The sequence below is a fragment of the Streptosporangium jomthongense genome, from assembly GCF_042650425.1.
In the GTDB taxonomy this organism is placed as follows: Bacteria; Actinomycetota; Actinomycetes; order Streptosporangiales; family Streptosporangiaceae; genus Streptosporangium.
In genome coordinates, this window is sequence record NZ_JBHSBC010000032.1 from 149719 (window position 1) to 206118 (window position 56400).

At 69.6% G+C, this 56400-nt stretch carries 53 protein-coding genes (1 of these 53 only partly in view); 16 read left to right on the plus strand and 37 right to left on the minus strand.

What is annotated here, in order from left to right; all coding sequences use genetic code 11:
• The 4 genes from ACFOYY_RS26285 to ACFOYY_RS26300 form a co-directional block, all read right to left on the minus strand.
• Positions 1-688: MFS transporter (locus ACFOYY_RS26285; protein ID WP_386194061.1), on the minus strand; the 688-nt coding region annotated here is incomplete at its 3' end.
• Entirely contained in the window at positions 685-1599 is a 915-nt protein-coding gene (locus ACFOYY_RS26290; RefSeq protein WP_386194064.1) for a zinc metalloprotease, read from the minus strand. The genes ACFOYY_RS26290 and ACFOYY_RS26285, both read right to left, overlap by 4 nt.
• A 96-nt stretch (positions 1600-1695) precedes the next feature.
• Complete coding sequence (locus tag ACFOYY_RS26295) at positions 1696-1950, minus strand: DUF3039 domain-containing protein (RefSeq protein WP_352009615.1); 255 nt, start codon at positions 1948-1950, stop codon at positions 1696-1698.
• Between the two features lie 118 nt (positions 1951-2068).
• Positions 2069-3661, minus strand: a complete 1593-nt coding sequence (locus tag ACFOYY_RS26300) for an MFS transporter (RefSeq protein ID WP_386192981.1) — start codon at positions 3659-3661, stop codon at positions 2069-2071.
• A 162-nt stretch (positions 3662-3823) separates the two neighbouring features.
• Here ACFOYY_RS26300 and ACFOYY_RS26305 point away from each other — a divergent pair, with 162 nt between their 5' ends.
• Complete coding sequence (locus ACFOYY_RS26305) at positions 3824-4507, plus strand: TetR family transcriptional regulator (RefSeq protein WP_352009617.1); 684 nt, start codon at positions 3824-3826, stop codon at positions 4505-4507.
• On the opposite strand, the gene ACFOYY_RS26310 is transcribed toward ACFOYY_RS26305, so the two are convergent.
• Positions 4468-5046, minus strand: coding sequence for a YqgE/AlgH family protein (locus ACFOYY_RS26310; protein WP_352009618.1), 579 nt, complete (start codon positions 5044-5046; stop codon positions 4468-4470). The genes ACFOYY_RS26305 and ACFOYY_RS26310 overlap by 40 nt on opposite strands.
• Positions 5047-5178: 132 nt before the next feature.
• Here ACFOYY_RS26310 and ACFOYY_RS26315 point away from each other — a divergent pair, with 132 nt between their 5' ends.
• Positions 5179-5595 carry a hypothetical protein gene (locus ACFOYY_RS26315; RefSeq protein ID WP_386192984.1) on the plus strand — a complete coding sequence of 139 codons (417 nt, stop codon included), beginning with the start codon at positions 5179-5181 and terminating at the stop codon, positions 5593-5595.
• Positions 5596-5598: 3 nt separating this feature from the next.
• On the opposite strand, the gene ACFOYY_RS26320 is transcribed toward ACFOYY_RS26315, so the two are convergent.
• The 5 genes from ACFOYY_RS26320 to ACFOYY_RS26340 form a co-directional block, all read right to left on the minus strand.
• A complete protein-coding gene (locus tag ACFOYY_RS26320) occupies positions 5599-7011 on the minus strand; it encodes an NAD-dependent malic enzyme (protein ID WP_352010159.1) in 1413 nt (470 codons plus the stop codon).
• A gap of 80 nt (positions 7012-7091) precedes the next feature.
• Positions 7092-7721 carry a cytidylate kinase-like family protein gene (locus tag ACFOYY_RS26325; RefSeq protein ID WP_352009620.1) on the minus strand — a complete coding sequence of 210 codons (630 nt, stop codon included), beginning with the start codon at positions 7719-7721 and terminating at the stop codon, positions 7092-7094.
• 138 nt (positions 7722-7859) lie between these two features.
• Positions 7860-8792 (minus strand): tetratricopeptide repeat protein, encoded by a 933-nt coding sequence (locus tag ACFOYY_RS26330; protein ID WP_352009621.1) that lies wholly within the window; start codon positions 8790-8792, stop codon positions 7860-7862.
• A gap of 162 nt (positions 8793-8954) precedes the next feature.
• A complete protein-coding gene (locus tag ACFOYY_RS26335) occupies positions 8955-10622 on the minus strand; it encodes an acyl-CoA mutase large subunit family protein (RefSeq protein WP_352009622.1) in 1668 nt (555 codons plus the stop codon).
• A 122-nt stretch (positions 10623-10744) separates the two neighbouring features.
• A complete protein-coding gene (locus ACFOYY_RS26340; RefSeq protein WP_352009623.1) occupies positions 10745-11254 on the minus strand; it encodes a MarR family winged helix-turn-helix transcriptional regulator in 510 nt (169 codons plus the stop codon).
• A gap of 379 nt (positions 11255-11633) precedes the next feature.
• Here ACFOYY_RS26340 and ACFOYY_RS26345 point away from each other — a divergent pair, with 379 nt between their 5' ends.
• Entirely contained in the window at positions 11634-13097 is a 1464-nt protein-coding gene (locus tag ACFOYY_RS26345) for a hypothetical protein (protein ID WP_386192989.1), read from the plus strand.
• 152 nt (positions 13098-13249) lie between these two features.
• Complete coding sequence (locus ACFOYY_RS26350) at positions 13250-13927, plus strand: DUF4230 domain-containing protein (protein ID WP_352009625.1); 678 nt, start codon at positions 13250-13252, stop codon at positions 13925-13927.
• A 125-nt stretch (positions 13928-14052) separates the two neighbouring features.
• Here the strand turns inward: ACFOYY_RS26350 and meaB are convergent, their stop codons facing one another.
• Both meaB and ACFOYY_RS26360 read right to left on the minus strand, forming a co-directional pair.
• Positions 14053-14976, minus strand: a complete 924-nt coding sequence (gene meaB / locus ACFOYY_RS26355) for a methylmalonyl Co-A mutase-associated GTPase MeaB (protein WP_352010160.1) — start codon at positions 14974-14976, stop codon at positions 14053-14055.
• Positions 14977-15059: 83 nt separating this feature from the next.
• Complete coding sequence (locus ACFOYY_RS26360; protein WP_352009626.1) at positions 15060-16247, minus strand: acetyl-CoA C-acetyltransferase; 1188 nt, start codon at positions 16245-16247, stop codon at positions 15060-15062.
• Positions 16248-16330: 83 nt separating this feature from the next.
• On the opposite strand from ACFOYY_RS26360, the gene mce reads away from it, so the two are divergent.
• The 3 genes from mce (at position 16331) to ACFOYY_RS26375 (ending at position 19513) form a co-directional block, all read left to right on the plus strand.
• Positions 16331-16753: a methylmalonyl-CoA epimerase gene (mce, locus tag ACFOYY_RS26365; RefSeq protein WP_352010161.1), complete on the plus strand. Its 423-nt coding sequence runs from the start codon at positions 16331-16333 to the stop codon at positions 16751-16753.
• Positions 16754-16954: 201 nt separating this feature from the next.
• The gene (locus ACFOYY_RS26370) at positions 16955-18235 is read left to right on the plus strand and encodes a DivIVA domain-containing protein (protein ID WP_352009627.1); all 1281 of its coding nucleotides are present in this window, start codon (positions 16955-16957) and stop codon (positions 18233-18235) included.
• Positions 18236-18358: 123 nt separating this feature from the next.
• Positions 18359-19513, plus strand: a complete 1155-nt coding sequence (locus tag ACFOYY_RS26375) for an AI-2E family transporter (protein WP_352009628.1) — start codon at positions 18359-18361, stop codon at positions 19511-19513.
• Here ACFOYY_RS26375 and ACFOYY_RS26380 read toward each other — a convergent pair.
• The 5 genes from ACFOYY_RS26380 to ACFOYY_RS26400 all read right to left on the minus strand — a co-directional run bounded on the left by ACFOYY_RS26380 (position 19473) and on the right by ACFOYY_RS26400 (position 24340).
• Positions 19473-20258: an alpha/beta fold hydrolase gene (locus ACFOYY_RS26380; RefSeq protein WP_386194069.1), complete on the minus strand. Its 786-nt coding sequence runs from the start codon at positions 20256-20258 to the stop codon at positions 19473-19475. The genes ACFOYY_RS26375 and ACFOYY_RS26380 overlap by 41 nt on opposite strands.
• Before the next feature lie 45 nt (positions 20259-20303).
• Positions 20304-21044, minus strand: coding sequence for an alpha/beta hydrolase (locus tag ACFOYY_RS26385; protein ID WP_386192993.1), 741 nt, complete (start codon positions 21042-21044; stop codon positions 20304-20306).
• 77 nt (positions 21045-21121) lie between these two features.
• Positions 21122-21445 (minus strand): ATP/GTP-binding protein, encoded by a 324-nt coding sequence (locus ACFOYY_RS26390; RefSeq protein ID WP_352009630.1) that lies wholly within the window; start codon positions 21443-21445, stop codon positions 21122-21124.
• Positions 21442-22959, minus strand: coding sequence for a 3-hydroxyacyl-CoA dehydrogenase (locus ACFOYY_RS26395; RefSeq protein WP_386192996.1), 1518 nt, complete (start codon positions 22957-22959; stop codon positions 21442-21444). Before ACFOYY_RS26395 ends, ACFOYY_RS26390 begins: the two co-directional genes overlap by 4 nt.
• Before the next feature lie 175 nt (positions 22960-23134).
• A complete protein-coding gene (locus ACFOYY_RS26400) occupies positions 23135-24340 on the minus strand; it encodes an amidohydrolase family protein (protein WP_362777067.1) in 1206 nt (401 codons plus the stop codon).
• Positions 24341-25067: 727 nt separating this feature from the next.
• Between ACFOYY_RS26400 and nucS the strand changes: the two genes are divergently transcribed.
• From nucS to ACFOYY_RS26435, 7 genes are all read left to right on the plus strand, one after another.
• Positions 25068-25727 (plus strand): endonuclease NucS, encoded by a 660-nt coding sequence (gene nucS / locus ACFOYY_RS26405; protein WP_352009633.1) that lies wholly within the window; start codon positions 25068-25070, stop codon positions 25725-25727.
• Positions 25728-25824: 97 nt separating this feature from the next.
• A complete protein-coding gene (locus tag ACFOYY_RS26410; RefSeq protein WP_352009634.1) occupies positions 25825-26676 on the plus strand; it encodes an ABC transporter ATP-binding protein in 852 nt (283 codons plus the stop codon).
• Positions 26673-27500, plus strand: a complete 828-nt coding sequence (locus ACFOYY_RS26415) for an ABC transporter permease (protein ID WP_352009635.1) — start codon at positions 26673-26675, stop codon at positions 27498-27500. Before ACFOYY_RS26410 ends, ACFOYY_RS26415 begins: the two co-directional genes overlap by 4 nt.
• Positions 27497-28672, plus strand: coding sequence for a sensor histidine kinase (locus tag ACFOYY_RS26420; RefSeq protein WP_386193001.1), 1176 nt, complete (start codon positions 27497-27499; stop codon positions 28670-28672). Before ACFOYY_RS26415 ends, ACFOYY_RS26420 begins: the two co-directional genes overlap by 4 nt.
• Positions 28669-29838 (plus strand): sensor histidine kinase, encoded by a 1170-nt coding sequence (locus tag ACFOYY_RS26425; RefSeq protein ID WP_352009637.1) that lies wholly within the window; start codon positions 28669-28671, stop codon positions 29836-29838. The genes ACFOYY_RS26420 and ACFOYY_RS26425 overlap by 4 nt, the downstream gene beginning before the upstream one ends.
• Positions 29839-29841: 3 nt before the next feature.
• Positions 29842-30465: a response regulator transcription factor gene (locus tag ACFOYY_RS26430; protein WP_352009638.1), complete on the plus strand. Its 624-nt coding sequence runs from the start codon at positions 29842-29844 to the stop codon at positions 30463-30465.
• A gap of 199 nt (positions 30466-30664) precedes the next feature.
• Positions 30665-31270: a TetR/AcrR family transcriptional regulator gene (locus tag ACFOYY_RS26435; protein ID WP_352009639.1), complete on the plus strand. Its 606-nt coding sequence runs from the start codon at positions 30665-30667 to the stop codon at positions 31268-31270.
• Between the two features lie 56 nt (positions 31271-31326).
• Here the strand turns inward: ACFOYY_RS26435 and ACFOYY_RS26440 are convergent, their stop codons facing one another.
• The 6 genes from ACFOYY_RS26440 to ACFOYY_RS26465 all read right to left on the minus strand — a co-directional run bounded on the left by ACFOYY_RS26440 (position 31327) and on the right by ACFOYY_RS26465 (position 38860).
• Positions 31327-31644 carry an STAS domain-containing protein gene (locus ACFOYY_RS26440; protein WP_352009640.1) on the minus strand — a complete coding sequence of 106 codons (318 nt, stop codon included), beginning with the start codon at positions 31642-31644 and terminating at the stop codon, positions 31327-31329.
• 139 nt (positions 31645-31783) lie between these two features.
• A complete protein-coding gene (locus ACFOYY_RS26445; protein WP_352009641.1) occupies positions 31784-32377 on the minus strand; it encodes a response regulator transcription factor in 594 nt (197 codons plus the stop codon).
• Positions 32374-33603 carry a sensor histidine kinase gene (locus ACFOYY_RS26450; protein ID WP_352009642.1) on the minus strand — a complete coding sequence of 410 codons (1230 nt, stop codon included), beginning with the start codon at positions 33601-33603 and terminating at the stop codon, positions 32374-32376. The genes ACFOYY_RS26445 and ACFOYY_RS26450 overlap by 4 nt, the downstream gene beginning before the upstream one ends.
• Before the next feature lie 52 nt (positions 33604-33655).
• Positions 33656-34453: an ABC transporter permease gene (locus ACFOYY_RS26455; RefSeq protein WP_352009643.1), complete on the minus strand. Its 798-nt coding sequence runs from the start codon at positions 34451-34453 to the stop codon at positions 33656-33658.
• A gap of 83 nt (positions 34454-34536) precedes the next feature.
• Entirely contained in the window at positions 34537-35595 is a 1059-nt protein-coding gene (locus ACFOYY_RS26460) for an ABC transporter ATP-binding protein (RefSeq protein WP_352009644.1), read from the minus strand.
• 91 nt (positions 35596-35686) lie between these two features.
• Positions 35687-38860 (minus strand): S41 family peptidase, encoded by a 3174-nt coding sequence (locus ACFOYY_RS26465; RefSeq protein ID WP_386193008.1) that lies wholly within the window; start codon positions 38858-38860, stop codon positions 35687-35689.
• A gap of 66 nt (positions 38861-38926) precedes the next feature.
• Here ACFOYY_RS26465 and ACFOYY_RS26470 point away from each other — a divergent pair, with 66 nt between their 5' ends.
• Positions 38927-39517 carry a cob(I)yrinic acid a,c-diamide adenosyltransferase gene (locus tag ACFOYY_RS26470; RefSeq protein WP_362777085.1) on the plus strand — a complete coding sequence of 197 codons (591 nt, stop codon included), beginning with the start codon at positions 38927-38929 and terminating at the stop codon, positions 39515-39517.
• A gap of 1483 nt (positions 39518-41000) precedes the next feature.
• Positions 41001-42608 carry a M4 family metallopeptidase gene (locus tag ACFOYY_RS26475; RefSeq protein WP_352009647.1) on the plus strand — a complete coding sequence of 536 codons (1608 nt, stop codon included), beginning with the start codon at positions 41001-41003 and terminating at the stop codon, positions 42606-42608.
• A gap of 295 nt (positions 42609-42903) precedes the next feature.
• Here the strand turns inward: ACFOYY_RS26475 and ACFOYY_RS26480 are convergent, their stop codons facing one another.
• From ACFOYY_RS26480 to ACFOYY_RS26545, 14 genes are all read right to left on the minus strand, one after another.
• Positions 42904-43317, minus strand: coding sequence for a DUF2550 domain-containing protein (locus ACFOYY_RS26480; RefSeq protein ID WP_352009648.1), 414 nt, complete (start codon positions 43315-43317; stop codon positions 42904-42906).
• Between the two features lie 42 nt (positions 43318-43359).
• The gene (locus ACFOYY_RS26485) at positions 43360-43767 is read right to left on the minus strand and encodes a F0F1 ATP synthase subunit epsilon (protein WP_352009649.1); all 408 of its coding nucleotides are present in this window, start codon (positions 43765-43767) and stop codon (positions 43360-43362) included.
• Between the two features lie 62 nt (positions 43768-43829).
• Positions 43830-45257 carry a F0F1 ATP synthase subunit beta gene (atpD, locus tag ACFOYY_RS26490; RefSeq protein ID WP_352009650.1) on the minus strand — a complete coding sequence of 476 codons (1428 nt, stop codon included), beginning with the start codon at positions 45255-45257 and terminating at the stop codon, positions 43830-43832.
• 1 nt (position 45258) lies between these two features.
• Complete coding sequence (locus ACFOYY_RS26495; protein ID WP_352009651.1) at positions 45259-46158, minus strand: F0F1 ATP synthase subunit gamma; 900 nt, start codon at positions 46156-46158, stop codon at positions 45259-45261.
• A 3-nt stretch (positions 46159-46161) separates the two neighbouring features.
• Positions 46162-47811, minus strand: a complete 1650-nt coding sequence (gene atpA / locus ACFOYY_RS26500) for a F0F1 ATP synthase subunit alpha (RefSeq protein WP_352009652.1) — start codon at positions 47809-47811, stop codon at positions 46162-46164.
• Positions 47812-47834: 23 nt separating this feature from the next.
• A complete protein-coding gene (locus ACFOYY_RS26505) occupies positions 47835-48644 on the minus strand; it encodes a F0F1 ATP synthase subunit delta (protein ID WP_352009653.1) in 810 nt (269 codons plus the stop codon).
• Positions 48644-49183: a F0F1 ATP synthase subunit B gene (locus ACFOYY_RS26510; protein ID WP_352009654.1), complete on the minus strand. Its 540-nt coding sequence runs from the start codon at positions 49181-49183 to the stop codon at positions 48644-48646. Before ACFOYY_RS26510 ends, ACFOYY_RS26505 begins: the two co-directional genes overlap by 1 nt.
• Before the next feature lie 35 nt (positions 49184-49218).
• Complete coding sequence (gene atpE / locus ACFOYY_RS26515) at positions 49219-49449, minus strand: ATP synthase F0 subunit C (RefSeq protein ID WP_352009655.1); 231 nt, start codon at positions 49447-49449, stop codon at positions 49219-49221.
• Between the two features lie 70 nt (positions 49450-49519).
• Positions 49520-50311, minus strand: coding sequence for a F0F1 ATP synthase subunit A (gene atpB, locus ACFOYY_RS26520; protein WP_386193016.1), 792 nt, complete (start codon positions 50309-50311; stop codon positions 49520-49522).
• Between the two features lie 305 nt (positions 50312-50616).
• The gene (locus ACFOYY_RS26525; RefSeq protein WP_352009657.1) at positions 50617-51045 is read right to left on the minus strand and encodes a hypothetical protein; all 429 of its coding nucleotides are present in this window, start codon (positions 51043-51045) and stop codon (positions 50617-50619) included.
• A gap of 1051 nt (positions 51046-52096) precedes the next feature.
• On the minus strand, positions 52097-53437 hold the full coding sequence (locus ACFOYY_RS26530) for an MraY family glycosyltransferase (RefSeq protein ID WP_362909853.1): 1341 nt from the start codon (positions 53435-53437) through the stop codon (positions 52097-52099).
• Between the two features lie 57 nt (positions 53438-53494).
• Positions 53495-54760 carry a serine hydroxymethyltransferase gene (locus ACFOYY_RS26535; RefSeq protein ID WP_352009659.1) on the minus strand — a complete coding sequence of 422 codons (1266 nt, stop codon included), beginning with the start codon at positions 54758-54760 and terminating at the stop codon, positions 53495-53497.
• Between the two features lie 104 nt (positions 54761-54864).
• Complete coding sequence (locus tag ACFOYY_RS26540) at positions 54865-55245, minus strand: hypothetical protein (RefSeq protein WP_352009660.1); 381 nt, start codon at positions 55243-55245, stop codon at positions 54865-54867.
• 16 nt (positions 55246-55261) lie between these two features.
• A protein-coding gene (locus ACFOYY_RS26545) for a hypothetical protein (RefSeq protein WP_386193021.1) crosses the window boundary here: on the minus strand, positions 55262-56400 show its 3' portion. Its footprint extends 1039 nt past the window's final position; the window shows 1139 of its 2178 coding nt (coding positions 1040-2178); its start codon lies beyond the right edge, outside the window — the gene reads right to left on this strand; its stop codon occupies positions 55262-55264.

Consider the following 56400-nt stretch of genomic DNA (forward strand, 5'->3'; position numbering starts at 1 on the left):
TCGCCAGCGGCCTCGACCGCTCCCCGGAGGGCGCCGGAGCGACCCCCGCTTCCGTGTCCGGCCCGGCACCTGGTTCGGTTTCGGCCCCACGCGGGCGCAGCGCGGGCAGGAGCATCAGCAGGGCGGGGATCACCAGCGGCACGATGCCGTAGAAGACCCAGCGCCAGCCGAGCGTCGCGGCGACGAGCCCGCCGAGGCCGGGGCCGACCAGCGCGGGCAGCACCCAGGCGGCCGACAGGGCGGCGAAGACCTTGGGTCTGGCCTCGGGCACGTACACCCGCGCGATCATCACGTAGACCGCCACGATGACCGCCCCGCCGCCGAGGCCCTGCACGGCCCGTGCCGCGATGAACAACTCCTTCGACCCGGCGGCGCCCGCCATCGCCATGCCGGTCACGAACAGGCCGACCCCGAGCAGGAAGGGCCAGGCGTGCCCTCTGCGGTCGGACCAGAGCCCGGCGACGACGTTGGCGAAAAGGCCCGCGATGAGGAAGGCCGAGAAGCTCATGCCGTACAGGTCGAGCGCGTCGAGGTCCTTGGACACCGCGGGCATCACGGCACCGACGGACATGCCTTCGAAGGCGATCAGGGTGACGACGAGCAGGATCCCGAGGGAGGCCGTGCGGTATTCCGGACCGAAGATCCGGGGGGACTGGTATGGAGCGTCGAGGGTCTTCGGTACTGTCACCCGTTAAGGGTAGTGGCCGCCTCCCGACTGCGGTAAAGGGCCCATATTTCATGCATTCTGCCCGCTTGTCCGGTGGTGAACTCGGACATACAGCGATCCTGGGCGTAGTCCATGAAGTTGTGGATCGGGTCGGAACCGCCACCCTTGCAGGTGTCCTTGGCCGCCGGGCAGCCCTCGGTCGGCTGAGCCTCCGGCGGGGTGTCGTCGACCGCGTCTCCGGGCGACTCGCAGCCGTTCTCGAAGGTGTGCAGCAGGCCCAGCCAGTGGCCGATCTCGTGGACGGCGGTGAACCCCCGGTCGAAGTTCCGCAGCGACCCGCCGGGCAGCGTCCGCCAGTCGACGACCACGCCGTCGAGCTGGGGCTCGTTGCGGTACCAGTGGGGGTAGGTCGAGTAGCCGAGCACGAGCTGGCCGAGCTGGGCGATGTAGAGGTTGAGGGTCTCCGGGCCACCCCGGCGCATCTGCTTGAGCGGCCGTTCGTAGGTGAGCGGACCGCGGAACCAGGCCGTGTTCTCGGTCCTGGTGATCCCGTCGAGCCGGAAGCGGACCCCGGTGTCCACGCCGCCGTAGCGGCCTCCGTAGGCGGAGTTGAGGGCGGCGATCTGCGCGCGCACCGCGTCGTCCTGCGCCCCGAGGACACCCTCGGTGACGACGTGCGCCCAGGTGGGGACGGTGATGGTGGCCGTCGGGACGCGTCGCGCCCGCGACCGGCGCAGCGCGAGGTCGGCGAGCATCTCGGCGACCTGCGCGGGCCGCGGGGCGTACGGTTCTGAGCCCCTGCCGGGGAGCGCTCCCCGCGCGCCCGCCGTACAGCCTCGTCCGCTCACGGCGACCGCCGTGGCGGGGAGTCCGGGCAGGGCGCCCACGGTGAACAGGCACGCCGAGACGACGGCGATCGCACGCCGAGCCATGCACTCCCCCGAGATGTCACGTTCGCTGGCCGTCAACCGCCAGGCGGTGACATCCCGACCGTAGCCTCATCGGCGGCGATCACCCGTCAGCAACACTCATTCCTTGCCGCTGTCGTCCTCGCCCTTCGGGAGTCCTTCGTAGATCTCCTTGCACTCGGGGCAGACCGGGAACTTCTGCGGGTCCCGGTTCGGCACCCAGACCTTGCCACAGATCGCGCGCACCGGGGTGCCGGTGAACGCGCTCTCCATGATCTTGTCTTTCTCGACGTAGTGGGCGAACCGCTCGTGGTCGCCGTCACCGAACGAGAGGTCGGGACGGATGTCGCTCTCAGGGAGAATTTTCGTGCTCACCCTGACGATTTTATGCCCGCGGGGCCGCGATCCCGGATCCGGCGCACGCCGTTTCTCCACCGACCCCGCCAGGGACGGGCACGGCTCCCGCCGGCAGGGGCGGGAGCCGTCGCAGGGATCACCCCATGTGGATGGGGGCGTCCTCGCTCTTGCGGCCCGCCTTGACGAACAGCGCGAGCACGGCGGCCAGCACCGCGACGCCCGTGCTGACGGTGAAACCCAGGTGCATGCCGTCCAGGAAGGACAGGTGGGAGACCTTGCCGATGGCCTGCACGAGCGGCTCGGGCACGCCCGGCATCATCTGGGCGGTCGGCGCCCCGCCGAAGGTGGCGAGTTCCTGCAGCCCGTCCACCTGCTGCGGAGGCAGTGCGGGGAGCTTGGCCTGCGACCAGTGGTCCTGGTAGACGTCGGCGACCCTGGCCGAGACGATCGCACCGAGGATGGCGGTGCCGAGCGCTCCGCCCACCTGCATGGCCGACTGCTGGACTCCGCCCGCGACGCCGCTGAGGTCCTCCGGGGCGTTGCCGACGATGATCTCGGTCGCGCCGACGAAGACCGGCGAGAGGCCGAAGGCGAGCAGGGCGAACGGGATGCCGCTGTCGATGAACGCCGCGTCGAGGCTGAGCCGGGACAGCAGGAACATCGCCAGCCCGGTGATCAGCATGCCGCCCGTGATCGTGATCTTGGTGCCGAACCTGCCGATGAGCACGGCGGCCAGCGGTGAGGCGACGATCATGCCCGCGCTCATCGGCAGCATCCGCAGACCCGACTCCAGGGGCGAGAGGCCGTGCACGCCCTGGAAGAAGAACGTGAGGAAGAACATCGCGCCGAACATGGAGAACGCGACCAGCATCATCAGGCCGGTGCCGATGGAGACCGAGGCGTTGGCGAAGAGGCTGAGCGGCAGGAGCGGCTCCGACGAGCGGGTCTGCCACCGCAGGAACACCCCGCCGACCACCACGGCCGCGGCCAGGAAGCCGATCGTGCGCGCGTCGCCCCAGCCCCAGGTGGGAGCCTGGATGATCGCCCAGACCAGGGAGAACATCGCGACCGACAACAGCAGGACGCCCAGCCAGTCGACCCTGGACAGGGTCCGCGCCCGGCTCTCGGTCAGCACCCACAGGCCCATGGCCAGGGCGGCGATGCCCACGGGGACGTTGATGAAGAAGACCGACTGCCAGCTGACGTTCTCGACCAGCAGGCCGCCGACGATCGGGCCCGCGGCGCTGGACAGGCCGATGATGCCGCCCCAGGCACCCATCGCCGTCTTCAGCCGCTCGCCGGGGAAGGCGACCCGCAGCAGCGCGAGGGCGGCGGGCTGCAGCAGCGCGCCGAACAGGCCCTGGAGCACGCGCAGCCCGATCAGCATGCCGACCGAGGAGCTGAGGCCGATCGCGAGCGAGCTGAGCGCGAAGCCCGCGACGCCGATCAGGAAGATTCGCTTGTGTCCGAACAGGTCACCGAGTTTCCCCGCGGTGATCAGGAACACGGCGAGCGCGAGCAGGTAACCGCTGGTCACCCACTGCAGGTCGGACAGAGATGCCTTGAGGTCCTGGGCGATCACCGGGTTGGCGATGGAGACGACGGTGCCGTCCAGCATCACCATGATCACGCCGAGCGACACGGACAGAAGTGTGAGCCATGGGTGGCCCTGTCGCGTCGTGCCCAGGTCCGACGGTGGTGGTGCGGCCACCGTCTTGGCTTGTGCCATGGGAAGGGGTCCCCTCGTGAGTTCGCTTCGCCCCGCTTATGTCGATTGAGGCGTCAACACCCGGTAATTTATGACAGTCGCTGACAAGTGACAAATCCTTTGAAGAGGCAGCCCATGACTTATGGCAGACTGTGAACGATACGTTTCGGAGAGGTGACACGCATGGGTCAGCACGGCCTGCGCGAGCGCAAGAAGCACAGGACCAGGCTCGCGTTGATCGACGCCGCCCTTGACCTGTTCGCCGAGCAGGGCTACGAGGCGACGACCGTCGACCAGATCGCGGCCGCGGCGGACGTCTCGCCTCGCACGTTCTTCCGCTACTTCGCGACCAAGGAGGACGTCGCCCTCTCGCTGCCTCTCGACGGCCAGGAGGTCATGCTCGCCGAACTGGCCGCCCGCCCGTCCGAGGAGCCGCCGTTCACCGCCCTCGGTCACGCCATGCGCGCGGTCGTCGCCATGCTAGAGGAGTCCGATCCGACCGAGACGGCCAGGTTCCTCAAGGCGCGTGAGCTGATCGAGAGCACCCCCGCCCTCCTCGCCGGGAGCATGCACCGCCTGATGGGCAACGAGCGGCGGCTGATCGAGGAGGTCGCCAGGCGCGAGGGCGTCGGCGACGACGACCTGCTGACGCACTTCGCCGTCGCGCTGTTCGTCTCGGTGGCCAGGACGGGCTTCGAGCACTGCCGGGTGAACGACGTCTCCATCACCGGCTCCATCAGCGCGCGCCTCGACGCGGTGCTCGCGATGGCCGAGGAATCACTGCGTCCCGGCTGGGACCGACCGCCGACCCGCCCCGTTCTGCCCGGTCAGTTCATCGAGGGGTCGTCGGGGCAGGTCGCCACGTAGGCCAGTTCGTCGCGCTGACGACGGAGCACCGCCCGCCACAGTGATCCGGGGTCGTGGTGGAAGGTGTCGCCGGGTTCGGAGTCCACGACGTACCACGCCCCCTGGCCGATCTCGGCTTCGAGCTGCCCGGCCGACCACCCCGCGTAACCCGCGAAGATCCGCATCTGTGCGATCTCCCCGGCGAGGATCTCCGGAGGGGCGTCCAGGTCGACGGTCCCGATCCTGGAGACCGCGTCGGTTCCCGAGTGCAACCGCCGCCACCCCAGGGGCTCCTGCCCGCTCGGGACCGCGGCCAGGGCCAGGGCACTGTCGGTCTGCACCGGCCCTCCCTGGAAGAGCACCGACGGGCCGGTCACCATGGGGTCCCAGGTGGGCAGCACCTGTGTCACCGAGATGTCACTCGGCCGGTTGAGCACCACGCCGAGCGTGCCGCCGTCGAGGTCGTGCTCCAGGACGAGGACCACGCTCCGCCGGAAGTTGGGGTCGTCGAGCCGCGGCGTCGCCACCAGCAGGCCACCGACGTAGATCGCCTCCGCCATGTCTCCATCATGAAGGGTCAAAGGCGGATCTCGCTGCGCTACCCCCACTCCAGATCTTCCAGATATCACCCTGCGTTACGCAAAGCAGCCAAACGGGAACCCTCAGTACATACACCAATAAATGGGGGAGAAATGCGACAGGATGGCGAGGCGACGATCACCCCCGTGGCGTTCTTCGCGCTGGTCTTCCTCTTCGTCGCGGGCACCCTCCCCACACAAGGCACCGGCGAGCCGCACCGGACGGGCGCACCCCTCACGGGACACGGCGTCAGGGCGCCGAGCGCCGGACACCAGAGGGCACGACCGGGGCGCAGGACCCCGCGGTCCCTGTCCGTTCTCGGTGCGCCGCGTCCCTGGGAGACGGGCCCGCTCGCCGGAGTCGAACCCGCCGTCGGCCTGCCCGCCTGGGCCGCGACCGCCGCAGGCGTGACGCTCACCGGCGGTGCGCTGTGGTGGTACGGCGTGCTGTGGCCACGCCGTACCCCGTCACAGCCGATCGGCCCCGGACACCCGCCGGACGGCCGCCGCCGTCCCGGGCGGAGGCTCTGAGTGCTACGCCTCGGTCATGCCGGTGCGCGCCCTGCCACCCGCCGACTCGCGCACGGCGGCGGCGACGGCGCCCGCGACGTCGGCGTGGAACACGCTGGGAATGATGTAGTTGGGGCCGAGTTCCTCGGCGGTGACCACGGCCGCCAGCGCCCGAGCCGCCGCCAGCAGCATCTCCTGGCTCACCACGCTGGCCTGCGCGTCGAGCAGACCGCGGAAGACACCGGGGAAGGCCAGCACGTTGTTGATCTGGTTCGGGTAGTCCGAACGACCGGTGGCGACCACGGCCGCGTGCTCGCGGGCGTCGTCGGGCGAGACCTCGGGCTCGGGGTTGGCCAGCGCGAAGACCACCGCTCCGTCGGCCATCGTCGCGATGTCGTCGCCGGTGAGGATGCCGGGGGCGGAGACGCCGACGAACACGTCGGCCCCCTTGATCGCGCCCCGCAGGTCACCGGCGTAGCCCTCGGCGTTGGTGTGCTCGGCGATCCAGCGCAGCGAGTCGTCGAGGTCCTCCCTGCCGCTGTGCACCGCGCCCAGGTAGTCGCAGACGACCACGTTGCGGGCACCGGCCGCCAGCAGCAGGCGCAGCACCGCCGTACCGGCCGCCCCGGCGCCGGCCAGCGTGATGCGGACCTCGCCGAGCTCCTTGCCGACCACGCGCAGCGCGTTGGTGAGCGCGGCCAGCACGCAGATCGCGGTGCCGTGCTGGTCGTCGTGGAAGACCGGGATGTCCAGCAGCTCCCGCAGCCGCCGCTCGACCTCGAAGCAGCGCGGCGCGGAGATGTCCTCCAGGTTGATGCCGCCGAAGCCGGGGGCGATGACCTGGACGGTGCGGACGATCTCGTCGACGTCCTGGGTGTCGAGACAGATCGGCCAGGCGTCGATGTCGGCGAAGCGCTTGAAGAGAGCGGCCTTGCCCTCCATGACGGGCAGCGCGGCGGCGGGGCCGATGTTGCCCAGACCGAGCACCGCGGAGCCGTCGGTGACCACGGCGACGGTGTTCCGCTTGATGGTCAGCCGCCTGGCGTCCTCCGGGTTGCGCGCGATGGCCATGGAGACCCGGGCGACGCCGGGCGTGTAGGCCATGGACAGCTCGTCACGGTTACGCAGCGGCACCTTGGAGCGCATCTCGATCTTGCCGCCGAGGTGCATGAGGAAGGTCCGGTCGGAGACCTTGTGGAGGACGACTCCCTCCACGGCGTCCAGCTTGTCGACGATGGCCTGGGCGTGGTCGGTGTCACGTGCGGCGCAGGTGACGTCGATGCGCAGGGTCTCGTGCCCGGCGGTGGTGACGTCGAGTGCGGTGACCACCCCTCCGGCTGACTCTACGGCGTGGGTGAGCTGGCTGACGGCCTTGCCCCCTGCGGGCACCTCAAGGCGCACGGTGATGGAGTAGGACACGCTCGGCACGGTCGCCACAGTCATTCGCTCCTTCGCGACAGGACTGGTTGGAGTCCCTCCATCGTGCCACCAACGGACCGGTGTCCGTACCGGGTCGCTCAGCTCAGAGCTGTCGATGCGGTCACAATCAGCTCCACGCACGTGTCGACCGGGATGCTCGTGCTGTCCAGCACGAGGTGGTAGAGGGTCGGGCAGGCCGCGTCCGCGCGGTAGAAGTGGCGGACGTAGGCGGCCCGCGCCCGGTCGTTGTCCTCGATGATCCGGCGCGCCTGACGCTCGGTCACCCCGCTCAGGGTCGCCGTCTGGACGACCCTGCGGGTCAGCGGCGCGTCCAGCCGTACGTGCAGGGCGCCGGGGTGGTCGGCCAGCACGAGCGCGCCCGCCCTGCCGAGGAACACCCCGCCCTGCTCCCCGGCGATCTGTCTGATCACCCGTTCGGTGTGGGCGACGAAGTCCTCGGCGGGCAGCGGCATGACGCCGGGGATGTACATGTCGATGCCGCCGAAGCTCGCCGCGGGCAGCCGCATCGCCCCGGCCAGCAGCCGGGCCAGCCCGTGCTCGGCCCGGTCGTCGTGCGCCAGGACGTCCTCCAGGCTGCAGCCGAGCTCGACGGCGACCGTGCCGGGGATCGCCCGGTCGAGGAAGGGGACTCCGAGACGCCCGGCGACCGCCGGTCCGATAACGCTTCCGGCGGTGCCGTACGTCGCGGAGATGGTGACGACCCGCATGACCTGTTCATGCCCGGAAACCGGGGGCGTCCATACCCGTGGGCCGGCGCTTTTACGGCGGACCCTTATCCGGGGCGTCCCGGCCCTCCCGGCGCGGGTGGCGGACACACACGCGGCGCCCGGGAGGCCTCGGACGGGTCAGAACAGGGCGCTGGCCAGGTTCCTGCGGGCCTTGCCCACGGAGGGGTCGTCCGCGGGAAGGGTCTCGAACAGGCTGAGCAGGCGGGTCCTGACCCGGTCTCGGTCGTCGCCCGAGGTGCGCCGCACGACCGCGACGAGCCGTTCGAAGGCCTGGTCCACGTCGCCGGAGAGCATCTCGAAGTCGGCGGCCAGGAGCTGGGCGTCGAGGTCGGCGGGGTCGGACAGGCGGCCCTGCACCTCGGCGGGGTCGACGTCCTGGGTACGCCGGATCAGGCCGAGACCCGCCAGGCCGATCTTGGCGTCCTCGTTGTTCGGGGAGCGCGCCAGCAGCCGCTCGTAGGCGGCGACCGCGGCGTCGAGGTCACCGGCGTCGATGGCCTGCTCGGCGGCGAGAACGTCCGGGTCGGTGGGAGGCTCGGCGGGCTGCTCCTGCGCCTGCCCGCCCTCGGGGACCGGAGGGAGATACTGCGCGAGGGCCTCAAGGAGCTGCGAGAGCCAGTCGCGCAGCTGCGCCTCCGTCGCGATGCCCGGGACGACGGCGACCGGCTGGCCCTGGAAGAGGGCGTAGAGCGCCGGCACGTTCTGCACCCGCAGTGCCTGGGCGATCTGCGGGCTGACCTCGACGTCCACTCTGGCCAGGGTCCACCGGCCCGCGTTCTCCGCGGCCAGTTTCTCCAGCAGCAGGCTGTACTCCCTGGCCTGTTCCGCCCTGGTCACCGTGAGCTCCAGCAGCACGAGGCTGTTCATGGAGCGTTCGACGACCTCCTGCGTGAAGTTGGTGTCGTCCACGTCGACGACCGGAGCCGGTACTCCGCCGGTCTCCTGGGCGGTGGCCTCCCGGCGCGCCTGCGCGTCGAGCGCCTGCTTGCGCGCGCCGAGATCGACGGCACCGTAGAGCGATCCTGCTCGTTTGAAGTCCGCTGGGCTCATACTCCAATCCTGCCGCATCCGGGCGGCTGCGCCGACTCGGCACCACGCCGGGACGCCTTCCGGAGGACAGGCCGGGGCCGGGCGGACGCGCCCACCGGACCCCCCGCGCCGTAGGGAGGCAGGTGGGCCGTCTCGCCCGGCCCTCGGGTCTTCGGGATCCTGCTAGAAGCGCGCGGGCTCGGTGTAGACGCCCCACACCTCGCGCAGCGCGTCGCAGATCTCGCCGAGGGTGGCCTCGGCGCGGACCGCGTCGAGCATGGACGGGATCAGGTTGCCCTCTCCCCTTGCCACCTCGACCATCGTGGCGAGCGCCCGCTCGACGGCCTGCCCGTCGCGGGCCGTCCTGCGCTCGGCGAGGACGCGGTTCTGCTCGCGCTCGACCTCGTGGCTGATCCTGAGGATCTCCAGCGGCTCGTCGATGGAGGCGGTGTGGCAGTTGACGCCGACGATCCGCTTCTCGCCCTTCTCCAGCTTGCGCTGGTAGTCGAAGGCCGCCTCGGCGATCTCGGACATGAACCAGCCGTCCTCGATGCCGCGCAGGATGCCGGACGTCATCGACCCGTCGGAGCCCATGTCCCGGACCTTGGCGAAGATCGCCTCCGCCTCGGCCTCGATCCTGTCGGTCAGCGCCTCCACGTACCAGGAGCCGCCGAGCGGGTCGGCCACGTTGACGACCTCGGTCTCCTCCATGATCACCTGCTGGGTGCGCAGCGCGATCTCGGCGGCCTTCTGCGAGGGCAGCGCCAGGACCTCGTCGAGGGCGTTGGTGTGCAGCGAGTTGGTGCCGCCGAGCACCGCGGCGAGCGCCTCGATCGCGGTGCGCACCACGTTGTTGTACGGCTGCTGCGCCGTCAGGGAGACACCGGCCGTCTGGGTGTGGAAGCGCAGCCACTGGGCCTTGTCGGTCTTGGCCCCGTAGACGTCGCGCAGCCACCGCGCCCAGATCCGCCTGGCGGCCCTGAACTTGGCGATCTCCTCGAAGAAGTCGATGTGCGCGTCGAAGAAGAACGACAGGCCCGGCGCGAAGACGTCCACGTCCAGCCCCCTGGACAGGCCGAGTTCGACGTAGCCGAACCCGTCGGCCAGGGTGAAGGCCAGCTCCTGCGCCGCCGTCGCCCCGGCCTCGCGGATGTGGTAGCCGGACACGCTGAGCGGCTTGTAGGCCGGGATGTTCGTGGCGCAGAACTCCATCAGGTCGCCGATCAGCCGCAGGTGCGGCTCGGGGGCGAACAGCCACTCCTTCTGGGCGATGTACTCCTTGAAGATGTCGGTCTGCAGCGTCCCGTTGAGCCTGCCGACCGGCACCCCCTGGCGTTCCGCCGCGACGACGTACATGCAGAAGATCGGCACGGCGGGACCGCTGATCGTCATCGAGGTGGTGATGTCGCCGAGCGGGATGCCGTCGAAGAGCAGGTCCATGTCCAGCGCGGAGTCGATGGCGACGCCGCAGTGGCCGACCTCCCCGAGCGAGCGGGGGTCGTCGGAGTCGCGGCCCATCAGCGTCGGCATGTCGAAGGCGACGCTCAGCCCGCCGCCGCCCGCGCCGAGGATCATCTTGTAGCGCTCGTTGGTCTGCTTGGCGTTGCCGAACCCGGCGAACTGCCGGATGGTCCACGCCTTGCCCCGGTAGCCGGTGGGGTGCAGGCCTCGGGTGAAGGGGTACTCCCCCGGCCATCCGATCCGTTCGAAGCGCGGATCGTCCTCCTTGGGCCCGTATACGGGCGCGACGTCGAGGCCGGAGAGCGTCCGGAACTCGGAATCACGCTTGGCTGCCTTGTCGAAACGCGCCTGCCAGCGCGCCCTGCCAGCCTCGATCTCCTCGGCGTCCATGGCCAACTCCCTCTAACGCCCTTGTACGGCTCGGCTTCTCGTGACGGCTTGTGGCCTCGAAAAGATACTAGGACGTCCTACTAATTTTTGGCCAGCATACGAGAAAGCGACCGGCCCCGCGATCAGCCCTCGAAGTCCCCCGCGGCCACCCTGATGGTCCTGAGCAGGCCGAACATCTGGCCGAGCTCCGCCTCGCCGTACATGGTCATGCCGAAACCGGCCGCCATCAGGTCGTCCGTCGCCTCGCTCACGACCTCCCGGCCCCGGGTGGTGATCTCGGCCAGCACCCCGCGGCCGTCGCGGGGGTTGCGCATGCGGCGGACCAGCCCGGCGCGTTCGAGGCGGTCGACGGTGTTCGTGACACTCGTCGGGTGGACCATCAGCCGCTCGCCGATGCGCGACAGCGGCAGCGCGCCGGACTTGCTGAAGGTCAGCAGCACCAACGCCTCGTATCGAGCGAAGGTCAAGTCATACGGTTTGAGCAGCGTGTCCAGTTGCGCCAGCAGGATCTGGTGCGCTCTCATGATCGACGTGACGGCGGCCATGGCCGAGGACTGTCCGAAATGAACGCGCCACGTCTCCGCGGCACGCTCGATGGGGTCGAACGGCAGATTCAGCTGACCTGTAGCCACAGGGTTACGTTAGCGCGGCCTCGTCCCCGTCCGCCCGTGCCCACAGGGCGCTGAACCGATGGCTTCGCCAAGAACCCGGACGTCAAACGTCACGCTCGGTTATGGTTCCCACATCGAATGGTGAGGGCGCGGCCAAATGGTCGCGCACGCTCAGTCCGGATCTGCGGGGGACGCCGACCGGACCGGTGGCCGAGGGGAACGGTCATCGAACATTCACAGCACGGGGGGTGCTTGATGAACGACGACTCGACGGCGCTTGTACGCCGTATGACCTATGGCACGTGTCCGAGCACGGACGGCACGGCGTGGACCGCTTCCACGCACGGCGGTGCGTGAGCACAGGGGCGTTTCACGCGAGGAACTCCAGCAGAGCGCGTTGGTGGCTGTCGCCGTCCTGCTCGTGCTCGGCGTGGTCGCGGCGTGGAGCGTCCTCATACCCGGCGTCAGCGCGTGGGAGAACGTCATCGCCGCGGTGATCGGCTCGCTGCGGCTCACCGGGCCCGTGGCCGCCGCCTTCGCCGCCTGGGTCGCGGTGCGCAGGCGGCGCGGGGCCAGGCGGCGCCCGCAGAGCGCGTGGCAGGCCGTGCGCGCGCCACTGGCCATCGCGGTGGTCGTGGCCGCGCCCTTCACCGCGACCGCGTTGATCATGGCGGTCAGGACCGTGCTCACCGAGCAGGCGGGGCTGCTGCTGCCCAGCGGGCTGGTGATGGGGGTCGCGGGCCTGACGCTGTACGTCGCGCTCGGATGGGTGACCGGGTGGCTGCTGCCCTGGACGATCACCCCGGTGTTCGCCGGGCTCGGCTGCTACGGCCTGTTCACCTGGCTGGCCAGGGGGCAGACCTGGACCGACCGCCTCACCCCCGCCACGCGGGAGCCGTACGACGTGTTCCGCGGGCTGAGCTCGACGGCCTTCACCGACCAGTCGCTGTGGCTGCTCGGCGTCAGTACGGCGTTGCTGCTCGGCTGGGCGGCACTGGTGACACGTCAGGCGCTGGCGCTGGCCGGGGCGCTGCTCGCGGTGCTCGCCGCGGGCACGGGGATGGCCAGGCTGCTCAGCCAGCCCGCGACCGTCTCGGCCCAGCGGGTGGTCTACAGCTGCCAGGAGTGGCCGATCACGGTCTGCGTGCACCCGGGGATGCGCACGGGGCTGCCCGAACTCGGCTCCGCGTTCGTCAAGATCGCCTCCCGTCTCGCGGGAACGCCCGGGGAGTTCTCCCGGCTTGAGCAGCGGCCCCGCAGCGACGCCGCGGCCCCCGCCTCCGGCGCCATCCCGATCCACGTGGACGACCTGTCGACCGGGTTCGCCGACGCGGCGGCCGACGAGTTCGTCGAGGGCCTGGCCCGGCAGTGCGACGGCAGCCCGGCGGCCGGATACCGCGACATCGTGATCGCCTGGCTGCGCGGAAAGCCGCTGCCCGGCGGGCCGCTGCCCGAGCACCAGTACGCCGCCGCCTGGTTCTCCGGGCTCACCGAGGCCCAGCGGCGCGAGTGGCTGCGGCTGAACTACGCCGACTTCGCGGCCTGCAGGCTGCGCGGCGACCTCTTCGGCGGGCAGGCCGTACAGGCGGCGCAGCCGTTCCAGACCGCCCGGCCCGCCCAGCCGTTCCGCCCCTTCCAGCCGGCCCAGCCGGTCCAGGACGGCGAGGCCTCGCCGCTCGTCCCACGGGAGCAGCTCGCCGCCCCGGAGCAGCCGGGCCGGGTACGGCGCGCCGGGCACTCGGGACGGATGACGGCTCCCCGGCGGCAGGTCGGGCAGGAGAACGGCATGAGCCGTCACGAGGAGTGTGCCGCCCGGGGCGCGGACGGGGGAACGAGACAGGCGCGTCCGGCCCACCACGAATGACATGATCGGCATAGGCTTCGGCACGGGAGCGTGGTCCGTCCGGGACCGCCCGATATGAGAGCGCCGATCCGGATGAGTCGTTCCACGCGGGAAGGCGGCCCCTCCTCCGGCCGCCCGCGTGAGAACGCGGCCACCGAGGGAAGGAGACCGCCGTGAACGCCCCCTTGGAAGCGCCGCCGCAACCGGCGTCCGCGCCGCCCCCGCGCAGGGGCGCGCGCCTGCTCGCCGGGCTGCTCGTCACCGTCGTCCTGCTCGTCGTGGGCGCCCGTCTGGCCTGGTCGTGGCTGAACCCGTTCGGCGAGAACACCGTCGACCGCAGTCAGCCCGCGCTGCTCGAATCCATCCACAACCTCAGCCGTTTCGAGGCGGCCACCGGCAACTTCCAGGTCGTCGTGGACCTGGAGAAGGACGCCCCCTTCCTGCCCGACGCCATCAAGGGCAGCCGTACCCTCTTCGTCGGCGCGGGCGGGGTGGACGCCTACGTCGACTTCGGCGGCCTGGCCTCGGGCGCGCTGACCGTCTCCCCCGACCGCAGGCAGGTCACGGTACGGCTGCCGCACGCCCAGCTGGAGAAGCCCAACCTCGACAACAGGCGCTCCTACGTCTACGCCCAGGAGCGCGGTCTCTTCGACCGGGTCGAGGACTTCCTGTCCTCCTCCCCCGGCGACCAGCAGGAGCTCTACGTGCTGGCCGAGAAGAAGATCGCGGATGCGGCGCAGGCCAGTGACCTGCGCACCCGCGCCGACCAGAACACCAAGATCATGCTTCAGGGCATGCTCGGCGGGCTCGGCTTCGAGAAGGTCACCGTCGACTTCGCCGCCCAGCCCTGACACCCGGCTCTGAGCCTCCCAGCCCTGAGCCGCCCGGCTCCGAACGGCCCGGCCCTGATCGGTGTTCCGGTCAGGGCCTTCGACCGGCCGGTGCCGGTCGGTCGATACCGCTCAGTCGATGGCGCTCAGTCGATGGCGGCCAGCAGTTCGTCGGCCGCGCGGTAGGGGTCGAGTCCCTCGTCGAGCACCCGGCGGGCCAGCGCGTCCAGACGCCGGTCGCCGTGCAGGTGCGCGAAGCGTGAGCGGAGGGTGGCCAGCGCGATCGCCTCGATCTCGTCCCTGGCCCTGGCCTGACGTCTGCGCCCGAGCTCGCCCGACTCCTCAAGGTGGGCCCAGTGCGCGTCAAGGGCGTCGACCACGTCCTGCGCCCCTTCGCCCCGGTAGGCGACGGTCGGCACGATCGGCGGCTTCCAGTCCCGTGCGACCAGGGCGATCATGTTGCGCAGTTCCCTGATGGCCGCCTGAGCGCCGTCACGGTCGGCCTTGTTGACCACGAACACGTCGGCGATCTCCAGGATGCCCGCCTTGGCCGCCTGCACGCCGTCCCCCATGCCCGGGGCGAGCAGCACGATGGTGGTGTCGGCCAGCGAGGCGATGTCCACCTCCGCCTGGCCGACCCCGACGGTCTCGACCAGGATGACCTCGCACCCGGCGGCCTCCAGGACGCGCAGCGCCTGGGGGGTCGCCCATGACAGACCGCCCAGATGCCCCCGGCTCGCCATCGAGCGGATGAACACCTCGGGGTCGGTCGCGTGGTCCTGCATCCGCACCCGGTCGCCGAGCAGGGCGCCGCCGGTGAACGGCGAGGACGGGTCGACGGCGAGCACGCCGACCCTTCTGCCCTGCTCGCGGAAGGCCCGCACCAGCATCCCGGTCGAGGTCGACTTGCCCACGCCGGGAGAACCGGTCAGCCCGATGATCCTGGCCCTGACCGGACGCTCCGCGCAGAGCCTGGCCATGATCTCTCTGAGCAGGGGCGAGCCGTTCTCCACCAGGGAGATCAACCTGGCGACCGCGCGAGGCTGCCCGGCCCGTGCCCGCGCGACCAGATCGGAGACGTCGGCCTGCGGGAGGTGCCCGTTCCCCGTGGCCGCGGGCCGCTCGCGGGTCACCGGTCCCGGGTCTCGCACCGTCACGCCGAGGGGACCCGGATGATCAGGGCGTCACCCTGGCCACCGCCGCCGCACAGTCCCGCCGCGCCGAGGCCACCGCCACGGCGCCTGAGCTCGTGGGCGAGGGCCAGCACGATGCGGGCTCCCGAGGCCCCGATCGGGTGACCGACGGCGATGCCGCCGCCGTTGACGTTGATCTTGTCGAGCGGGACGCCGAGCTCCTTGGCCGACTGCAGGACGACCTGGGCGAAGGCCTCGTTGATCTCCAGCAGGTCGAGGTCGTCGACGGAGAGCCCCTGCTTGTCCAGGGCGTGCCTGATGGCGTTGGCCGGCTGGGACTGCAGGGAGTTGTCCGGACCGGCGACGTTGCCGTGCGCGCCGATCTCGGCCAGCCATTCGAGCCCGAGTTCCTCGGCCTTGGCCTTGGACATCACGACGACCGCGCAGGCGCCGTCGGAGATCTGCGAGGCGGAGCCCGCGGTGATCGTGCCGTTCCTGCCGAAGGCGGGGCGCAACCGGGCCAGGGCCTCGACGGTGGTGTCGGCGCGCACGCCCTCGTCTGCGGCGAAGACCACCGGCTCGCCCTTGCGCTGCGGGATCGTCACCGGGACGATCTCGTCGTCGAGCACACCGTTCTTGATCGCCGCGGCGGCCAGCTCGTGCGAACGGGCGGAGAAGGCGTCCTGCTCCTCACGGGTCAGGCCGAGGCGCTCGTTGTGCCGCTCGGTCGACTCGCCCATGGACACCTGGTCGTAGGCGTCGGTGAGGCCGTCGTGCGCCATCGAGTCCACGATGCCCGCCTCGCCGTACTTCACCCCTCTGCGCAGGCCGGGCAGCAGGTGGGGGGCGTTCGACATGGACTCCATGCCGCCTGCGACCACGACGTCGAACTCGCCCGCCCTGATGAGCTGGTCGGCGAGGGCGATGGCGTCGAGGCCGGACAGGCAGACCTTGTTGATCGTCAGCGACGGCACGGTCATCGGGATTCCGGCCTTGACGGCGGCCTGACGGGCGGGGATCTGCCCCGCTCCGGCCTGCAGGACCTGACCCATGATCACGTACTGCACGGCCTCGGGAGCGACGCCTGAACGCTCCAGCGCGGCCTTGATGGCGATGCCGCCGAGCTCGACGGCCGAAAGACCGGACAGCGAGCCGAGCAGCCGCCCGATGGGGGTACGAGCTCCGGCGACGATGACGGAACCAGACATAGCAGGGCCTCCCTGGCGGGGCTTGGGACGACTTTGCCACCATACCCATGGGTACCCGAGTAGCCGCCATGGAGGTTGGACATATGTTCATGCGGATCGATCATGTGGGAATCGCCTGCCACGACCTTGAGGAGAAGATCGCATTCTTCGAGCGGACCTTCGAGCTGACCGTGGTCGCCCGCGAGGTCAACGAGGAGCAGGGCGTCAAGGAGGCGATGCTGCACATCGCCGACGGCAACGGGGGCGGGTCGTACATCCAGCTCCTCGAACCGCTCGGCCCCGACACACCCGTCGGGAAGTTCCTCGCCAAGCGGGGTGAGGGGGTCCATCACGTGGCCTTCGGGGTCCCGGACGTCGCCGAGGCGATGCGGGAGATCGGCGACCGGGGCGTCAGGCTTCTCGACGAGGCTCCCCGGCACGGCACGATGGGTTCCTCCATCGCTTTCCTGCATCCCAAGGATGTCGGCGGAATGCTCACCGAACTCGTTCAGGCGCCAAAGCACTAAAGGCGCACCATGTCAAATGTAAGAAACGTTCGTACGTAACAAGTCGCGCAGAAAGCCAGAGGAGACCGACAACTCGGCGACTCCAGAGTACGCTGGCCTACCACCGGACGTGTGGATCCCCGCCACGGCTCCGCCTCGGATGTCCGACCAATCCCCCGTCCGGCCCGTGTAGCCGCCTCGACAACCCAGGATCGAGCCTCCATGCAGTCCGACATCGACGCCCAGCTCAACAATTTCTTCGAAGACGCCCCCGCTCGGGAATTCGACGTGGTGCTCCGAGGCTATGACCGGCACCAGGTCCACGACCATCTGAAGCAAGTCGACAACGAACTGCGCCAGACCAGGGAACAGCTCCAGGGCCTGCAACGAGAACTCGCCGACTCCCAGCGTCAGCTTCAGGAGCAGGAGCGTCCGACCTACTCGGGACTGGGCGCCCGTATCGAACAGCTGCTGCGTCTGGCCGAGGAGCAGGCCACCGAGCTGGTCCAGGCCGCTCGTTCAGAGGCGAACGAGATCAAGGCCGCGTCCAAGGTCGAGGCCGCGGACCTGCGTGCCGCCGCGGAGAACGAGGCGGCGGAGAAGCGCGCCCTCGCCACCCGCGAGGCCGACGACATGCGCACCACCGCCGAGCGGGACGCCGACGAGATCCGTTCGACCGCTCGCCGTGAGGCCGACGAGCTGACCGCCACCACCGAGCGCGAGGTCGCCAAGCTCAGGGCGACCGCCGACCACGAGGTCGCGGAGAAGCGCGCGGACGCCGAGCGTGAGATCGCCAAGCTGCGCACCACCACCGAGCGCGAGGTCGCCCAGCTGCGCGCCTCGACCAAGCGCGAGCGCGACGAGATCCTGACCACCGCCAAGCGCCAGGCCGACGAGATGCGCGCCCAGGCCCAGCGGGTCCTTGAGGAGTCCGAGGCCAAGCGCGCCCAGGACGAGGCCGAGTTCGAGATCCAGCTCGCCTCCCGCCGCGAGGAGGCCGAGCGCCAGGAGGCCGAGCGCCACGCCACCGCGCAGGCCAACACCCAGAAGCTGGTCTCCGAGGCCGAGCAGCGCGCGGCGACCGCCGAGCAGCGCGCGACCAAGGCGACCCAGCAGGCCGAGCAGACCCGCCGCGAGGCCGACACCCACGCCAAGCAGCTGCTCGCCAACGCCCGCAAGAACGCCGACCAGCTCGTGGCGGACGCCAAGTCCAGCGCCGAGTCGATCGTCTCCGAGGCCAAGTCCGAGGCCGAGCGCAGCCGTACGGTCGCCCAGCGCCAGGTCGACGAGCTGACCCGCCAGCGCGACAGCATCACCAGCCACCTCGCGCAGCTGCGCCAGCTGCTCGGCGGCGCGCCGCTGCCCGCGGCCGACCCCGAGCCCGCGATCGCCGCGGCGCCGCCCAAGCCGGCCATCCCGGCCTCCAACGGCAGCGAGAAGCCGCTCGCGCCCGCCGCGAAGTCGCCCGCCAAGGACGACGACGCGGAGTGGTGGCAGGAGTAGCCCCCCGCCTGGCGAGGCGTCACGACGGCTACACATGACGGCTACGAGAGAGCCTGGCGACCCTGAGGGTCGCTAGGCTCTCTTGTCACGTTCCCCGCCGTTCCCCCACCGCCAGGAGCACCAGTGTCCGAAGCGTCCCAGCCGCCCCAGGCGTCTCCGGCGCCTCAACCGCCCCAGGCGGCCGACGCCGCCCGGCCCGCCGTGCCGAAGGCCAGGCCCGAGTTCGCCGAGCCGTACGGCAAGCCGGGCAAACCGCTGACGAGGAACCCGTTCCTGATCGGGCTGACCGGGGGCCTGGGGATACTGACGGCCTGGGCGCTGGCCCAGGCGCTGATCACGGCGCGCAGCGTGATCGTACTGGTCGTCGTGGCGATGTTCCTCGCCGTCGGGCTCAACCCGGCGGTCGAGGCGTTGCAGCGGCGCAGAATGCCCCGCCGGGGGGCGATCTCGATCGTCTTCGGCGGGGTGATCCTGTTCTTCGTGCTGTTCGGTCTGGCGATCGTCCCGCCGGTGAGCCGGGAGGCGGCCTCCTTCGTCAGCGCGGTGCCCGGCTACGTCAGGGAGCTGCTGGCCAACCCCACGCTGAGGGCACTGGACAGCGACTACCAGATCCTCACCAGGATCGGCGACTACGTCACCAACGGCGGCCTGGCCCAGGCCGTGGCCGGCGGCCTGGTCGGTGCCGGCGCCGTGGTGTTCGACACGTTCTTCTCCGGCTTCACGCTGCTGGTGCTGACGCTGTACTTCCTCGGCTCGCTGCCCTCGATCAAGGACTACCTCTTCCGGCTCGTGCCGAGCAGCCGCAGGGAGCGGACCAGGGCGCTGGGCGACGAGATCCTCGACGGCATCGGCGGTTACGTGGCCGGGAACCTGCTGATCTCGGTGATCGCCGGGGTGACCACCTGGGTGTTCCTCGCGGTGCTGAACATGCCCTACGCGCTGGCCCTCGCCCTGGTCGTGGCGGTCGCGGACCTGATCCCGCTGGTCGGGGCGACGATCGGCGCCGTGCTGGTGACGCTGGTCGCGCTGCTGCAGTCCTGGACGCTCGGCGTGGCCTGCGGGGTCTTCTTCCTGATCTACCAGCAGATCGAGAACTATCTGATCTATCCGCGCGTCATGAAGCGCTCGGTCGACGTGGCCCCCGCGGTCACCGTGATCGCCGCGTTGTTCGGCGGCGCGCTGATGGGCATCGTCGGGGCGCTGCTGGCCATCCCGGTGGCCGCGGCGATCGCGTTGATCATTCGTGAGGTCGTGCTTCCCCGGCAAGCCCGGCTGTGAAGGCGGCCACGGCGCCGTTGAACGCCTCTGGCTGTTCGAGCGCGCTCAGGTGCCCGGCCCGCTCGATCACGGCCAGCCGCCCGTCGGGTACGGCCTCGACCATCGCCCGCGCTTCGGCGACCGGGGTGGTCTCGTCCTCCTCCCCCACGATCACCAGGGCGGGGACCGTGAGCCCGCGCAGGGTGTCGAAGGAGTCGGGACGGCCCGCCATGGCCCGTTGCGCCCAGGCGACCGCCCCCGGCGGGGCCGACTCGATCAGGGCGCGCACCCGGCCGAAGACCATCGCCCTGCTGCGCGCGGTCGTCCTGCCGACCATCGCGGGCATGATCTCCCCGGCCAGGAAGGAGGAGCCCTCCGCGAGCACGGTCGTGGCGACGCGTTCGCGGTACGCCCTGGCCTCCTCGGTGTCGGCGCTCGCCTTGGTGTCGGCGAGCACCACTCCGAGCAGCCGGTCGGGGTGGCGCCTGCACATGGCCATCGTCACGTAGCCGCCCATGGACTGGCCGACGACGACGGCCCTGTCGATCTTCCGGTGGTCGAGCAGGCGCGCCACGTCGTCGGCCATCACGTCGACGGAGGGCTCCTGGTCACCGAGTGGGGAGCCGCCGAAGCCACGCAGGTCGGGGGTGATGACCTCGCAGGAGGAGGACAGTCCCTCCCGCTGGGTCAGCCACATGGCCGAGGAGAGCGGGAAGGCGTGCAGCAGGATGACCGGGAGTCCCTGCCCGGCTGATCGCGTGTACATGAGCACGCTGTCCACCGTAGCCCCGCCGTCCGTGATTCGCGGACCCTATCCCTCGCCGGGCACCTCGCCGAGCATCTCGTGGGGTACCTCGTGGGGCAGCGGATGGGCCGCCGGGTTGACGCGCCGTACGATCTCGTTCAGGACGATCCGCACGTACGGCTCGCCGACCCACAGGTGTTTCGCGCCCTCGACCCCGACGACCTCGGCCTGCGGCACCCGCGCGAAGCGGGCCTTGGCCTCCTGCGGCCTCAGGTAGTCGTCGAACTCGGGGACCAGCGCCGTCAGCGGACGGCCGAAGGCCGCCCAGGCGTCGAGGTCCGCGTCGGTCGCCCGGCGCAGCGGCGGAGAGAGCAGGACGGCCCCCGTCACCAGCGGGTCGCGGCCCCATTTGAGCGTCAGCTCGGTGCCGAAGGACCAGCCGACCAGCCAGACGTTCGGCAGGTCGTGGAACTCGGCGTACTCCAGCGCCGCGGCGACGTCGAAGCGCTCCTCCTCGCCGTCGCCGAAGACCCCCTCCGAGGCGCCGCGCTCGGAGGAGGTGCCGCGCGTGTTGAACCGCAGCACCGCCAGGTCCGCCAGCGCGGGCAGCCGGTTGGCGGCCTTGCGGTACAGGTGGCTGTCCATCATGCCGCCGTGCGTGGGCAGCGGGTGCAGGCAGACCAGCGTCGCGACCGGCGGCCTTCCCGGGGGAAGGGCCAGCTCTCCGACGAGCCTCAGCCCGTCGCCGGTGTGCAGCTCGATCGGCTCCCTGCGCGCGGGCAGCACCGTCGAGGACCTGATCTCCATGTCTGTTCCGTGTCTCCTCACCGGCGGCCGGAGTGCCGCCGTTTTTCCGTACCCGGCCCGGTGTTCGGCGCCGGGTCTCAGTATCGGCTCCGGCCTGGACCGCGCCGTATCCGGTTGCGCCAGCACGCGGTGTGCCAGTGCCTGCGTTCCTGCTCTCCGCCCCGCCAGGCGGGCCAGCTCACCAGGTGCGGAACGCCCGGCCTGAGTTCCTGATCACAGCCGGGGCACCGGTAGACCTTGTCCGCGCCCGCGCCGGTGACCCGGCGCACGAACCAGTCGCCGTCCGGCCACTCCTCGACCTGGTCGACGCCGGGCACCGAGGAGCCGACGGGGCGTGCGGGGCTTCCCCGTCCGTCGCCCCGGTCGAAGGGGTCGATCCGGCGGGCTCTGCGGGGGCTCATGACAGGCCGCGAATGCTTCGCACGCCGGCCGTGACGAGCTGGTCGAGCAGCGGCGCGGGGGCGAAGGCCGGGTCGCGGTACTCGGTGTAGAGGGCGCGCAGTCCGTCGCGGACGGTTTCCAGGCCCAGCGCGTCGATCATCTCGAACGGCCCCGCCGGGTATCCGCAGCCGAGCCGCATGGCCGCGTCGATGTCCTCGATCCCTGCGTAGCCCGAGTCGTACATCCGCACGGCGTCGTTGAGGTACGGGTACAGCAGGGCGTCCACGACGAACTCGGCCCGGTCCTTGCAGTGCACCGGCACCCGGCCGACGATCTTGGTCAGGCCCTCGACGGCGCATGTCGCCTCCGGCGAGGTGAGCACGGTCGAGGCGACCTCGGCCAGCCTGTCCCCGACCAGGTGCAGGCCGACCAGGCGCCTGGGGTGCGGCAGCCGCGCGGCCAGTTCGATCACGGGGGTGTGCGACAGCGCGATGACCACGTCGGCGGTTTCCACCGCGCGCTCAAGCGTGTCCTCCGCCTCGCCCGCCGTGACCGTCTCCAGGGCGGTCGTCCTGAACCCGGCGTCGCCGAGCCTGGCCGCGAACTCGCGAGCGCCCTCACCGAGCACCGCGACGGAGCTGACCGTGGGCTTGCCCGACGCCGGAGGGGTGGCAACGGCCTGCCCGTCGTAGAAGCCCGCTCCCGTCTTACGGCCGAGCAGGCCCGCGGTGACCAGCTCCCGCAGGATCGGCGCGGGGGCGTGGCGGCGGTCGCGTGTCTCCTGGAACAGCACGCACATCACCTCGTAGGAGGTGTCCAGGCCGATCAGGTCGAGCAGCGCGAAGGGGCCCATCGGCACGCCGACGCCGAGTTTCATCGCGGCGTCGATGCCGTCGCGGGTGGCCAGGCCGTTCTCCAGCAGGACGGCGGCGTGGTTGAGGTAGGTCAGCAGCAGTCGGTTGACCACGAATCCGGCGCGGTCGCCGACGCTCACCGGCGTCTTGCCGAGCCGCCGCGCCAGGGCGGCGATCTCCTCGGCCAGGCCGTCCTCGGTGACCACCGTGTGGACCACCTCGACCAGCCTCATGACCGGCGCGGGGTTGAAGAAGTGCATGCCGACGACGCGCCCCGGCCTGCCGGTCGTGGCCGCGATCTCGGTGACGGAGAGGGAGGAGGTGTTGGTCGCGAGCACCGCGGACGGCTTGCAGATCCGGTCCAGGTCGGTGAACAGGGCCCGCTTGAAGTCCATGACCTCGGGGATGGCCTCGATGACGAGGTCGGCGTCCGCGAGGTCCTCCCGCGAGGTCGTCAGGGTGATCCGGCCGAGGATCTCGGCCCGCTCCGCCTCGCTCAGCCTGCCCTTGGCCAGGGCCCGTCCGGTCGAGTTCTCCAGGTTGTCCCGGCCTCGCCCGAGCGCGTCGGGATCGGCCTCGACACCGATCACCCTGAGCCCCGCGCGGGCGAAGACCTCCGCGATCCCCGCCCCCATCGTGCCGAGCCCGACGACTCCGACCTTCTCAAAGCTCCGCGTCATGCCGCCAGTCTCCCAGAGCCCATCACCTCCCCCCAAAACCAACCCAGGTAATCAACCGGTATCAACCCCGACGCCTCTTCCCGGTACCGTCCGGCGAAATCAAAGCAGTCGGTGAACGGATGAAGCCCTGTCGTCCTCGACGACGGACCACGCTCTCGCCGGACGGCGAGGGCGGTTACCCACGGCCGCGGCTTGACGCCTCGGAATCCCGCGCCACCGGCCTCCCCGCCCGATAGACCGCGCGGACCCGCCGTACGTCGTCGATGTGGTGGACGGGATCGCCGTCGACGACGAGAAGGTCGGCGTCATAACCGGGAGCGACACGGCCTTTGCGGTGCCCGAGGCCGCAGGACTCGGCGGCGAGGGAGGTGACGGAGGCGAGCGCTTCGACATTGGTGGCGACCTGTGCGGCGAAGTAAACGAGATCGCCGGGAAGTACGTCATGAGGTTTGTGAGGGTTGATGCCCGCGTCGGTGCAGCAGACGACGCGCACACCATGGCGTTGCATGTAGGCCTGGTTCTCCCAGTAGGGCTCGATGGTCTCCAGGACCTCGGGAGGCATCCCCTCACGGGGTTTGACGACCGTACAGCCGACGAAGGTGCCAGCCGCGGCCATGGCGTCAACGGTCCGAGGGTCGAGCCGCACCCCTGACCGCGTCATGAACGTGCAGTGTTCGATGCCGTCGACTCCGGCTGCCACGGCGTCGGTGATTCCCGCCGCAGCGTGCGCGTGCGCGGTGACAGGCAGTCCCAGCCCGTGAGCGGTCCGGGTGACCGCCCGCAGATCCGCCAGACCGTACTGCGATCCCCCGGGGTTGGTCCCCTTGGTGGACATGCCCCCTGTTGCCATGATCTTGACCAGGTCGGTCCCGTGTTCGGCGCGGGAGGTGACGGCGGCGACCAGTTCCTCCGCCCCTTCGGCCTCTCCGCCGAGGTACCAGCAGTGTCCACGGTTACCGGTGATGGGAGGGCCGGCCGCGAGGATCTGAGGGCCCGGTTCCCCCGTGGCGTACTCCTCGCGCAACCGTAGCGAGAGATATCCACGGTCGCCGAGGTCGCGAAGGGTGGTGATGCCGGCGTGCAACGCCTGGGCGGCGTGTTCCCGCATTCGCGTCATGACGGTGGCGTCATCGTCGTGAAGCATCTGATGTTCGGTGTTGCCGTTCGGGTCGAACGCCAGGTGGGTGTGCGCGTCCACCAGCCCCGGCATGAGGGTCACGGCCCCCAGGTCCGCCAGCGCCACCCCTTCCGGCGGGGGAGCGCCGGTGAGGTCGACGTCAACGATCCGGCCGTCTTCGATCAGGACCATGACCGGACGCGGATGCGCGGTCTCTCCGTCGAACAGGCGCGCACCGCGGACAGCCAGTCGAGAATCTCTCACGAACGCACTCCCATTATGGTCATGAATAATTCTCCGTTTCGGAACTCCTTACCACCGGTGAAAAGACTGCGTTCGGTGGCGCAAGCACCGGTGGCACGATCCGTCCCAGGTGAATTCATCTCCCGGGGGCATCGGAAATCGTAGGTCACCGTGGCCCGAAGTCGATAACGACCGATCAGCCCGGCGGGTGAGAAACGGCGGCGAAAAGACCGTCGGCGCAGGTGAGGCATATGATTCCGTCGCCTGAACGGCGTGGCGGGCAGGGGTTGTTCCGGGTCACCGAAACAATCAGCCTCGGGCCTTTCTCGTTTCTCCTCCTCGCGGGCACCGCCCGACCGATGCGAATGCGGCGTCGACCGTGTCCGCACCGGAAGCCCGGTCCCGACACGGCTTGGCGAAAGACGGCGGCAGCGGGCACAACGCAACCTGATCGATTCCGATCACCGCCAAAACGACGGGGACAGGCGCCAAAGCCCTTCGGCCAGGAAGGGATACACCGCCGATCACCTCACCTGCTCCGAGCCGCCCGCCGTTCCTCGGTCGCGGGCGGAACGGCAGGATCGGAAACGGGTCACGGAGCGAACCGGGCGAAGAACCTCCTCGTCCTGTCGTGGAACCGGCCTTCGTCGGCGGTGAAGCCCCTATGGACCGCCTCATATCCGCGACGACGCGGGATATGAGGCGATCCGGAACCGGCGACGAGCGGCTGGGTCTAGGCTTGGGTGCCATGCGTCTGGTCATCGCGCGGTGCAGCGTGGATTACGTGGGAAAGCTCACCGCTCATCTTCCGATGGCGCCCAGGCTCATCCTGATCAAAGCCGACAGTTCGGTCTCCATCCATGCGGACGACCGGGCGTTCAAGCCTCTGAACTGGATGAACCCGCCCTGCAAGCTCCGTGAAGAGGAGGGCACCTGGACGGTCACGCACGGCAAGACCGGGGAGAAGCTCGTCCTGACGATGGAGGAGATCCTGCACGACTCCAGCCATGAGCTGGGGGTCGACCCCGGCCTGGTCAAGGACGGGGTCGAGGCCCACCTGCAGGAGCTGCTGGCCGAGCACATCACCACGCTGGGCGCGGGCTGGACACTGGTCCGCCGCGAGTACATGACGGCGATCGGCCCGGTGGACATCCTCTGCCGTGACCACACCGGCGCCTCGGTCGCCGTCGAGCTCAAGCGCCGGGCGAACATCGACGCCGTGGAACAGCTGACCCGCTATCTGGAGCTGATGAACCGCGACCCGCTGCTCGCGCCCGTCAGCGGGATTCTGGCCGCCCAGGCCATCGTGCCGCAGGCCAGGACCCTGGCCGAGGACCGCGGCATCCGCTGCGTGACCCTCGACTACGACGAGCTGCGCGGCATCGAGCGCACCGACACCCTGTTCTGAGGCCACTGTCACGACGCCGCTGTCCTCCGTTCGGAGGACAGCGGCGTTCCACCGGTCGTGGGTGCCGCCGAAGCCGTACGAGGCGGACGCTTGAGGCATGGATACGGCGGTGAAGGTACGTGGCCTGACCAAACGGTACGGCGACGTGCAGGCGGTCGGGGGCATAGACCTCGACATCCACGCGGGCGAGGTGTTCGCGATCCTCGGCCCGAACGGCGCGGGCAAGTCGACCACGGTTGAGATCCTCGAAGGGCACCGGACCAGGGACGCGGGCGAGGTCAGCGTCCTGGGTGCCGACCCCGGCAGGCCGACCCGGGACTGGCGTTCCCGGATCGGGATCGTGTTGCAGACGGCCAACGACATGACAGAGGCGACGGTCGGGGAGACCGTACGGCACTTCGCCGGGTACTACCCGGCTCCGCGCGACCCGGACCAGGTCATCGAGCGGGTGGGCCTGACGGACAGCGCGGGCAAGCGCGTCCGGCAGCTCTCCGGAGGGCAGCGGCGACGGCTGGACGTGGCGCTCGGGGTGATCGGCGATCCTGAGCTGCTCTTCCTCGACGAGCCGACCACCGGGTTCGACCCGGAGGCCAGGCGGCGGTTCTGGGAGCTGATCCGGGACCTGGCGGGCCAGGGGACCACGATCGTGCTGACCACCCACTACCTGGACGAGGCCGAGGCGCTGGCCGGCCGGGTCGCCGTGGTCTCCGGCGGCCGGGTCGTCGCCGAGGGCGAGCCCGCGACGCTGGGCGGGCGGGCCAACGCCAAGGCCAGGGTGAGCTGGTCGGACGGGGGCGAGCGGCGCACGCTGGAGACGGACACCCCGACCGGGACCGTGCTCGAACTGACCCGGCGCTTCGACGGGGAGGTTCCCGAGCTCACCGTGACCAGGCCGACCCTGGAGGAGATCTACCTCGGGCTCGTCACCCCCTCCGAGGTGACCTCATGAGCCGGACGACCACCCATGTCCCCCTTTGGAGACCGTCCGCGGCACGACTGGGGCTGTCGCGGGCGGCCATCGAGACCCGGATGTTCCTCCGCGAACGGGACGCGGTCATCTTCGTCTTCTCCCTCCCGATCATCCTGCTGGCGATCTTCGGGGCGATCTTCAGCGGCACCCTTGAGGGAAGCGGCGTCAGCGTCGCCCAGCTGTACGTGTCGGGGCTGATCGGCTCGGCGGCGATGACGGGCTTCCAGAACCTCGGTATCGGCATCGCGATCGACCGTGACGACGGCACGCTCAAGCGGCTCGCGGGCACACCGCTGCCGCGTTCCTCCTACTTCGTCGGCAGGGCGTTGCAGACGCTGTTCCTGTCGCTGTGCCAGGTGGTGCTGCTGCTGGCCGTCGGGGTGCTGGCCTTCGGACTCGACCTGCCCATCCGGGTCTCGGCCTGGGTGACCTTCTCCTGGGTCTTCGTGCTCGGCGTGCTGTCCTCGGCGCTGCTGGGCGTGGCGGCCAGCAGCCTGCCCCGCTCGGGCCGGAGCGCGAGCGCGGTGATCTCCATGCCGTTCGTGGTGCTGCAGTTCGTCTCCGGGGTGTTCATCCCGGTCAGCCAGCTGCCCTCATGGCTGGTGAACATCGCCTCGGTGTTCCCGCTGAAGTGGATGTGCCAGGGCTTCCGCTCGGTCTTCATCGGTGACGCCGGGGCCACACTTGAGGTCGCCGGGTCCTACGAACTGGACCGGGTCGCCATGGTCCTGGGAGCCTGGGTCGTCGGAGGACTGGTGCTGTGCCTGCTGACGTTCCGGTGGAAGAGCCGCCGCGACGGATGACCCCTGAGGAACGGCCCCGTCCGGGCGGTGACCCGGCGGGGCCGAACACGTGGGAGTCGTCACCGGCCGTCTGGGAGATCCTGCTGGTCCCGGCGATTCTGCTGCCGGTCGTGCTCGTCGTCACCGGCGGCATGACCGTGCCGGGGAAGGCGGTCGCGGCGGGCTGCCTGCTCGCCGTACTGCCGCTCTATCTCCTGCTCGGCCGTCCGGCGATGACGGCCGACGATCTGCGGCGCGGGACGGTCTACATCGCGGTGCTGGTCGTCCTGTACTGCGTCGCCGTCTCCGTGGCCCCGATCTCGACGCTCGCCCTGTTCGGGCTGTGCCCGCAGTGCTTCGTCATCCATCCGGCCAGGACTGCCATGATCCCGGTGGCCGTGCTGAGCGTGGCCCACATCCCGCGTCACCTGTTCCTCGACGGCCCCGTGGGATATGAGCTTCTGACGGTCACCGTCGTCGTGATCCTGTTCTCCGCGGTCTTCGGCGTGTGGTCGGAGCGGGTGACCGAGCGCAGCGCGGAGCGGGCCGCCCTCATCAGGGAGCTGGTCGACAGCCGCACGGAGGTGGCCAGACTGTCCGCGGAACGGGGGGCGATGGCCGAGCGGGAACGGCTGGCCGGGGAGATCCACGACACCCTGGCCCAGGGCTTCACCAGCATCATCATGCTGGTGCAGGCCGCGCAGGCGCAGCCGGACCCGGCGCGCCACCTGCGGCTGGCCGTACGGACGGCCAGGGAGAACCTGGCCGAGGCCCGCGCGCTGATCGCCGCGCTCGGCCCGGCGCCGCTCGACGGCTCGACGCTGGAGGAGGCACTGGAACGGCTGACCGAACGCCTGGGCGAGGAGGCGGGCCTCGCCACGGCGTTCACCGTCCACGGCCGGTCGCGTCCGTTGCCGCCCGCCGTCGAGGTGGTGCTCCTGCGCGTGGCCCAGGAGGCGCTGGCGAACGTGCGCAGGCACTCCGGGGCCGGAAGGGCCGACGTCGGCATGGTCTACGGCCCGGAGACGGTCACGCTGGAGGTCCGTGACGACGGCGCGGGCTTCGAGCCTCCGGTCACCGAGGGGTACGGCCTGCGCGGCATGCGCGCCCGGGTCGAACAGGTCGGCGGTCGCCTGCTGGTGCGCGGCGCGCGCGGAACCGGGACCACGCTCACCGCCGAGGTGCCGGGATGACGCCCGCCCCCGGGGAACGGCACGCCTACCACCGCATGGACGGCTGGGAGCGGCTCTATCTTCTCGACCTCATCGTCTCCGTCGCCTTCGTCCTCCTCGACGACGCGCTCACCGTCGCCTGGAAGGCGGTCGTGCTGTGCCTGCTGGGCGGTTGCACGGCGGCCTACGTGTTCCTGGGAAGGCGCATCCCAGGGGGGCCGTACGGCACGAACGGGCGCGCCTACGTGGTGCTGTCGATCGTGCTCTTCACCCCGGTCTCGGTGCTCTGCCCGCCGACCCGTTTCCTGCTGTTCGCCTTCGGGCCGCAGTACTACATCCTGCTGCCGAAGCGGCAGGCGATGCTCGCGACCGTGGCGCTGAACGTGGCCCCCGTGCTGTGCCTGCCCCTGTTGCCCTCCAGTGGGGAGGACCTGCTCGCGTTGTCCGTCATCGGGCTGCTCTCGCTGGCCTCGAACCTGGTCTTCGGGCCCTGGATCCAGGATGTCGTCGAGCAGAGCAAGGGACGCGCCCTCCTCATCGAGGAGCTGGAGAACAGCCGTGCCGAGGTGGCCAGGCTCTCGGCGGCACAGGGGGCGGCGGCCGAGCGGGAACGGCTGGCCGGGGAGATCCACGACACCCTGGCCCAGGGCTTCACCAGCATCATCATGTTGCTGCAGCAGCCGGACGAGCGGCGGATCGGGCTGGCCGTGCGGACGGCGAGGGAGAACCTGGCCGAGGCCCGCGCGCTGATCGCCGCGCTCGGCCCGGCGCCGCTCGACGGCTCGACGCTGGAGGAGGCGCTGGGACGGATGGTCTCCCGGTTCGGCGAGGAACTGGCCGTCACCGCCTCGTTCGGGGTGAGCGGCGAGTCGCAGCCGATGTGGACCGGGGCCGAGGTCGTCCTGCTGCGCGCGGCGCAGGAGGCGCTGGCGAACGTCCGCAAGCACGCCCGCGCCTCGGCCGTCACGGTGACGCTGGACCATCTTCCCTCCGCGGCCCGGCTGACCGTCCGCGACGACGGCGTGGGGCTCGGGCCCTCGGCCGCCGACGGGTACGGCCTGCGCGGCATGCGCGCGCGGGCCGAGCAGGTGGGAGGGTGTCTGTCGCTGACGGCCGCCGCCGGCGAAGGCACCGTCCTGGAGATCACCGTCCCCGTTTCCCCGGCGACGGTCAGACGAGGAGTTTGACGAGTGCTACGACTGATGATCGTCGATGACCACCCCGTGGTCCGTGAAGGCCTGCGGGGCATGCTTGAGGCGGCGCCGGAGATCACCGTGGTCGGGGAGGCCGCCTCCGGGGACGAGGCGGTGGCGCGGGCCGTGCAACTGCGACCCGAGGTGATCCTGATGGACCTGCGGATGCCGAACGGCGACGGGGTCAGCGCGACCTCGCGCATCCTGGCCGCCCTGCCGCGGAGCCGGGTGATCGTGCTGACCACCTACGAGACGGACCAGGACATTCTGCGGGCGGTCGAGGCCGGGGCGGCCGGTTACCTGCTGAAGGACACCTCGCGGGCCGACCTGCTGGCCGCGATCGCCTCCGCCGCGCGTGGGGAGACGGTGCTGTCGCCGTCCGTGGCGACCCGGCTGGTGACCAGGATGCGCGCCCCGGCGGCCGAGACCCTGTCGCCGCGCGAGGCCGAGGTGCTGGCGCTGGTGGCCGAGGGGCTCACCAACGCCGAGATCGGCCGGGCGCTGTTCATCAGCGAGACCACGGTGAAGACCCACCTGCTGCGGGTCTTCGGCAAGCTGGGGGTCTCCGACCGTACGGCCGCCGTCACCACCGCTTTGGACCGTGGGTTCCTCGTCCGCTGAGGCCCTTCACGGACGTGGGTGACTTGACTGCCCAGTCAGGCTCGTGACCTTCTTGCATGAAGTGTGCAAGCAACAGGACACTTACTCTTCCGCAAAAAGGATCTTGCACCCATAATGGGGGATTCCGGGGGCCAGGATCATGAGGTGGAAGTGATAAAACGAGCATTTGTCAACCCCACGTCAAGGCGGGGTGCTTGACATGAACGGCCGGCCTTACCGGGGAATGTCAGCGGAGGAACGTCTCGCCGAACGACGGGAACGTTTGATCTGCGCGGCGTACACCCTCTATTCCGACCCCGGATTCCCAGAGACGACGATCGAGAGGCTGTGCGCCACGGCGCGCATCTCCAACCGCGCGTTCTACGAATGTTTCTCCGGGCGCACCGAACTCATGCGGGCACTGCACGAGAGGTGCGTCCAGGAGGCCGTCTCGGCGGTGGCGAAGGCCGTCGAGGAGGCTCCCGACACCCTGCTCGGCAGGGTCGAGGCGGGCATCACGGAGTACATCAACTTCGTCACCGAGGACAGAAGACGCGCCCGGATCATGCACCTGGAGGTGCGCAGGGCTGGCGACTGCCTCACCACCTCACGGCAGCAGGCCGTACGGGCCTTCGCGAGGATCGTCGCAGCCGGTGCCCTCGGTCCTCCGGACACGGTCGGGGTCAACCGGCACCTGCTCACGCTGGGCATGATCGGCGCCGTCCACGAACTGCTCATCGAGTGGGTGCTGGCCGAGGACCCGCCCCCGGTCTCCGACCTGGTCGGTACGGCCGTTCACATCTTCCACCGGTCGTTCGCGACATGACCGCCAGGTGAGCCCACCCGTCCCCCTCGCCCCGGTCGTCCCCGGGGCGTGGGGGGTCAGGCGACCGCGGCCATGGGCACCTCGACGATGAGCACCCGGTTGAGGCGGGTCACCGCCAGCACCCGCATGACCCGGACGGGCACCCCTCTCAGCACCAGGCGGCGCCCGGTCTCAAGCGCCCGGCGGTGCGTGCCGACCAGCACGCCCAAGCCGGTGGCGTCGATCATCTCAAGTCCGGAGAGATCGACGATCAGATCACCGTCACCGGAGTCGACCGCGCTGTGCAGTCGCGGGCGCACCACGGCTACGGTGCCCACGTCGAGGCGGTTGCCCACCACGACCACCTGCGCCCCGGGCTTTCCAACGGCGCGCATACCCCCTCCTCAGACCGATCTCGGCGCCACCTCGGTCGGCCGACCACGTGCACATCGGACCGTGTGAAAGCCCTGTCCCAGGACTGGGCTTTCTGCCGTCATGAGGAGCCCTTGCCCCCTTCTGGGAGAAAGATGCTGTTCATAACCAACCTTTTTCCTGCGCGACACGGATCGCGGTGATCCGGTTGGTCGCGCCGAGCTTGGTGATGGAGCTGGACAGGTAGTTGCGCACCGTCCCCTCGGTGAGGTGCAGTGAGGCCGCGATCTGGGCGACCGTCGCCCCCTGGGAGGCCAGGGACAGGGCGTCGCGCTCGCGTTCGGTGAGCGGGTTCTCCCCCGCCATCATCGCCGAGGCGGCCATCTCGGGGTCGAGATATCGGCCGCCCGCGTGGATCTTGCGGATCGCCGCCGCCAGTTCCTCGGCCGAGGCGTCCTTGGGGACGAACCCGCGCACCCCCGCGGCCAGCGCCCTCCTCAGGTAGCCCGGCCGCCCGAAGCTGGTCAGGATCAGCACGGCGTGACCGGGCAGTGTCTCGGCCACGCTCAGCCCGTCCATCCCCGGCATCTCGATGTCCAGCACCACCACGTCCGGGCTGTGATCCTGTACGGCCTGCGCCACCAGGTCGCCCCTGGACACCTCGGCGACCACCTCGATGTCCGGCTCCAGGCCGAGCAGCGTGGCGATCGCCCTGCGGATCAGGTGCGCGTCGTCTGCCAGCAGAACCCGGATCATCGTGCCCCCTCCAGCGGGATCGTGGCCCGCAACCTGAACTCCCCCGCGCCCTCGCCCGCGCCCGCGGTGAGGACCCCGCCCATCGCCGTCACCCGCTCCGACATGCCCGTCAGCCCGGTGCCGCCGCGCCCGCCCGGCCCGGTGGCGCCGTCGTTGGTCATCTCCAGCACCGCCGTACCCTCCCGCAGGGTGATCGCGATCCGGCAGCGGGTCGCCGAGCTGTGCCTGAGCACGTTGGTCGTGCCCTCCCTGATCACCCAGGCCAGCAGCGTGGCCGCCTCGTCGGGGACCCCCTCCTTCGGGAGTTCGAGGGAACAGCCGATGCCGCCCGCCTCAAGCACGGCCGTCATGCTGCGCAACTCGGCGTCGAAATCGACCGTGCGGTAGCCGCGCACCGCCGTACGGATCTCCTTGAGCGCCTCGCGTGCCAGCACGCGCACCTCGCCCATCTCCGCGGCGGCCCGCTCGGCGTCCACGGCCGACAACTTGGCGGCGACCTCGCTCTTGAGAGCGATCGCGGACAGGCTGTGCCCGACCAGGTCGTGCAGGTCACGGGAGAAGCGCAGCCGTTCCTCGGTCACCGCCAGCCTGGCCATGGCCTCCTTGCCCTCCTCGGCCGCTCTGACCACCTTCCAGAACCAGAGCTGGAAGCGGTTGGCCCACGGCATGAACATGGCCATCGCGAGGAAGGTCGCTATCGCGAGGGCGGAGGTGTCGTCGAGCCCGAGACGTCCGCTGGGCACGACGAGCACCGCGACGGCCGCCGCGCCGACGGACACGGCGATCGCCCCTCTCCTGTCCAGCAGCAGGGCCGCGCCCGAGGACCAGGCGACGGCCAGGAGCCCGAGGGACCACAGCTCACCGTGCAGGGACACCAACATGACCAGGACGAGCGCGCCGGAGGCGATCATCTCGCGGGTCGCCCTGACCCCGGCGATCGAGGCTCTGACCATCTGCACGTACAGGATGCTGAAGGCGGCCGTCCCCGCCATATCGAAGATCGTCAGAGGGGCCAGGAGGTGCCGGCCCTGCGCGGTGAGCCTCACGAAGGTGCCGAGCCAGGCGAAGGCCACGCCGATCAGCAGCGTGCCGACGGTCGACCTGCGCAGCCGCTCGACACTCGTACGCCCGGGATGGCACCACAGCGACATCCGCAGCTTGCCGAGGACGGTCTTCCAGGACGGACGTCCGGGCTCTCCGGAGAACACCGGCGAGGCGGGAGGCATGTCGCCTCCCGCCTCCCCTGTGTCACTTTTTGTCTGCATCTCGCGGTAGACGTTATCCGTGCCGGGGTTCCCACCGGAACAGCCATCCGGCCAACAGGGCCGTCACCGCGATCCAGACGACCAGGATTCCGAAGGAGGGCAGCGCCCCCGTCCACTGCTCCAGCACGCTCAGCGCCCTGCCGCTGCCGGAGTAGTGGTCGGAGCCGAGGAAGGCGCTGCGCATGATCTTCACGATCGGGGTGATCGGGAGCAGGCCGGAGATCGTCCCCAGCAGGCCGGGCAGCGCGTTCGTCGGGAAGGCGACCGGCGAGCCGATCATCAGGAGCAGGAGGATCGGGAGCACCGTGATCTGGGCCATCTCGGCGTTGGGGGTCAGGCCGGAGCAGGCGGCGGCCAGCAGCCCGAACACCGTCACCCCCAGGACCGCGGCCAGGAGCATCAACGGCACGTTGACCGGGGTCGCCCCCTCGGTGCGCTGGATCCAGATCCCCAGCAGGACGACCTGACCGAAGAAGAGAGCGAGCGCACCGAGGGCGCTTCCCGCCAGAACCGCCGCCGCAGAAGGCTGGCCCCCGCGCAGCCGCTTGAGCACCAGTTCCTCACGACGGGCCGTCAATGAGTTGACCAGGTTGACGAAGACCGCGAACCCCATCATCAGGCCCGGCATTCCGGTCAGCACGAAGAGCTTGGCGGACACCCCCTCGATGGTCGCGCCCCCCTGGGTCTGGGTGAACAGCCAGGCCATCAACAGCGGCATCAGCAGCACGGTGAACAGGACGGTGGTGTTCCTGAAGATCAGGGTCAGGTCGATCTTGGCCAGCCGTACGGCGTGCAGGGCGTCGGTTCTCATGGTCTGTCGTTGCCTTCCGGCCGTCGTGCGGCCTGTCGTCTCCCCGCGGATCGCTCCGCCGTCCACCCGGATGGTCTCCGGTCCTACGCCGTCTCCCCGAGGACCCGCATGAAGGCGTCCTCCAGGGTCCCCCGGCGTACGGTCAGCCGCTCCAGGACCTCGCCCCGGCTGTCGGCCCAGGCCAGCAGCGGTGAGAGGGCGGCGTGCGCGCGGGCCTGGACCTGGTCGCCGGTCAGCGTGTAGGCGACCTCGGTGCCGTCGCCCGTGTAGGTGAGCGCCGGGGCCGCGCCGTCCAGGAAGGGCAGCTCGTCGTAGGAGCGGGAGGCCCCGCCGAGCCGGAAGGAGATGGTGTCGCCGGAGCCCGCGACGACCTCCTCGACCGTCCCGTAGGTGTGGATCCGCCCCTCGTGCATGATCGCCAGGCGGCCCGCGAGGCGCTCGGCCTCCTCCAGGTAGTGCGTGGTGAGCAGCACGCTCGTGCCGCGTTCCCGCAGGTCCTCGATCACCCGCCACGTGGTACGGCGCGCCTCGGGGTCCATACCGGTGGTCGGCTCGTCGAGGAAGAGCAGCTCCGGGGCGGACAGTACGGCCAGCGCGAGGTCGAGCCTGCGCTTCTGACCGCCGGAGAGCTGCTTGACCCTGGTCCTGGCCTTGTTCTCCAGGCCGACCAGCTCAAGCGCGCCCATGGTCTGCCGGTCGACGCCCTTCGTCCAGCCCGTGATGGACAGGCGTCCCGGCGTCCCGGTGCCGGACAGGGTCACGGGGCGTCCCGCGTCCTCGCTCAGCCCCTTCCACAGCCCGACGGTCTCGGCGACCGTGAGGTCCCCCAGGAAGCCACCCTCCTGCAGCATGATCCCGATACGGGGACGCAGGCTGCGGCGCTGCCTGATCGGGTCGAGGCCGAGGACCCTGACGCTCCCCTCGGTGGCGGGCGTGAAGCCCCCCAGGACCTCCATGGTGGTCGTCTTGCCCGCGCCGTTCGTGCCGAGCAGGGCGAAGATCTCGCCCCTGGCGACGGTGAAGGAGACGCCGCGCACCGCCTCGAAGTCACCGTACTTCTGCCGGAGCCCGCCGACCTCGATCACGTTTTCGAGGCCGACGGTTCCGATCTCCGCCGTGTCCGCGAGCTGTGGTGTTCTCATGGCGACAATCCTGCTGTTTCCGCCTTTCACCAGGTAGTCGCCGATATCACCACACCAGCAGAGAGATGTCAGCCGACGGAGCTGACAAATGTCATCCGGACCGGGGCGGCAGCGCCGGACGACGCCGGGACGGACGCCGCGAGAGGTCGGGAGCCTTCGCCGCAGGCCGCTCCTCAAGAGCGGCCAGCGCCAGCCGTACCGCCTCCTCGATCTGCGGGTCCCGGCCCCGCGCCCAGTCACCGGGGGTGATCTCCACCTCGACGTCGGGATCGACGCCGTAGTTCTCGACCCCCCAGCCGAGCTCGTCGAACCAGAAGGCGTACCTCGCCACGGTGATGTAGGTGCCGTCCACCAGGCGGTGGTCGCCCTCCGTGCCGATGACGCCGCCCCAGGTCCGGGTGCCGACCACGGGACCGAGCTTGTGGATCTTGAAGGCCGCCGTGACGATGTCGCCGTCCGACCCCGCGTTGTAGTCGGTGACCGCGACCAGCGGGCCACGCGGGGCGTCCTCGGGATAGGTGACCGGGTTCAGGCCCCTGGGCAGGTCCCAGGCGATGATCCGGCGGATCAGCTTCTCGATGATCAGCTCGGAGGTGTGGCCACCCCGGTTGCCACGCAGGTCGACCACCAGTGCCTCCCTGGTCATCTCCCTGCGCAGATCACGGTGGAACTGCGCCCAGCCCTCCGCGACCATGTCCGGGATGTGCAGATAACCGACCCTGCCTGCCCCCAGCTCACGGACGTGCGTCCTGCGCTCGGTGACCCAGTCCTGGTAACGCAGGCGCCGGTCGTCGCGCAACGGGGTGACGACGACCCTCCGCCCACCGCCCAGGGTCAGCTCGACCGGTTTGTCCGCCGCACCGATCAGCAGCGGCGCCGGGCCCTGCGGGGGCACCGGACGGCCGTCCACGGCCAGCAGCCTCTCCCCCGGCGTGATCCCCGCCCCCGGTACGGCCAGCGGCGAGCGGGCGTGCACGTCCGAGGACTCGCCGGGCAGTACCCGGTCTATCCGCCAGTGGCCCTCCTCGTCCCGGGACAGGTCGGCGCCGAGCAGACCCACCGGCTCGGAGACCCGGTGCCCCCACGGAGCCGCGTAGACGTAGCAGTGCGAGGTTCCCAGCTCCCCCATGACCTCCCACAGCAGGTCCGCGAAGTCGTCCTGGGTCGCCAGACGCTCGACCAGCGGCCGGTACTCGTCGAGCACGGCCTCCCACTCCACCTCCGCCAGGTCCTCGACCCAGAAGTCGGCCCTGACCCTGCGGCCCATCTCGGTGTAGGCGTGCCGCCACAGGGCGACCGGGTCGGCGGTGACGCGGATACGCGACAGGTCGACGGTCGTGTCCTCACCGTTCTTGCCCGTGACCGGCCTGACCGTGAGGGTCCCCTTGTCCGAGACGACGAGCTGGGTGCCGTCCCCGCTCACCGCGTACCAGTCGAGCTTGTCCACCACCTCCTCGCACTTGCGCTTGACCAGGTCGAAACGGTCGAGCGCGGCCCTGGGGGCATCACCGCCGACCTTGTCCCGGTCCTCACCCAGCTCACCCGCCAGCGGCTCACGCAGCCAGACGATGCCGTCCTTGACCGCGCTGAGCGCCGAGTAACGTCCCTCCGGCACCGGCACCTGCACCACCCTGGAGGCGATGCCGTCGAGATCGACGGTGAACGGGAGATCTCCGTCCTTGTCGTCCTCGGGATCCGTCAGGGGCCGCCCCTCCCCGCTCGGCGCGAACGGCGAAGGCGTCGCCGCGGCCAGCGGCACCAGGTACGGCCGGTAGCCGAACGGGAAGGACATGTCGAAGGAGTGCGCGTCGTAGACGGGGTCGAAGCCCCTGCGCGACAGGAACGCCAGATACCTCCCGGCGAAGGCGGGCGAGACGTCGACGAACCGCCCGTCGGTGACGTCGGTGACGACCCGGTCGGCCATCCTCGCCAGCCTGATCCGGCGCAGCGGGGTCGCGTCCGGGTGCGACCACGCCAGCCATGCGGAGTCCGGAGACCAGGTCAGCCCGCTGATCTCGCCGTTCGCCCTGGACAGCTCGACGACCTCCCCCGAGGCCACGTCGACCAGGAGCAGCCCGCCGTCCCTGGCCGCGACCGCGATCGTGTTCGCGTCGGGCGCCACGGCCAGGTCACCGACCTCGCCCAGCCGCCCGGCGGCGATCCTGCGGGTCTCCCCACCGCCGGCCGGGCCGATCTCCAGCCCCTGACGCTCCCCGTCGTCGAAGACCCACACCACCCGGTCCGCGCCCAGAAGCCGAGGCGTGCCGGCGGCCAGGCCCGTGCTGAGCTGCCGCGCGGGCCCGTCCCGGTGGGTGAGCCAGTGCACCGTCCCCTGGACCTCGACCGCGCTCGCCTGCCCCGTCGCGTCCACCGCCAGATCGTGCAACCGCCACCCCGGATTGACCTGGTACGGCTGCCGCCCCCTCGGCGGCGAACCGAGCGTCACGTCGAGTTTGCGCGAGGAGCCGTCGAGATCGTCGAGCAGGTAGACGTCCCCGGCGTTCTGGTAGACGATCCTGGTCCCGTCAGTGGTCGCGTGACGGGCGTAGAAGACGTCATGGTCGGTGTGGCGGCGCAGTCCGGTGCCGTCGAGCTCACAGGAGTAGAGGTTGCCGACGCCCTCGTGGTCGGAGAGGAAGACCAGCCGTCCCCCGACCAGCATCGGGTTGGCGAAGGTGCCTCTCACCTCCGGCAGGACCTGTTCGAACTCATCCGACAGGCCGCGCCGTACCCACAGGCGGCCCGCCGTACCGCCTCGGTAACGCTTCCAGACGGCGGGGTCGCGGGAGAGTGAGGCGGTGAGCAACGCGACCGTCGCCCCCGCCTCCCCCGATCCCCCGCCGTCCCCCGTGGCCGACAGATCGAAGACCGGCCCGTACGGCAGCCGCTCGACGTGGCCGTCGCCGAGCGCGTAGGCCCAGTTCCGCCAGACGAACGGCTCGCCGGTCGCGCTGATCGCGAGAATCCTGCCGTCCGGAGTCCAGCCGCGGGTGCGGGTCCTGGGGTCGTTCCAGTAGGTCAGCCTCTCCGCCGACCCGGACTCAAGGTCGGCGAGGTGCACCTCGGGGTGGCCGTCGCGGACACTCGTCCACGCGACCCTGGTCGCATCGGGAGAGAGCCGGGGATGCGAGGCCGGCGCCCTGTCCGAGGTCAGGCGCCAGGCCCTGCCGCCTTCGGCGGGAGCGGTCCAGACGTCGTCGTCGGCGACGAAGGTCAGAGTCTCCCGGGAGATGTGCGGGAAACGCAGGTAAAAACCGGAAACCATCGGTAAATCATATTGTCAGCTATCTAACTAATCAGGAGTAATTCTGCGCAAGATACGCTGAGTCTCATGACCCGAGCTGACAGAGACAACCCGGTGGTGCTCTCCAAGATCTACACGCGCACCGGCGACGACGGTACGACGGCACTCGGCGACATGAGCCGCACCCGCAAGACCGACTCCCGGCTCGCCGCCTACGCCGACGTGGAGGAGGCCAACGCCGCGATCGGTGTCGCCCTGGCCGTGGGCACCCTCGACGAGGACGTCACCACGGTCCTGACCCGGGTGCAGAACGAACTGTTCGACCTCGGCGCCGACCTGTCCACGCCGATCACCGAGAACCCCGAGTTCCCCCCGCTGCGCGTCGAAGCCTCCTACGTCGAGTGGCTCGAAGCCAGGTGCGACGAGTTCAACGAACGGCTCAGGCCACTGCGCAGCTTCATCCTGCCCGGCGGCACCCTCGCCGTGGCCCAGCTCCACGTCGCACGGACCGTGGCCCGGCGCGCGGAACGGACCGTCTGGGCGGCCCTCGAAGAGCACGACGACGTCAACCCGCTGACCGCGAAGTACCTCAACCGCCTCAGCGACCTGCTGTTCATCCTGTGCCGCGTCGCCGCCGGGGGCGATGAGATCCTGTGGAAGCCGGGGGGTACGCGTTAGCGCTTGCTCCGCCTGGCTGTGTCTCCTTGCTCCGCCTGACGGCGTCGCGGGCTTGGGCGCTTCGAGTCGGTGCTTTCCCTCGTCGCTGTGTCTCTTTGCGCCGCCTTCGGCGCCGCGGGCTTGGGCGCCCCGAGTCGGTGCTTTCCCTCGTCACTTCGTCGCTGCGCTCCTGCGTTCCTCAGTCCAAGCACCGACGCGCCCAAGCCGACACTCCTCACACTTGGGGCCGGGAAAGCCAAGATCAAACCCTTCGGAAGCGGCGTCCCGGTGTCCGGGTGGAACTCTTCACGCTTGGGGTCGGGGCGTCCGGGAAGGCGGAATGAGAGAGAGGCGCCTCGCGCCCCCTGCTCCCGTGTGGGGGTGGTCGCCTGTGTCGTCGGCTGGGTGGGATCGGGGGCTCCCCGCGTAGGCGCGATGGGTGCCAAAAGTTCATTTTTCGTGTGTTGGTTGGTTGCCGTCATGGGATGGGGCGCTTCGCCGGAGGGCTTAAAGATCTTGGGTGAGACGGGTCATCATGCCCGGGAATGAGCCTCCTGGAGGTTCACCGAAAGGCCAACGGCGGCCGAATCCGGAGCGGTTAAATCTGTTTGGAGCCGAAAGAGAGGGAGAAGGCGGACGGCTTTCTCACAATTGAGAAACAGGAGACCGGAGCCTACGGCAATGGCCTTCACCTGGCGGTTCCCCGAGAGGCCGCCCCACGGGCACGACCGCTGCGGACGGGCCGACGGACACGTCTCCGGGTTTCCATGAACGGCACGAGCAGCCGACAAGTCGGGCTTTGACCTCGCCGTCGACCACCATCCCCGCGGTGGCAAAATGTCATGGCTTGTCCCTTATAGGCGGGTGACACTTATCGCCGAATGGGCGGGGTCCGCCGACGCGAATCCCCATAGAACGCCCCGCCGTCCACGGACCGGCCGGAACGTTCCCACCACCCGGCTACCGGCCGGAACCGGCGACGGCCCGGCCGGACGGGTTCGAACCCACAGGCCGGTGCGACGCGCGACAGCGGAGATCCACCCGGTTCGAACGCCGGGCCCATCCCGACCGGGATCACCTCAATCCCCCACCGGCCAGGCCGGGCCCGGAGCGCGAATCCCGCACACGCGCCGTGACCCCGCCCCTTCCCCGTCCGGGCCGAGATCTCCGTTCCGGAGCCGGGTTCCATTCTCCGAGCGTTATGGCCGCCGCGCCGCCGTCCGCGCACGGACCGGGCGCAGCGCGCCAAGCCGGGGAGGCGATATGGGCCCCGACCTCCCGCCCCTTGGACGCGCCCCGTCGCACATGCGCAGCGTGGACGGGTGGCGACGGAGGGTTCCGAGGGTCGTTACTTACCGTTTGCCTTGACATACGAAAATGCTATGCCTTTACGAGGCTTGTCAATCTATCTGTTGCATGTCACCTTTAGTGCAGCCCTGGCCGGCCACGGGCTCCTGCTAGTCCCTTCCCCCCTTTGTGGGACTTGTGAGAGGAGTCATCCGTAGTGAGGTCCAAGACAAGGTTGGGGGGCGTCGCCGTACTGGCGGCAGCCGCCCTGGCCACATCCGCGCTCACGAGCGCGACCGGCGCGTACGCCCAGCCGAACGGCACCGGCCCTTCGGCCACCGCGAACTCCGATGGCGCCTACGCCCCGCCGGACGCCCAGAGCAGTGAGCGTGCGATCGCCACCGCGGACAGGGCGCTGGTGGCGCAGTCCCAGGCACTGCACAAGGCTCCGGAAGACAGCTTCGTCCGCGAGAAGACCGTCGTGGGCACCTTCGGCCTCCAGTACGTGCACTACAAGCGCAGCTACCGGGGCCTTCCCGTCTACGGCGGTGACGTGATCGTCGCCACCGACCGGACGGGCGAGCAGGCACGGGACGTCGTCTCCGGGCAGCAGGCCACGCTCAACCTGGACACCACCCCCGTCGTCAGCGCGGACGCGGCTGCGGCCACCGCCCGCGGCCAGCTCACCACCGTCGCGACCGCCTCCGCGCCGGTGCTCGTCGTCCACGCGGCGACCGAGACCCCGGCGCTGGCCTGGGAGGTCGGGGTAACCGGACGCTCGGACAACGCCGAGAGTGTTCTCCACGTGTACGTCGACGCGCGCACCGGCGCCGTCATCGACAAGGTGGACGAGGTCAAGGAGGGAACCGGCAACAGCTACTACAACGGCAACCCGGTCACCATCCAGACCTCGGGCTCGGGTGGCTCCTACTCCATGACCGACGGCACCAGGCCCGGCCTGAAGTGTGGCGGTCAGAGCGGCTCCGCCTACACCAAGAGCTCCGACTCCTGGGGCAACGGCTCCGGCACCAACCTTGAGACCGCCTGCGTCGACGCCCTCTACGCGGCCCAGAAGGAATGGGACCTGCTGAGGAACTGGCTCGGCCGCAACGGCTTCAACGGCAGCGGCGGCGCCTTCCCTGCTCGCGTCGGCCTGAACCAGGTCAACGCCTTCTGGAACGGCTCCTACACCAACTTCGGCCACAACCAGTCGAACAGCAGGCAGGCCACTCCGATCGACGTGGTCGCCCACGAGTACGGCCACGCCATCTTCCAGTTCTCCGGTTCCGGCGGCTCCGGCAGCGGTAACGAGGCCGGCGGCCTGAACGAGTCCACCGGTGACATCTTCGGAGCCCTCACCGAGGCCTACGCCAACAACGCCTACGACCCGCCGGACTACACCGTCGGTGAGGAGGTCGACCTGGTCGGCAGCGGCCCGATCCGCTACATGTACAAGCCGAGCACCAACGGTGACCCCAACTGCTACAGCTCCTCCATCCCCAGCACCGAGGTGCACAAGGCCGCAGGCCCGCAGAACCACTGGTTCTACCTGCTCGCCGAGGGCACCAACCCCGGTGGCGGCAAGCCCGCGAGCCCGGTCTGCTCCGGCCCGTCGAGCCTGACCGGCATCGGCGTCCAGAAGGCCGGACGGATCTTCCAGGGCGGCCTCAACCTCAAGACCATCCCCTGGACGCACGGCAAGGCGCGCGTGGCGACCCTGAAGGCCGCCAAGTCCCTCTACACCTGCGCCGAGTTCAACGCGGTCAAGGCCGCCTGGAGCGCGATCAACGTCGGCGCGCAGAGTGGTGAGCCCACCTGCCCGTGACAGGCACCGGATGTGTGCGGTGGTGATCCCGCCGGCACGCGCGAGGCCCGTCGGCTCCCGTCATCGGGCAAACCCCCGGCACCCTCATCGGCGAATCGCCTCAGGGCGAAAGCCGCCGCCGGCTCGGTGACGGCGTGTGGACCCGGTTGGACGGCACGTATGGGTGACAACCCGCACCGTCACTCATAGGACCGTCCCCGGGGCCGCGTTCTCCCCTGAGAACGCCGGATGGCCCGGACCACACCAGGTCCGGGCCATCTTCCATGCCGGGGTGGACCGCCCTCACCCAGGAGGGTCAGGCCACGTCGAGATGGGCGCTGGGCGGGGCGGACTCCAGCCAGGCGACGAAGCCGGTCAAGGCCCGGTACCCCATCGCGAGCTCGAACGCCACACGCTCGTTGCGGCACTCCAGCGCCGTCACACCTTCGATGAAGCCGTAGAACTCGTCCGACCCGATCCTGCGTCGTCCAGAAATGACAAGGCCGCGCCTCACGATCACGTGGCGCGGCCTTGGAAGCAGACCTATGAGCGGAATCCAGTTGAGGTGACCGTCGGCGTAGCGGGCCACACCGACCCGCCAGCCTCGTTCTCCCGACATCGGACGCAGGCAACACAGCACCGAACCCCGAGATCGGGTCAGGATCAGCACGCGGGAGGCGAGGAGGGCGGCCAGCAGCGCCACGACGATGAGTACGTCCAGCACCACCATGTCCCCGCCCCCAACAACCGATACCGCGCTCAGAAGCAGAATTTATCCGACTTCTTCGCCCGCCGCGCGCAACCTTGCCCTGGCGCGCTTGACCTCGATCGCGGCGTCGGCGTCCTCCTGGTTGGCATCGATGGATGCCTGGGCCCGCTGGAGGGCGTCCTTGGCGGCGGCGACGTCCACCTCGGAGCCGAGTTCGGCCAGCTCGGCCAGGATCGACACCTCGTTGTCCGCCACCGAGAGGAAACCTCCGTGGACCGCGGCGACGAGGTCGGGCTCGCCACCGCCGCGCTTGACCGTCAGCACGCCGCCCTCAACGAGGACGCCGAGCACGGGCGCGTGCTTAGGCATGATACCGATCTCGCCGTCAATGGTCTTGGCAATCACCATGTCGGCCTCGCCCGACCAGATCTCACGCTCCGGCGAGACAACGCCTACTCGCAGCTTCGCCACTTTCCTGAGTTCCTTTCGAACCAGGCACCGGTACGGCCGGGCCGTACCGGTGCCGATGGCGACTAGCGGGCGAGTTCCTTGGCCTTGGCGATGGCCTGCTCGATGCCACCGACCATGAAGAACGCCTGCTCGGGCAGGTGGTCGTACTCACCGGCGCACAGACCCTTGAACGAGGCGATCGTCTCGTCCAGCGGCACGAACTCACCCGGCTGACCGGTGAACGCCTCGGCGGCGTACATCGGGTGCGACAGGAAGCGCTCGATACGGCGGGCCCGGTTGACGGTGACCTTGTCCTCTTCGGAGAGCTCGTCGATACCCAGGATCGCGATGATGTCCTGCAGTTCCTTGTACTTCTGCAGAATCCGCTTGGTCTCCTGGGCCACGCGGTAGTGCTCCTCGCCGAGGATCAGCGGGTCGAGGATCCGCGAGGTGGAGTCGAGCGGGTCCACCGCGGGGTAGATGCCCTTCTCCGAGATCGGCCGGGACAGAACGGTCTGCGCGTCGAGGTGCGCGAACGCGTTGTGCGGGGCCGGGTCGGTGATGTCGTCCGCGGGGACGTAGATCGCCTGCATCGAGGTGATCGAGTGACCGCGGGTCGAGGTGATGCGCTCCTGGAGAACACCCATCTCGTCGGCCAGGGTCGGCTGGTAACCCACCGCGGACGGCATACGGCCGAGCAGGGTGGAGACCTCGGAACCGGCCTGGGTGAACCGGAAGATGTTGTCGATGAACAGAAGCACGTCCTGCTTCTGCACGTCACGGAAGTACTCCGCCATGGTGAGGGCGGAGAGCGCGACGCGCAGACGGGTGCCCGGGGGCTCGTCCATCTGGCCGAAGACGAGGGCGGTGTCCTTGAGGACGTTCGCCTCCTCCATCTCCAGCCAGAGGTCGTTGCCCTCACGGGTGCGCTCGCCGACGCCCGCGAACACCGAGGTGCCCGAGAACTTCAGCGCGACTCGGCGGATCATCTCCTGGATCAGAACGGTCTTGCCGACACCGGCGCCACCGAACAGACCGATCTTTCCACCCTTGACGTACGGGGTGAGCAGGTCGATGACCTTGATGCCGGTGGGCAGCATCTCGGTGCGCGACTCAAGGGAGTCGAAGGAGGGCGAGGGGCGGTGGATGCCCCAGCGCTCCTCGATCTTCAGCGACGCGGTCGGCACGTCCAGGGACTCGCCCAGGGTGCTCCACACGTGGCCCTTGACGACGTCGCCGACCGGCACGGAGATCGCGGCACCGGTGTCGGTCACCGGAGCGCCACGGGTCACACCGTCGGTGGGCTGCATGGAGATGGCGCGGACCAGGTTGTCACCCAGGTGCTGGGCGACCTCCAGGGTCAGGGTCTTGGTCTCCCCCGCGAGGAGGACGTCGACCTTCAGCGCGTTGTAGATATCGGGCATCGCCTCGACGGGGAACTCCACGTCGACGACGGGACCGGTGACCCGCGCGACGCGGCCCACGCCGGTCTCAACAGTCTGTGCAGTCATTTCACTCTTTCCCCGCTGCGGCGTCAGCCAGCGCGTTGGCGCCACCGACGATCTCGCTGATTTCCTGGGTGATCTCGGCCTGGCGAGCCTGGTTCATCTGCATGGTGAACACACGGATCAGCTCGTTGGCGTTGTCGGTCGCCGACTTCATGGCCCGGCGACGCGAGGCGTGCTCGGAGGCGGCCGACTGGAGCAGCGCGCTGAAGATACGCGATTCCACGTAACGCGGCAGCAGCGTGTCGAGCACGGCGCCCGCGGTGGGCTCGAACTCGAAGTACGGCAGCGGCGTCTCCGGCTTCGCGGTGGTCTCCTCGATCTCAAGCGGGAGAATCCGCCTGACCGCGACCTCCTGCGTGAGCATCGAGACGAACCCGGTCGAGACGATGTGGATCTCGTCCACCCCGTCCTGCGCCGAGAACGCCTCGATCAGCGTGTCCGCGATCTGCTTGGCGTGGGTGTAGGACGGGTTGTCGGAGAAGCCGTCCCACTTCCCGCCCATCTCGCGGCCGCGGAAGGTGTGCCAGGCGATGCCCTTACGACCGACCACGAAGGGAACCGGCGTGATGCCCTTGCCCTTCAGCAGCGTGCCGAGGGCCTCGGCCTCACGCAGGATGTTGGCGTTGAAGCCACCGCAGAACCCGCGGTCACTGGTGACGATGAGCACGGCCGCCTTGGCGGGCCGCTCCTTCGACACCGTCAGCGGGTGGTCGACGCTGCTGGTGTTGCTGACGACGCCCGTGACGGCGCGGGTGATCTCACGCTCGTACGGCACGGCCGCCTGCATACGCTGCTGCGCCTTGACGATGCGCGACGAGGCGATGAGCTCCTGGGCGCGGGTGATCTTCGCCGTGGACCTGACCGACTTGATCCGCCGCCGCAGCAGTCTTAGCTGGGCACCCATCGGCTACTTCTTCTCGGCAGAGCGGACGTGCTTGGTGATCTTCTCCTGGCCGACCTCGTCCGCGGACAGCGCGGCGACCGGCTCCTCGTTGACCAGCAGCTCGCCCGACGAGGTCTCGAAGGTCTTCTTGAACTCGGTGATGCCGTCCTTGAGGGCGGTCACCGTGTCGTCGGAGAGGTCCTTCGTCTCGCGGATGCTGTCGAAGACGCCCTTCTTCTCCCTGGCGACGTAGTCCAGGAACTCCGCCTCGAAGCGGCGGATGTCCTCGACGGGGACGTCGTCCAGCTCGCCCGTGGTGCCGGCCCAGACCGAGACGACCTGCTTCTCGATGGGGAAGGGGGCGTACTGCGGCTGCTTGAGCAGCTCGACCAGGCGCTGGCCGCGCTCCAGCTGGGCGCGGGAGGCCGCGTCCAGGTCGGAGGCGAAGGAGGCGAAGGCCTCCAGGTCACGGAACTGCGACAGCGACAGACGCAGCGTGCCCGCGACCTTGCGCATCGCCTTGATCTGCGCGGAGCCACCGACTCGGGAGACGGAGACACCGACGTTGATGGCCGGACGCACACCCGAGTTGAACAGGTCGGTCTCAAGGAAGCACTGACCGTCGGTGATGGAGATGACGTTGGTCGGGATGAACGCCGAGACGTCGTTGCCCTTGGTCTCGATGATCGGCAGACCGGTCATCGAGCCCGCGCCCATCTCCTTCGACAGCTTCGCGCAGCGCTCCAGCAGACGGGAGTGCAAGTAGAAGACGTCGCCGGGGAAGGCCTCACGGCCCGGCGGGCGGCGCAGCAGCAGGGAGACGGCGCGGTAGGCGTCGGCCTGCTTGGTCAGGTCGTCGAAGACGATGAGGACGTGCTTGCCCTGGTACATCCAGTGCTGGCCGATGGCCGAGCCGGTGTAGGGGGCGAGGTACTTGTAACCGGCGGGGTCGGAGGCCGGGGCGGCGACGATGGTGGTGTACTCCATCGCGCCCGCCTCCTCAAGGCGGCCCTTGACCTGCGCGATCGTGGAGCCCTTCTGGCCGACGGCGACGTAGACGCAGCGAACCTGCTTCTCGGGGTCGCCGGAGAGCCAGTTCTCCCGCTGGTTGAGGATGGTGTCCACGGCGATGGCGGTCTTGCCGGTGCCACGGTCACCGATGATCAGCTGACGCTGGCCGCGGCCGATCGGCGTCATGGCGTCAACCGCCTTGAGGCCGGTCTGCAGCGGCTCCTTGACCGGCTGGCGCTGAACGACCGACGGGGCCTGGAGCTCAAGGGCGCGCAGGCCCTCGGACTCGATGGCACCCTTGCCGTCCAGCGGAACACCCAGCGGGTCGACCACTCGGCCGAGGAAGGAGTCGCCGACCGGCACGGACAGGACCTCGCCCGTCCTGCGGACCGACTGGCCCTCCTCGATCTTGCTGAAGTCGCCCAGAACAACGACACCGATCTCCCGGACGTCCAGGTTCAGTGCCAGGCCGCGCGTACCGTCCTCGAACTCAAGCAGCTCGTTCGCCATCGCCGAGGGAAGGCCGGAGACATGGGCGATACCGTCGCCGCAGTCGACGACGGTCCCGATCTCCTCGCGCGCGGCGCCTTCCGGCTCGTACGCCTGGACGAAGCGCTCAAGCGCGTCCCGGATCTCGTCCGGCCGGATCGTAAGCTCCGCCATCTCTCTTCAGTCTCCCTATTCGCCTAGCCGGCCAACCGGCGGCGGACTTCTTCGATTCGTCCCGCGATCGTGGTGTCGATGAGGTCGTCCCCGATCCGCACCGAGAACCCTCCGAGCACTCGCGGGTCCACCTCGACGTTCAGGTGAACGTCGCGGCCGTACGAGGTGCGGAGCCACGTGGCGAGACGCCGCTTCTGCTCCTCGGAAAGCTCGACCGCGCTGCGCACCACCGCGACGAGGCGCTGCCTCTGGGCGGCGACCAGGCTGCCGAACTCGTCCAGCCCTCTGTCCAGGCTACGTCCTCGCGGATGCAGCACAAGCTGCGTGACCAGACGGAGCGTGGTGGGGGCGACCTTGCCGTCGAGCAGGGAGCCGAGCAGCTCCTGCTTGGCCTGTCCGGTGACGGCGGGGTCGGCCAGGACGCGCTGCAGGTCCAGGTTCGAGGCGACGATGCGCCCGAACCTGAACAGTTCGTCCTCGACGTCGTCGAGCTTGCTCTGTGCCTCGGCCTCGGCCGAGGCGGCGACGACGCCGAGCCGCTCAAGGGCGTCGGCCAGGTCTCCGGAGCCGGACCACCTGACGGAGACGGCCTGGATGACCGTCTCCAGGGCGGCACCGCTGACCTTGCCCTCCAGCAGAACCCGTACGGCCTGGGCCTTCTGGGACGCCGGGCGGGCCGGGTCGGACATATAGCGCCGGAGCCCGTGCTCACGGTCGAACAGGTCGGCGACCGCGAAAAGCTCGTCGGCCAGCGAGCCGAGGTCGGCGCTTCCCGCGACGGCGTTGAAGCGCTCTTCGACCTCGGCCAGCGAAGCCCTGCTCAGACCTCGCATCAGCGAACCGCCGCGCTGCTGCCGGCCTCAAGCTCCTCAAGGAACCGGTCGACGGTACGGCGCTGGCGCGCCTCGTCCTGGAGGGACTCACCGACGATACGACCGGCGAGGTCGACCGACAGGCGGCCGATCTCCGTGCGAAGCTGGGCGAACGCCTGCTGGCGGTCGGCCTCGATCTGGGCGTGCGCGGCCTCGATGAGACGACGGGCCTCGGCCTGCGCCTCCTCGCGGAGCTCGGCCTTGATCTGCGCGCCCTGCTCCCGGGCCTCTTCACGCAGGCGGGACGCCTCGTGACGAGCCTCGGCCAGCTGGTCGCGGTACTGCTTGAGGGCCCGCTGCGCCTCTTCCTGAGCGTCAGCGGCTCGCTTCAGGCCGCCCTCGATCGCGTCGACGCGCTCGGCCAGGGTCTTCTGGATACGGGGAACCAGGAGACGCCCGACGATGAAGAGGACGACCAGGAACGCGAACCCGCCGACGACCATCTCGGCCACGTTGGGCACAAGCGGATTGCTTGCTTCCTCTGCCGCTAGGAGATACATGGGTGCTGCCTTCCGTCAGAGCGGGGTGGTGTTTCTCAGGTCCGGAAGACGAACGCGAGCGCGATACCGATCAGCGCGAGCGCCTCGGCGAACACGAAGCCCAGGATCATGTTCTGGCGGATCAGGCCGTAGGCCTCGGGCTGGCGGGCGATGGCCTGCACACCCTGACCGAAGATGATGCCGATGCCGACACCGGGGCCGATCGCTGCGAGGCCGTAGCCGATGGAACCGAGGTTGCCGGTCACTTCGGCGAGCAGACCACTCATTGGTTGGTTTCCTTTTCTATCGACCAGTGGAGTGTCCACCGGGGTTCTCTGGCGGTGAGAGGGAAAAGTCTTAGTGCGCGGCGTGCAGGGCGTCGTTGATGAACATGGCGGTCAGCAACGCGAACACGTAGGCCTGCAGCGCCTGGATGAACAACTCGAAGGCCGTCAGCAGGAGCGTCATGACGACGCCGAGCACGCCGACCGGAGCCCCAAGCGGGGTCAGCTGGACGAACAGGAAGTGCCAGCCGACCTCGGAGAACAGGCCGATGATCAGGTGACCGGCCATCATGGTGGCGAACAACCGGATCGCGTGCGTGATGTGGCGCAGGAAGAACGTGGAGACGAGCTCGATCGGCGCGACCAGGAAGTAGATCCAGGTCGGCAGGCCGGGAGGGAACATCACGTTCGTGAAGAACTTGATGGGGCCCTGGTTCTTGATGCCCAGGTACATCACCAGCACCCACACCCCGATCGCGAGGACCGCGGGGTAACCGATGCGTGACATCACCGGGAACTGGATGAAGATGATGGAGCCGAACAGGTTCATGATCCACACGAAGAGGAACATGGTGAACAGCAGCGGCATCCACCGGTCGCTGTCCTTGCCGAGGTTCGGCCTGGCGATCTGCTCGCGGACGAACTCGTAGGCGAGTTCGCCGACGTTCTGCACGCCCCTGGGCACCAGCTTGGGCCGGGAGAAGGCGGCGAAGGCGAAGGCTATGACCAGCAATCCGCCGATGAAGGCGAGGAGAGCGGGCTTGTTGAACCAGGCCTGACCTTCGACGAGCGGCGGCCAGTCGAATATGCCGAGCCCCGGAGCATGGAACTCCTCGGAGGCGAGAGGCGTCAGCGCGGCGCTCACTCGGCGTTCCCTTCGTCGTGATGATTGGTCAAGAGGGTGTCATCCGGCTGCCGCGCCGTATGCAGGCCGGCCGGACGAGGAGGGTGAAGATGGTGAGGAGACCAGGGCTCGATGGCTCCGAAGGACGTTCCTCTACCTTCGTCTATCGCGATGTTTATCGCGCACGCGACAATAGCAGGCGGGGCTCTGACTAGTCATACCGGGCCAGCCTCCAGGGTTCTCTCTCCCGGGAGGGCCGACCGTGACCGGTCCCGCCTCGTCTGCCATGACGAGCTTAGGGGACGGGCTGTGAAGATCGCGACTTGTCATCGCTTGCTCCCGAACTGGCCGGGCACCGTCGCGTCGGGGTCGACGTAGAGGATCCGGAGTTTCAGGAAGCCGCGTGCCTCACCGGCCGTCCAGCAGATCGTGCACGCGATGACCGTCAGGGCGAAGGCCATCGGGCTCCACACGGTGGTGTCCTCGAAGGCGGTCAGCAGCACCACCAGCGCGAGGATCTTGGTGAAGAAGACGCCCATCGCGGCGGCCATCATCATCGTGGGCGAGATCCGGGCCGCGTAGACGACGGCCAGCAGGCCGATCGTGAAGAAGGCGCCGACCACGAGGACGCCTATGCCCGCTCCCAGTGCCCCCTTGCCGCCCGAGAGGACCGCGGAGACGACAACGGCGACCAGCCCCAGTAGCGCCGTGGGGATCGCGGCGGCTTTGAGAACTTGGAGATCGTTGGCCTGCATCGGTGCTCCAGGTACGGTTATCAAGCGAGCAATTGCTACGGCGCAGGATGCGTTCATGACGCCTGCCTGCTAGTGAAAGCTATCACAAGCTCTCGAAGGCCGCCTTTACCTGCCGTTTCAAGTAAACGATCAAGAAGTGTCCGGCGGCCGGACCCGGCACGACCCGGCGCCCTCCGGAACGACCGGCGCGCCTTCCACGGGAAAGCGGCATTCGGCCGCACCGGGTCGCCGGCACCCCTGACGGCTCACCCGACCCCTGCGGACCGGTGGATACAGGCCACCGACCCCGGCGAACGAGCATACCCTTTTCCGCTCCCCGCGGTTCGCAATCGATTTCGCCGCACCATTAACCAGGGAAAAAGAACTGTTTTCCCTCAATGCCTCTCATGCGCCAAATCAAACGAATACGAACTCTGCCTGACCGGGATCGAACACGGCCTTCCGAGCCCGGAGTAAAGCGGCACCCGAATCAGGGATTCGTTATACGGAGTCATGACCTTACCCCGGATTTCACCGTGGACGTCGGCGCCGGCCCCTCAACGCCCCCGCGACGTACGGCACCGCCCACCTCTGATCAGCGATCTCTCCACGGAGCCCCCCACCCCCGTCATGAGGAGCGACTCACGCTCCCGGAGGGGGCCGTCCCGCCCGGACCGGACGACGGCACCGAAGAACGCATCCGAATTGCGGCTTTCATACCTCTCATCGACCCCACGCGGAGATCACTCCAGCAACAATTCAGACTTCGCATCGCATAGGACGACAATCCCATGCATCACCCTGCGGGGCGATCTCCCACCGAAGCACGATGAACTGACCGGCATTCATGAAGAAAGAGATCATTTCTCGGGGTTCGCTCTGTTTTTCCCCTACCGGGAATCCGTGTCCGATATCCCGCCACCGGACGTGTGCGGGAGGTCACCGCCGTTCCCGTCGCCGGGACGGCCGAGGCCCACGCCCGGCGTCCTCACAGGGGCATCACACGCCCGGGAAGGGGCACGGGGAGACACCGGCCCCAGCCGTACAGTGACGGATCACACACCGAACGACCTCAGGGCAGCGTCTCCGGGTTGGAGAAACCGGGTCCGGGGAGCGCCGACAGCACAGCCGTGTCCTCTCCCACACCGGGCACCTGAGGGGCGGGCGGATAGGCCACCGGTGCTCCCAGGGCGGCCATGGGGGCGCCGGGAGGGCCGGGGGGATACGGAGGCTGAGCGGGGAACGGCGGTGCCGGCTGGACGGAGGACGGCTCCGCGTCCGAACGCACGTGGCGGCCGCCCCCCGCGTTCCTGCGCGCGCGCCAGCTGGGCAGCGCCATCACCACCAGCACCACGACCGCCAGCAGGAAGGTCAGCAGGAACAGCACAAGCGGGAGGCCCTCAACGGCCATCGCCACGACGGTGAAGGCGAACAGGATCGTCCAGGCGTACATGATCAGCACCGTGCGCCGGTGCGAGTGGCCGATGTCCAGCAGCCGGTGGTGCAGGTGGCCCCGGTCGGGCGCGAAAGGCGACAGACCGTTCGAGGTGCGCCGGATCACCGCCATGATCAGGTCGAGCAGCGGAAGCACCAGGATGGCGACGGGCACGAGCAGCGGCAGGATGACCGGGAAGCGGTTGATGGTGGTCGAGTCGAGCGGCGTGATGGTGATCATCGTGGAGGACAGGACCAGCCCGAGCAGCATCGCCCCGGTGTCACCCATGAAGATCTTCGCCGGATGGAAGTTGTGCGGCAGGAAGCCCAGGCAGACACCGATCAGCACCGAGGCGATGACCGCCGTGACGTTGATGCTGGTGTTGCCGTAGTAACTGGACAGGACGACGGAGTAGACCCAGGTGGCCATCGCGGCGATGCCGACGATCCCGGCGGCGAGCCCGTCGAGCCCGTCGACGAAGTTCACCGCGTTGATCGCGACGACCACGACCAGGATGGTGATCAACGGGCGGAGCGTCGAATCGAGACCGAACGGCCCGCCCATGGCGTTGGGCAGCGGAAGCCACGGCAGGGTGACGTCGAAGGCCACCAGGACGCCCGCGGCGCCGATCTGCCCGGCCAGCTTGACCAGCGCGCTCATCCCCCACCAGTCGTCGAGGAAGCCGGTGAGCGTGATCAGGCCGCCCGCCGCGATCAGCGCGATCGCGGTGTTGCCGCCGGCGAAGGTCTCCTCCCCCAGCTTGCCTCCCGCGTACGGCAGGCTGCTCGCGATCAGCAGGCCGGCGACGAGTCCGCCGTACATGGCAAGGCCGCCGAGTCTGGGGGTCGGGACGGTGTGCACGTCACGGTCACGGACCTCCGGCATCGCGCCGATGCGGATGGCGAACACGCGGACCAGTGGGACCAGCAGGTACGTGGCCGCCGCCGCGACCAGTGCCATGAGTAGGTATTCGCGCACGGACCTAGTTTCTCTGATAGTCGGGCCATCTGTGACCGAAAACCGTGACAGAACGCCTCATAGTTCCCTGGCATATGTCTGGTGGGCGTGTGCCAGCTCCCTCGCCCGCTCTCTGGTCTCCGCCACGGCGGCCGGGTCCTTGACGACCCGCGCCACCATCGAGGCGATCTCCTTCATCTCCTCGGCTCCCATCCCCTGGGTGGTGACGCAGGGGGTGCCGACCCGGATTCCCGAGGTCACCGTGGGTGGTTCCGGATCGTAGGGGATCGCGTTGCGGTTGAGCGTGATGCCCGCGGAGGCGCACCGCTGTTCGGCGAGGGCTCCGGAGATCCCTGTGTCCCGCAGGTCGACCAGGGCGAGATGGCTGTCGGTGCCCCCGGAGACGGGCCGCATGCCCTCGGCGGCCAGTCCGTCGGCCAACGTCTGGGCGTTGGCGACCACCTGACGGGCGTACTCGGCGAACTCGGGACTGAGCGCCTCCCCGAAGGCGACGGCCTTGGCCGCGATCGCGTGCATGAGCGGGCCGCCCTGGGTGAACGGGAAGACCGCACGGTCGATCCTGCCCGCCAGTTCCTCGGTGCACATGATCCCGCCGCCCCTCGGCCCGCGCAGCGCCTTGTGCGTGGTGAAGGTCACCACGTCCGCGTACGGCACGGCGGACGGCATGGCCCCTCCGGCCATCAGCCCCACGGTGTGCGCGATGTCGGCCAGCAGCCAGGCCCCGACCTCGTCCGCGATGCCCCTGAAGGCCGCGAAGTCGATCCGCCGCGGATAGGCCGTGGCACCACAGATGATCATCTTGGGCTGGTGCCGCAGCGCCAGTTCCCTGACCTCGTCGTAGTCGATCAGCTCGGTGTCCCTGCGCACGCCGTACGCCACGACACCGAACCAGCGGCCGGAGAAGTTGACCCGGGAGCCGTGGGTGAGGTGGCCGCCGTGCGGCAGCGCCATGGCCAGCACGGTGTCGCCCGGCTGGAGCAGCGCCGCGTAGGCCGCCAGGTTGGCAGAGGTGCCGGAGTGGGGTTGCACGTTGACGTGGTCCGCGCCGAACAGGCGTCTGGCCCGCTCGACCGCGAGGCGCTCGGCGCGGTCGACGACCTCGCACCCCGCGTAGTAACGCCTGCCGGGATAGCCCTCGGCGTACTTGTTGGTCAGCGTCGACCCGAGCGCGGCGAGCACGGCGGGCGAGGCGAAGTTCTCGCTGGCGATGAGCTGCACACCGTCCCGGACCCGTTCGAGCTCGTCGACGAGGACCTGCGCTATCTCGGGATCTTGTCTCTGCAGGAGGCCGAAGTCGGGCCCGTAGTACGGCTCAGCACCCATGGTTCACATCCCGGGGATGACGACTCACCCCACTGTATGCCTGTCCGCCGTCTACGCCCCACGCCAGGGGAGCGTTTCCCCGTGGGCGCAGGCCCGTGGGCGCCTCACGAGAAAGCGTGCGGTGCCCCCGCGTTGACGGGTATCCACCTGGGCGTGTCGGCCGCCTGATCACTGATGGAGGTCAGGATCGCCTGCCGGTAGAGGCCGAGCCGGGTGCGCCACTCGGCCATCTCCTCCACGTAGCGCCCGGAGACAGGGGCGTCCCAGACGTCCTTGCTCCTGGCCATCTGATAAGCCTTGTCCAGGCTTGAGGTCAGCGCGTCAAGCTCTGGCAGCACCTGCCGCCACATCATGACCAGCCGCTGGTAGTCGGGATTGAACTCCCAGGAAACGGCCATGTCCGGTGTGGGCAGCCCCGGGCTCCCGGAGACGGGCGGGGTCTCCCCCGGCTGCAACGGCTGTGGAGCGGGCGGATCGACGAACATCACAGACTCCTCACGTTCACTTCACCGCACCGGGACCGGACGGCGTGGACGGCCGTGACGGGTCCTCCCGCAGGACGGCCCCCCGCGAGTCACCCTGTCCGTCGCTCGTGGACTTCCACGTCCCTTCCTCCTCCCAGTCGTCGCCGTAGAACCCGCCGGCCCCTCCCTTGCCTCCGGCCTCATCGGCTTCCTTGGCCCACTGTGCGAGCACCCCGTCCTTCGGGTCCGCGGAGTGGGCCACCGGGTGAACGGACCCGGTGTTGATGATCGTCTTGTGAGCGCCGTCGGAGGCCGGATGGGTACCCGCCGCGTGGGTGTTCACCGCGTGCGTGCCCGTGGCATGGGTGCTCGTCCCAGGGCTTCCGGCCGCGTGGGTGTTCGCGGTGGTCGTGTGGGTGCCTGCCTGCTCCGTCGTACCGCCGTCGTAGAAGGCGCCGACGGCCTGGGTGCCCGTGTTCTGGGGGGCGGGGTCGAGGGCCTGCTCGACGGTGTCGGGGATGGGCAGGGCCGGTTTGGCCGACGGCAACGCTTCGTACGGATCCGCCTTGCCCGCCTGGTGGGAGTCGGCACCGCTGGGGCCGCTGTGCAGACCGGGGTTGCCGTCGTCTCCCTGCGGAAGGGAGCCCGCGTCTCCTGCCTGGAGGCCGGAGTCCTGCGGGGCCGTACCGCCCGGGTCCGGGTCGCCGTCCGCCGCGTCGAGAAGCGGGACGTCCTCTATGTGGTCGAGCAGCGTGTTGACCTGCTCCGCGGTGGGCGAGTCGAGGGGGATCTGCAGCACCTTCGCCCCGTCCACCTCCACGACCTTCGCCTTGCTTCCGCCGGCCTGGTCGACGTCGTCGGGATGGTCCTTCTGCGGGGTGTCGAGGATGTCGACCTTCCCGTCGCTTCTGGGCGAACGCTCGTCCCCCTTGGAACCGGCGTCGGGCTTGGCGTCCGAGGAGGAGTCGTCCCCGGCGTCCTCGTAGGACCCGTAGGGGGAATCTCCGTCCCTGGGAGACCGCTCGTCGCCCTTGGAACCGGCGTCAGGCTTGGCGTCCGACGAGGAGTCATAGGAAGAGCCACTCTCTCCCGAAGACCGCTCGTCGCTCTCCGAACCGGCGTCCTCGTAGGACCCGTAGGGAGAGTCCCCGTCCCTGGGAGACCGCTCGTCGCCCT

Excerpts from the sequence above, each read along its gene's own strand:
- ACFOYY_RS26290 (WP_386194064.1), bottom strand. The coding sequence starts at position 1,599 with ATGGCTCGGCGTGCGATCGCCGTCGTCTCGGCGTGCCTGTTCACCGTG.
- ACFOYY_RS26300 (WP_386192981.1), bottom strand. The coding sequence starts at position 3,661 with ATGGCACAAGCCAAGACGGTGGCCGCACCACCACCGTCGGACCTGGGC.
- ACFOYY_RS26305 (WP_352009617.1), top strand. The coding sequence starts at position 3,824 with ATGGGTCAGCACGGCCTGCGCGAGCGCAAGAAGCACAGGACCAGGCTC.
- ACFOYY_RS26310 (WP_352009618.1), bottom strand. The coding sequence starts at position 5,046 with ATGGCGGAGGCGATCTACGTCGGTGGCCTGCTGGTGGCGACGCCGCGG.
- ACFOYY_RS26315 (WP_386192984.1), top strand. The coding sequence starts at position 5,179 with ATGCGACAGGATGGCGAGGCGACGATCACCCCCGTGGCGTTCTTCGCG.
- ACFOYY_RS26325 (WP_352009620.1), bottom strand. The coding sequence starts at position 7,721 with ATGCGGGTCGTCACCATCTCCGCGACGTACGGCACCGCCGGAAGCGTT.
- ACFOYY_RS26330 (WP_352009621.1), bottom strand. The coding sequence starts at position 8,792 with ATGAGCCCAGCGGACTTCAAACGAGCAGGATCGCTCTACGGTGCCGTC.
- ACFOYY_RS26335 (WP_352009622.1), bottom strand. The coding sequence starts at position 10,622 with ATGGACGCCGAGGAGATCGAGGCTGGCAGGGCGCGCTGGCAGGCGCGT.
- ACFOYY_RS26360 (WP_352009626.1), bottom strand. The coding sequence starts at position 16,247 with ATGTCTGGTTCCGTCATCGTCGCCGGAGCTCGTACCCCCATCGGGCGG.
- mce (WP_352010161.1), top strand. The coding sequence starts at position 16,331 with ATGTTCATGCGGATCGATCATGTGGGAATCGCCTGCCACGACCTTGAG.
- ACFOYY_RS26370 (WP_352009627.1), top strand. The coding sequence starts at position 16,955 with ATGCAGTCCGACATCGACGCCCAGCTCAACAATTTCTTCGAAGACGCC.
- ACFOYY_RS26380 (WP_386194069.1), bottom strand. The coding sequence starts at position 20,258 with ATGTACACGCGATCAGCCGGGCAGGGACTCCCGGTCATCCTGCTGCAC.
- ACFOYY_RS26385 (WP_386192993.1), bottom strand. The coding sequence starts at position 21,044 with ATGGAGATCAGGTCCTCGACGGTGCTGCCCGCGCGCAGGGAGCCGATC.
- ACFOYY_RS26390 (WP_352009630.1), bottom strand. The coding sequence starts at position 21,445 with ATGAGCCCCCGCAGAGCCCGCCGGATCGACCCCTTCGACCGGGGCGAC.
- ACFOYY_RS26395 (WP_386192996.1), bottom strand. The coding sequence starts at position 22,959 with ATGACGCGGAGCTTTGAGAAGGTCGGAGTCGTCGGGCTCGGCACGATG.
- nucS (WP_352009633.1), top strand. The coding sequence starts at position 25,068 with ATGCGTCTGGTCATCGCGCGGTGCAGCGTGGATTACGTGGGAAAGCTC.
- ACFOYY_RS26410 (WP_352009634.1), top strand. The coding sequence starts at position 25,825 with ATGGATACGGCGGTGAAGGTACGTGGCCTGACCAAACGGTACGGCGAC.
- ACFOYY_RS26415 (WP_352009635.1), top strand. The coding sequence starts at position 26,673 with ATGAGCCGGACGACCACCCATGTCCCCCTTTGGAGACCGTCCGCGGCA.
- ACFOYY_RS26420 (WP_386193001.1), top strand. The coding sequence starts at position 27,497 with ATGACCCCTGAGGAACGGCCCCGTCCGGGCGGTGACCCGGCGGGGCCG.
- ACFOYY_RS26425 (WP_352009637.1), top strand. The coding sequence starts at position 28,669 with ATGACGCCCGCCCCCGGGGAACGGCACGCCTACCACCGCATGGACGGC.
- ACFOYY_RS26435 (WP_352009639.1), top strand. The coding sequence starts at position 30,665 with ATGAACGGCCGGCCTTACCGGGGAATGTCAGCGGAGGAACGTCTCGCC.
- ACFOYY_RS26440 (WP_352009640.1), bottom strand. The coding sequence starts at position 31,644 with ATGCGCGCCGTTGGAAAGCCCGGGGCGCAGGTGGTCGTGGTGGGCAAC.
- ACFOYY_RS26445 (WP_352009641.1), bottom strand. The coding sequence starts at position 32,377 with ATGATCCGGGTTCTGCTGGCAGACGACGCGCACCTGATCCGCAGGGCG.
- ACFOYY_RS26450 (WP_352009642.1), bottom strand. The coding sequence starts at position 33,603 with ATGCCTCCCGCCTCGCCGGTGTTCTCCGGAGAGCCCGGACGTCCGTCC.
- ACFOYY_RS26455 (WP_352009643.1), bottom strand. The coding sequence starts at position 34,453 with ATGAGAACCGACGCCCTGCACGCCGTACGGCTGGCCAAGATCGACCTG.
- ACFOYY_RS26460 (WP_352009644.1), bottom strand. The coding sequence starts at position 35,595 with ATGAGAACACCACAGCTCGCGGACACGGCGGAGATCGGAACCGTCGGC.
- ACFOYY_RS26465 (WP_386193008.1), bottom strand. The coding sequence starts at position 38,860 with ATGGTTTCCGGTTTTTACCTGCGTTTCCCGCACATCTCCCGGGAGACT.
- ACFOYY_RS26470 (WP_362777085.1), top strand. The coding sequence starts at position 38,927 with ATGACCCGAGCTGACAGAGACAACCCGGTGGTGCTCTCCAAGATCTAC.
- ACFOYY_RS26480 (WP_352009648.1), bottom strand. The coding sequence starts at position 43,317 with ATGGTGGTGCTGGACGTACTCATCGTCGTGGCGCTGCTGGCCGCCCTC.
- atpD (WP_352009650.1), bottom strand. The coding sequence starts at position 45,257 with ATGACTGCACAGACTGTTGAGACCGGCGTGGGCCGCGTCGCGCGGGTC.
- ACFOYY_RS26495 (WP_352009651.1), bottom strand. The coding sequence starts at position 46,158 with ATGGGTGCCCAGCTAAGACTGCTGCGGCGGCGGATCAAGTCGGTCAGG.
- atpA (WP_352009652.1), bottom strand. The coding sequence starts at position 47,811 with ATGGCGGAGCTTACGATCCGGCCGGACGAGATCCGGGACGCGCTTGAG.
- ACFOYY_RS26505 (WP_352009653.1), bottom strand. The coding sequence starts at position 48,644 with ATGCGAGGTCTGAGCAGGGCTTCGCTGGCCGAGGTCGAAGAGCGCTTC.
- ACFOYY_RS26510 (WP_352009654.1), bottom strand. The coding sequence starts at position 49,183 with ATGTATCTCCTAGCGGCAGAGGAAGCAAGCAATCCGCTTGTGCCCAAC.
- atpE (WP_352009655.1), bottom strand. The coding sequence starts at position 49,449 with ATGAGTGGTCTGCTCGCCGAAGTGACCGGCAACCTCGGTTCCATCGGC.
- ACFOYY_RS26525 (WP_352009657.1), bottom strand. The coding sequence starts at position 51,045 with ATGCAGGCCAACGATCTCCAAGTTCTCAAAGCCGCCGCGATCCCCACG.
- ACFOYY_RS26535 (WP_352009659.1), bottom strand. The coding sequence starts at position 54,760 with ATGGGTGCTGAGCCGTACTACGGGCCCGACTTCGGCCTCCTGCAGAGA.
- ACFOYY_RS26540 (WP_352009660.1), bottom strand. The coding sequence starts at position 55,245 with ATGTTCGTCGATCCGCCCGCTCCACAGCCGTTGCAGCCGGGGGAGACC.